This window comes from Niallia oryzisoli (assembly GCF_043641075.1).
Lineage (GTDB): Bacteria > Bacillota > Bacilli > Bacillales > Cytobacillaceae > Bacillus_BD > Bacillus_BD oryzisoli_A.
The window spans coordinates 460,138-517,808 of the sequence record NZ_JBHZRC010000001.1; the positions used below are offsets into that span (position 1 = coordinate 460,138).

The window sequence follows — 57,671 nt, forward strand, 5'->3', positions numbered from 1 at the left end:
GGGCATTGTTAATTCTAATTGGATTAGAGGGCTTGTTATCGGCTGACAATGCGCTTGTACTTGCAGTTATAGCCAAGCATTTACCTGATGATCAGAAAAAAAGAGCGATAAATTATGGAATAATAATGGCCTTTGTATTTCGATTTGGTGCACTTTTCATAATTTCGTTTATTGCAAACGTATGGCAGATACAGGCAATAGGTGCAGCTTATCTTTTATACTTAGGCTTAAAACATGTCATTCAAGCGAAGTTTGGAAAAAAGAATGAGGATATTCATAAAGACGATGCACAAGAAGCAGCAGGCAAAGGCTTCTGGCCAACAGTTGGGAAGATTGCACTGGCTGACCTCGCTTTTGCAGTTGATTCGATACTTGCTGCCGTTGCTCTTGCTCTTGGTCTTCCAGATACACAGTTTGGCAATTTCGGCGGTATGGATGCAGCGAAATTTATGGTTGTTTTACTCGGAGGGATTGCTGGTCTTATCTTAATCAAGTTTGCAGCAACCTGGTTTGTACAGCTTCTTGCAAAACGTCCAGCACTGGAAACAACAGCCTATGCTATTGTTGCCTGGGTTGGAGTCAAACTTGCTGTCATTACCCTTGCCCATGAGGATATCGGCGTCTTAGATCATGATTTTCCTCACGGTACACCTTGGACATTGACCTTCTATGGCATTTTGGTCGCCATTGCACTAATAGGCTGGTTTGCACCAGAAAAAAAGTCCTATCAAATAGATCCGAAAAGTGAGTAGACAAAGGTTAATCGGTGATAGTATTGATAGGAAGATCACTTTACCGTCTTGTCCCAGAAATAAGTGCTTCAGTTTGTGAAAGGGGAGAAGTGGGATGGAGTCAATCTGGTTAGAATATGCCTGGGCATTGGTCATTCTAATCTGCTTAGAAGGATTATTATCAGCTGATAATGCTCTTGTACTTGCAGTAATAGCAAAGCATTTACCCGAAAATCAGAAAAGAGAAGCGATAAATTATGGTATCATTTTAGCCTTCTTTTTTCGTTTTTTTGCACTTTTTGTCATTTCGTTCATTGCTAACATATGGCAAATCCAGGCTGTTGGTGCAGCTTATCTACTTTATTTAGGCTTAAAGCATATTATTCAGGCACGTTTTGGGAAAAAGAACGAGGATATTCATAAGGATGATGAAAAAGAAGCAGCTGGCAAAGGATTCTGGCCAACAGTTGGAAAGATCGGACTAGCTGACCTCGCCTTTGCAGTTGATTCAATCCTTGCTGCTGTTGCTCTTGCCCTCGGTCTTCCAGATACAGCACTTGGTAATTTCGGCGGTATGGATGCAGGAAAGTTTATTGTTGTTCTTCTCGGAGGAGCTGCTGGCCTTATCTTAATTAAGTTTGCTGCAACTTGGTTTTTACAGCTTCTTGCAAAACGACCAGCATTGGAAACTACGGCCTATGCCATTGTTGCTTGGGTCGGAGTCAAGCTTGCTGTCATTACCCTTGCCCATGAGGATATCGGCGTCTTAGATCATGATTTTCCGCATAGTACTGCTTGGACACTTACTTTCTATGGAGTATTAATCGCTATTGCCATGATTGGGTGGTTCGCTCCAGAGAAGCAATCAACTCCTGCAGAGTCTAAAGAAGATAAAGAAAGAAAAAAGGCATAGAATCTGTCACATGGACGTTCATGATGTAGTAATAGCGAGCTTTATCAATATGGCAGCAAAAACCCTTAGAATGAATTAATCTCTAAGGGTTTCATTCATTCTCTAAATAAGTTTATTATTACCATAGCCTTAAATTAAAACTTACATATTGTGCGAACATCTATTCGTTTGGTAAAATTACCCTTGAACGTAATTTTATTGCAAGGAGTGGACATGATGGATATAACACTTGAAGTACAAGCTGTTTATCAGCAACTTATAGAAGCCTGGAATAGACGAAGTGCATCAGGTATGGCCGAATTATTTGACGAAGATGGTGAGAGCATTGGTTTTGATGGTAGTCAATCTATCGGAGTTGAAGAAATATTCATGCACCTAAATCCAATTTTTGAAGACCATCCAACTGCTAGATTTGTTAGCAAAGTTAAGAGTGTTCAGGCTCTAAGCTCTGACATCGTTCTATTACGAGCAATTGCTGGAATGGTACCACCACAGCAGTCAGATATTAATCCTAATGTAAACACCCATCACACTCTTTTGGTAGTAAGAATTGATGAAAAATGGCGCATCAAACTTTTTCAAAATACCCCTGTTCAGTTTCATGGAAGACCAGAGTTAGTAAAACAAATGACAGAGGAACTCAGGGAGTTATTGAAGTAAGGCTGTGATTATTTACGAAATTTATAATCACATTTTTTCAATTGGCTGTAACTTTTGGGTGCAGCGATTAAATATTAGAAAAATGGAGGAATAACAATGTCGAGAATAAATCAAAAAATTGTTCCGCATTTATGGTATGACAAGGAAGCAAAAGAAGCAGCCAAGTTTTATACTTCGATCTTCCCTGATTCAAAAATTACGAATATAACCACAATTCATGACACACCATCAGGTGACTCAGATATTGTTACGTTTCAGCTATGGGGACAGAAGTTTATGGCCATCAGTGCCGGGCCTTTTTTCAAAATCAATCCATCCGTGTCAATCATGGTTAATTTTGACCCATCGCGGGAACAAGATGCGAGGGAAAAAATAAATACTATCTGGAACAAATTATCCGAGGATGGCACTGTGTTAATGCCAATAGACAAGTATCCGTTCAGTGAGAGGTATGGCTGGGTACAGGATAAATATGGTTTGTCCTGGCAATTAATACTTACAAATCCAGAAGGTGAAGAGCGTCCATCTATGATACCGTCACTTTTGTTCGTCGGAGATCAATGCGGCAATGCGGAAGAAGCGATTCAATTTTATTTATCCATATTTAAGAACTCAAAGCAAGGGCATATCGCCCGCTATCCTAAAGGTATGGAACCTGACATAGAAGGAACCATTATGTTTTCTGAATTTCTCCTAGAAAATCAGTGGTTTGTCGCAATGGATAGCGCTCATGAGCATAAATTTAGTTTTAACGAGGCCTTTTCATTTATGGTGTACTGCGATACACAAGCCGAGATTGATCACTATTGGGAAAGGCTCTCCGCCGTTCCTGAAGCCGAACAATGCGGCTGGCTGAAGGATCAGTATGGCGTATCCTGGCAGATTGTTCCGAGAGAGATGGACGAGATGATGAGTAAGGGCACACCGGAGCAGGTTACTCGTGTAACAAAGGCATTTCTCAATATGAAAAAATTTAATCTTGCGGAATTGCAGGAGGCCTTCAAAGGATAAGGGAAACCTATTTGAATTAAGGTAGACAAATAAATAACAGAAGAGCTGACTGTGAGATGGTTCCAGTCAGCTTATTAACGTTTTTGCAATATAATCAGGAATATCAGTGAAACTTGATTGCTAGACAAGCAAACATACCTATAAATCTCATAAAGAGAAGTATCGACCCAATTATTTATCGTGATATAATAAAAAGATAATAAAATTTAAGTGGATTGGGTTGAAAGTATGGATACAAGAAAGAAACTGCATTCTATACAGGTAATCAGAGCGCTATCAGCCATAATGATAGTGGGACATCATGTTGCTTTATACATGAACGATTCTTCATTAACGATAGTAAATAACCTATTTATTAATGGCTGGGTTGGAGTTGACGTATTTTTTGTTCTTAGTGGTTTTTTACTATATTACACTTCGTACAAAAAAATCGCTCAAAAAGGGCAATGCAAGGATTTCTTATTTAAACGTTTAAGTAGAATATACCCAGTGTATTGGATCGTCCTATCTGCCGTTCTTATCATCTGGCCTTCATATTTCGGGGCATGGTACCTGTATTCGATAATGGATATTCTCAATAGTTTCATGTTAATGCCTCAGGAAGCATTACCAGTTTTGGGTGTCACATGGTTCTTATCCTTCACTGTTTTTTCCTATTTCATATTCGCTATTCTTATATTTTTTAAAAAGAAAACATCATATACAATTTTATTTTTTCGAACCATTATATAGAAATTATTGCAGGTTACCTAATCGCCTTTATGTTTATGAAAAATCCGGTTAAAAAACCGATACTTTCTTTATTGAGTGGATGTATTCTTTTTCTTATCATTTTCTATCAAATTATCGATGGAGCCCTTGTAAGAAATTCAACAGCAAGTATGTTTTTATTTTCACTAGCAGTTGGTTTGATTATATTGGGGTGTGTGTCTTATGAATTCAACCGAGACATATCTTTTCCTAAGAGTGTTTTAGCAGTAGGTGATGCCTCGTATGCTATTTATCTAACACATTTTAACTTATTGACGTTTACTGATCTCTTCAATCAGAAATTAGGTCTCCATTCCATAACAGCATTTTTATACCACACAATTCTTTTGATCCTTTTAGGGATTCTATTCTATTATTTTGTTGAAAAAAGAGTTATCAATAATATGAATTTAATTAGCAGATATAAAAAAAGCACAAAGATTGTTGCATCTGTAGAAAAGCGAGCAGCCTCTTAGACATTAATTTAACATCTAACCTTTCGATAAAACAGGTAAGCCTCTCAACAATTACTTTTAGTCCGTTTGTATAAATAAACCATAATAACAAAAAATAAACATGTGTAAATAAAGTTTCTACGAAAGGTTGAATGAACATGACCATTCATGTGTGTCCGAAATGCTATGAAGAAGGCAAGCTAGTACAGATCAAATTTATCGGTAATTATGGGATAGTAATGTGGTGTGATGAGTGTCAAGAAGCTTACTATGAAGAAGATTCCAAGACAGATGCTGTATAAAGCAAGGCTCTTTCCAATTTATTGCTGATTTTTGATGAAGATCTTCCATTTGGAAGGTCTTTTTTATTTGGAACTTCATGAATTTATTGATAACCAATGATACAACAGATTCTATCGAAACAGTTCGACCCATCAGGAAACATGTTCATACAAGATCACTCTATACCTTGCCTGTTTTACGGCATACATTGCCGCTATTTCGGCTGTTGTTGCCGCCTTTTCGGTTCTTTTTTTCTATTACACTTGAAAAGGCTGATAAACTTGTAGTTTCAAGTTGGCATTCTATTTGCTATAGAAATTAGTGAGTGTTTAATTTTTTCATTAATCAGAACATTCAGTAATCCGTTACTAACTAATTTGAGGAGGAATTTGAATGAACCAACTGACACAAGGGATTCATGCAAAGGTTGAAAGATTTTTATATGGGAAGAAAAAACTATATATTAACGGTCAATTTGTAGAAAGCCAATCTGGAAAAACGTTTGAAACGGTCAATCCTGCAACTGGTGAATTACTTGCCCATGTATATGAAGCAAATGCAGCTGATATTGATATGGCTGTAAAAGCGGCACGGAAAGCCTTCGATGAGGGTCCTTGGTCAAAAATGAATGCCTCTGAGCGAAGCCGTCTTATGTACAAGCTTGCTGATTTAATGGAAGCAAATTGCGAGGAGCTTGCTCAGATCGAGACCTTAGATAACGGAAAGCCCATTCGTGAAACGTCCAATGCAGACATTCCTTTGTCCATTGAGCATATGCGTTATTATGCAGGATGGTCAACGAAAATTGTTGGACAAACAATACCAGTTAATGGTTCCTACTTCAACTATACCCGTCATGAGGCAGTAGGTGTAGTAGGACAGATTATACCTTGGAATTTTCCACTTCTGATGGCCATGTGGAAGTTGGGAGCTGCTCTTGCAACTGGATGTACAATCGTTCTGAAGCCAGCGGAACAGACACCTTTATCTGTACTATACCTAGCAGAGTTAATAGATGAGGCCGGTTTTCCTCCAGGTGTCATTAATATTGTTCCTGGATTTGGTGAAACAGCCGGCCAACCACTTGTTGATCACCCATTAGTTGATAAGATTGCTTTCACAGGTTCCACGGCAGTCGGAAAGAGAATCATGTCAAGTGCTTCTAAATCCTTAAAGCGCGTCACATTGGAGCTCGGGGGCAAGTCACCAAATATCATTTTGCCCGATGCTGATTTAACAAAGGCAATCCCTGGCGCACTTAATGGAGTCATGTTTAATCAAGGGCAAGTTTGCTGTGCTGGTTCCCGCGTTTTTATTCAAAAGAAACAGTTTGATAATGTAATTGCTGATATGGCTTCACATGCAAAAAACATAAAACAAGGGGCCGGAATTCACACTGATACAGAAATCGGGCCACTAGTTTCTGCAGAGCAGCAAAATCGAGTACTCAGCTATATCGATAAAGGAATTAGTGAAGGTGCTCAGCTTGTTGCGGGTGGAAATAAACCTCAGGAGCAAGGTTTCTTTGTATCACCGACAATTTTTGCAGACGTAAGGGATGAAATGACCATTGCTAGGGAAGAAATCTTTGGACCAGTCATTTCTGCTATGCCATATGATGATTTGGACGAATTATTAAATCGGGCGAACAATAGCGAATTTGGACTGGCAGCTGGTGTTTGGACACGTGATTTAAAAAATGCTCATTATATTGCAAACAACCTTCGTGCTGGTACTGTTTGGGTAAACTGCTACAATGTCTTTGATGCAGCTTCTCCATTCGGAGGCTACAAACAATCTGGAATTGGCCGTGAGATGGGATCATATGCACTTGAAAATTATACTGAAGTAAAAAGTGTCTGGATCTCAATGAATTAAATTATCGACTGTTTCTAGTATAGACTACGAAATAAATAATAAAAAACTCGTTATCAATAATTAACGAGTTTTTTATTATTTATTTAATTCAGACATCTGCTACTAAAGCTAAGATACTTCTGAAAATTTTGGTAATTCAATACTTTTTTTGGTAAATTAGTCTTAACTAGTTTTATAATTTGTAGAGTCCAGATACATCCTAAGGGGGAACTTGTGTGAAGAACAGGGAGAGAATGATTGAACTTTTGACGGGGGTACAGTCGTCTAAGCGAAATTATTATACGGAGTTAAAGAAGACGGTAGGTGAGCTGCAGAAGAAGAATATTCAGTTGGAAATTATTAATGAGGTGATGAAAGGGTTTAACGTGGAGATGTCTATGGATGATTTGCTGCGCAATGTCCTTGAAAAGCTGAAGTCAATTTTTCCAATTGAACGGATTAGTTTATCTTTGATTGAGGGAAAGAACCTGATTCTGACAAATGTATATCCGACCAATTCATTTGCTTTAAAGATAGGTACACAATTTCCAAAGGATTGTTCGTTATATTGGAATGTGATGAATTCAGCGAAACCATTCTTATATAAAAAACAAAATCAATCTAATCAGCATCACTGGTTTGAAGAAAATGCCTTTACTGAAATGGGGCTCAACAGTATTTATTTGTTCCCATTAAATAGGAAAGGACACGCAACAGGGGTTCTTTCACTTGGCAGCAAGGGGAGTTTGGAGAACGATTCGTCCGATTTATCCTTTTTCCAGCAGTTATCCGATCAGCTCGCGGTTTGTATTGAAAACACAAACCTCTATAAAGAAGTTCTCATCACAAAAAAGAAATGGGAGAAGACTTTTCAGGCTGTGCCTGATGCCATTATTATTTTTGGGTTAAATCGGGTTATTCTTCAAGCAAACGAAGCAGCCTATCACTATTTCCCAACAAAAGGGAGGCTGATTGGTCAACCGGTGGACGAGCTTCTGTTCTCTCTAGAGGAAGATCACCCCTTTAAGAAAAAAATAGTCGAATTACAGCCCTCTTCCAGTGAATTACATATTGAAAATAAAATATACGAATGTCACTGCTACCCGATTTTTAATGATTCTAACGTTCATTTTGCCTCCATCATATATTTAGAGGATGTGACGGCAAAAAGACGCATTGAAGCCCAGCTGATTCAATCAGGAAAACTAGCAGCAATTGGTGAAATGGCAGCGGGTGTAGCCCATGAACTGAATAATCCGCTCACTGCAATAATGGGAAATGCCCAGCTCCTGCTTCGAAAAGCAGAGATAGATGATCGGAATTACCGACTGCTAGAGGCTATATATGAATGTGGCAAAAGGAGCAAAAACATCATACAGAATCTTCTTACCTTTTCACGGCAGGATGAGTACCTTTTTGAATCATGCTCTGTTAACGAATCCGTCCATCAAGCGTTAGGTCTAATAGGAAATCAGCTGTCAAGGCAGGGGATACAGGTCGAAGCCATTCTTGATGATACACTGCCTGACATTGAAGGCAGCTGCCAGCAGATTGGTCAAATTATATTAAATCTGCTGCTTAATGCAAAGGATGCCCTTGAGGACTCTGATAAATCGGATCAACACATCACACTAAAAACATTACTCGAAGAAGAGTCTACTAGCATTGTCCTCACTGTTACAGACAATGGATGTGGAATGGGGGAAGATGTACTATCGGAAATTTTCCACCCTTTTTATACAACGAAAAATGCTACAAAGGGTCATGGGCTTGGATTATCTGTTAGTATCGGCATCGCCCAGTCACACGGTGGAACATTACAAGCTGAAAGTGCACTTGGTGAGGGAAGCTGCTTTATCCTGAGGCTACCTATTCCAGAATATGAGAATGATCATTAAGAAAGGGACCTATAACATGGCACATATATTAGTCGTAGATGATGAGAAAGAAATCTGTTTTTTTCTAAACCACCTTTTAAGTGACAAAGGACATGACGTCACGCTTTGTACAAGTGGAAAGGATTTTGACTTCATAAAAGAGAATCAGACATTCGATTTAGCTTTTCTTGATGTCAGACTTCCTGATCGGACCGGTCTTGATATTCTACAAGATCTTAAAGCGATTCAGCCGTTTTGTAAAGTAGTTATCATGACTGGATACAGTACGGTAAAAACAGCAGTTGATGCAATCAAACTAGGAGCCTATGACTTTATTGAAAAACCATTTGATGATATTGAGGACATCGAACATCTGACAGATAGGCTGTTGGCTGATGAACCAATTTCTGGGCTTGACCATGTACACGATCTAGCCGCACGTATCGGTTGTTTTATTGGTCAGAATGAGGAAATGAATCAATTGTTTTCGTTGGCCTATAAGTTTGCCCAAAAAAATGTAACTGTATTGATTGAAGGAGAAACCGGGACAGGAAAGGAAGTTCTCGCTCATTTTATTCACCATGCAAGCCTAAGGACAAATTACCCTTTTATCGGCGTTAACTGTGGAGCCATCTCAGAACATTTGCTTGAAAGTGAGTTATTTGGACACACGAAGGGTTCTTTTACAGGGGCAGCTAAAGATCGAAAAGGCTATTTTGAATTAGCAGACAAAGGAACCTTATTTTTGGATGAAATCGGGGAGGCATCCCTTACTACTCAAGTAAAGCTTTTGCGAGTCCTAGAGACAGGAGAATACATGAAGGTCGGCGGGGAAAATATTCTGCGAAGTAAAGCAAGACTGATTGCAGCCTCACATGTGAACCTGCACCAAGCTGTGTCACAGGGGACCTTTCGGGAGGATTTATTATATCGTCTTGATGTTGTTAAATTAAATATTCCACCGTTACGTAAACGCGTCCATGATATTCCACTTTTTATCGAGGATTATGTAAAAAAACATCGACTTTCTTTATCGTTTACAGAGGAAACGTTGGAGCTTCTAAAGAGCTATAACTGGCCGGGGAATTTACGTGAACTGGTTAATGTAATCAAGAGAGCGGCTGCCTTAGCCGAAGGAGAAACGGAAAGAATTACCCCAGCATTTCTGCCTCCAAAAATCACCGCCTTCAACCAAGGATCCGTTGAGACAGCTGCTGCTTTGAGTACTTCTGTACCTGAGCAGGAGGAGTTTGATCTGTTTATTGATCAATGGAATCGTGAAATAAAGGATCTGTGGTTTGCAGAGGAACTAACTGAGCTCCAGCATGTTCTAGACAAAATTAAACTCATGGAAACAGAAGTAATCCATGCATTTATTGATAAATCTTTGAAGAAAACAGTCGGAAATCGGAAGGAGGCAGTTGAACTTCTCGGGATAACGATGAGAAAGCTTAGGTATTATTTGAATGAAAAAAAATAGGTTGATATAAAGGATAAATAAAGCAGTGCTCATTAGTATGTGCACTGCTGAAATGGAAAAGCTCATTCAACAAAGGTCAACCCGATAGGGAGGACAACTACATTGTAGGGCTCCTGTAAATGATTTTTACATAGTTAAAACAATACGACCATTGATTTTACCGGAAACCATGTTATCAAACACTTCATTAATTGAATCCAGTGAAGCGGTTTCAATTTGCGAACGTACTTTCCCGCGTGCCGCGAAGTCAAGTGCTTCCTGAAGGTCTTTTCTCGTACCAACAATAGAGCCTTTTACTGTAACTCCGTTAAGAACTGTATCGAAAATAGGGATTGGAAGCTCGTCATGTGGAAGACCAACAACCACAAGAGTTCCACCCCTCTTAACGGATTGATAGGCTTGTTCGAATGCTTTTCTTGTTACAGCAACACTAACAGATGCCTGAACGCCTCCTACTTTTTCTTTTATGGTTTCGACTGGATCTTCTTTTAAACCATTGATGGTGATATCAGCGCCTAAGTTAGCAGCCAGTTCTAATTTCTCATCTGCAATATCTACAGCAATGACATGGAAGCCCATTGCTTTTGCGTATTGTAGGGCAATATGTCCAAGTCCGCCGATACCATAGATGGCAACCCAATCGCCTGGTTTGGCTTCTGAAACCTTTAGCGCCTTATAGGTAGTGACACCTGCACAAAGAATCGGAGCCACTTCAACTGGATCTAGACCTTCTGGAATTCTAGCCACATAATCAGCTGGAGCTTTACAATATTCAGCATAGCCTCCGTCAACAGAATAACCTCCATTTTCCTGGTTTGGACAAAGAGTTTCTCTTCCACTTAGACAATATTCACATTCACCACAAGCAGAGAACAGCCAAGGGATTCCAACTCGATCGCCGATTTTAAGTGACTTTACACCTTCACCAACCTCTACCACAACGCCTACACCTTCATGACCGGGAATTAACGGAAGCTTTGGCTTTACCGGCCAATCACCATGTGCCGCGTGCAGGTCAGTGTGACAGACACCGCATGCTTCGATCTTAACAAGAATTTCCCCGTATCCAATTGTTGGTTTTTCAACCTCTTTAATTTCCAATGCTTTTTTGAATTCGTTTACAACAGCTGCTTTCATTTTTCCATCTCCCATAATTAATATTTAACACTTTCAACAATACTTAAAGCAAACATCGTGCCAATATTTAAAATATCCTGAATATTACAAATAGATGAATAACATGAATGAACTAGCCAAAATATCGAGAGACTTTGCCGGATTTTTGGCTTTATTAGCCGTTTTATCGGTCAAAAGAGTAATCATCCATACAAGGAAATGCATAATTTTAAGAAAATTTGATATACTCAACCAAATTAAAGTAAAATCAAAGTAATATATTTTTTTATTTTATAAAAGGTCGGTGGAGGACTTGATTACTAAGTTTGTGATGCCAGAGGTAATCTTTGGCAATGATTCACTTAAACAGGTGGGGGAAAGCTGTGCCCGGCTTGGAGCTCAAAATGTATTGATTGTTACTGATTTAGGTGTGATGGATGCCGGCTGGATGGATAGAGTCATAGAAAGCTGTCAGGAAGCGGGACTTAAGTATGTTTATTATAATGATATCTCTACGAATCCAAAGGATGAACAAGCAGAGCGGGGGGCCTTTGTTTATCAGGAGAATCGGTGTGATGCTGTAATTGGTGTCGGTGGAGGAAGTGTTATAGACATTGCAAAGGCTATTGCCATTCTAGCAACGAATGGTGGGAAAATATCAGATTACGAGGGTGTTGATCGAATAAACATACCTCTTCCGCCTCTAGTGATGGCTGGAACAACTGCAGGTTCCGGTGCAGAGGTTTCTCAATTTTCCGTCATAGTTGACTCAGAAAGGCAAAAGAAGATGACGATTATCTCTAAGTCGCTTGTTCCAGATATCGCTATCATTGATCCATTAACGCTTTCTACGAAATGCAGCAGACTTACAGCATCAACTGGCCTAGATGTTTTAACACATGCAATTGAGGCATATGTCAGCATCGCAGCCACACCTATGACGGATGTGTTTGCTAAAAACGCCATACATCTCGTGTCAGAAAATTTACGTCCTTCTGTCGCATCCCAATTACATACAGAAGCAAAGAAAAACATGGCGATGGCCAGTCTTCATGCAGGACTCGCCTTTTCAAATGCCATCCTAGGTGCAGTACATGCGATCAGCCATGCGATAGGAGGAAGATACCCGATGATGCATGGAGATTTAAACGCCGTACTCCTACCTTATGTCATGGAATTTAATTTGTTAGCAAACCCAGCAAGATTTAAGGAAATTGCAGAGCTGCTAGGAGAAAATTGTTCAGGCTTATCTCCAACCGAAGCAGGAAAAAGAGGTATCGAGCATGTCAAACAACTATCCGTTGATATTGGAGCCCCTCAGCGATTATCAGAAATGGGCTTTGAAGAACATATGATTAAAGAAATCAGCCAAATTGCCTTGCAGGACGCCTGCATGATCACCAACCCACGTGACATCACGGCCCAAGACGTAGAAAAAATACTCCAAAAAGCACTGTAATTCTAGTTTGATTTAAAGCATTGTTAACAATATTTTTAATCGGTTGGGTCAAGTTCATTCCTGTTACACAAGTGTAAAAAATAAATGGAGTGCTAGTTAACAAGCACTCCATTTTATTTGGTATAATACATACTTTAAATCTTCCCGGAGATTACGCTAAAGGGAAATCACTTTTTTGAAAAGCTCCCTAAAATTCTCTCTATCTTCTGATGTAAATGGTTTTGGTCCTTTTGTACGTTTTCCAGCTTTTCGAGCCATGGCACTTAAATAACGTGTTTGTAATAGCTGATCAATATTTTCATTTGTATAGACTAACCCTTTATGGTGAAGTACTGTACACCCTTTTGCTAGCCCAAGTGAAGCAAGTCCATAATCCTGGGTTACAATAATATCCTCTTTTACTGCTAGCTTCATAATTCGATAGTCCGCCGCATCTGCACCAGCGTCAACATAAATAGTTTCTACCCCTGATGGTTGTTCCACATTAGAAAAATGAGAAAAGCTCGTAACAAGGACAACGGGAATCAGTGCCTTTGTACCCTCAAAAATAATAATATCCTTTACCGGACAAGCATCTGCATCAACATAAATTTTCATCATTTTCTCTCCTAAAATTACTTTGAGTTGATATTAATCTCAGGTTAGAATCTTGTCAACTGATTAAGGTGCTTTATGTAGAATCAGTCAATAGCAGGTATGTTAAAAATCAATATAGGTTACAAGGTCATCAATCAATGGATAGTAATATTACCATTTATTTTATAAGTCTAGGAATTGAAATTTAATTCCAAGGATCTAATAAATAGAGGTATTTATATCATTTGGGTAAAAAATAGGTAGGATAGAAAAAGTATTTAATAAAATTATTATCACTTATACTAGAAAAACAAAATAATCCACAAATAATAAAAATTACCATTATAGGTAAAAGGATATAACCCTTTTTACCTATAAATTTGATAGTATTTATATAGTACTAATACTAAGTTAACGAAAGGAAGTTACAACTTGAAATTATTAGCATTTTTAAAGAATAGATGGAAATATGTATTAACAGCAATTATTGCTCTTATAATTGGATTTGCTGCAGGTCCTTCGCAAGAAGAATTGGATAGTGCAAATAGTAAGGTTTCGGATTTAAAGAAACAACTCTCAAAAGAAACTGAAACAGTTGCAAGTTTAGAATCAAAAAACGAAGAACTACAAATTAGAGTGGATGAAGCCGCTCCGTGGTTTGAAATGAAGGACGAAGAACGTAAACAAAAAGAAGCGGAGGCAAAGGCGGCTGAAGAACAACGATTAGCTGAGGAAAAGGCAAAGGCTGAGGCAGATGCTGCAGCTAAAGCAGCGGCTGAAGCTGAAGCGCAGAGATTAGCTGAGGAAGAAGCTAAGAAAGGCTATGACACAGGAATCACGTATGATCAATTAGCACGAACCCCTGACGACTTTATCGGTCAAAAAGTTAAATTCCATGGTAAAGTGGTTCAAGTAATTGAAGGTGACGATACAACACAAATAAGAATAGCTGTTAATGATGATTATGATACAATTCTTTTTGCAGAATTTGATAAATCTGTTGTAACTTCCAGAATATTAGAAGATGATGTAATTACGATTATGGGATTATCGGCTGGTTTAATCACTTATCAATCGACAATGGGAGGTAATATATCCATACCTGGTGTCTCAATTGATAAAATAGAACAGTAATCTTTAGCAATGCCTTTGACTGTTCATCAACAGATACATCGCAGTATTTTAATAAAGTACTGAGTATTTATTAAATAATGGTGTTACTTAAAAGAGCCTCTCCAAATGGAGAGGCTCTTTTATTGATTGTGAGGGTGAGATAAATATCAAGATTACGGACCATTTCCGTTCAACTAGGGGATGATTTCTTTTACATTTCATACTTTTATATTATTAAAATTGGGAGGTCTAAATACTTTTAATAAAGATCAATCTCTAAATGAGATTGATTATATAATAAAAAGATATTGTTTAGATTAATGAAAACAAATAGAATAAATTTAAGGAAAATATATTTCTTAAAATATCAAAAAGTTATAATATCCAGATTCGCATTCAGTTGATAGGAACAGAAATTCTAACGGTTATTCCCATCATTTTTAAAAACTTTGTTCAAAAATGAGCATAGTGGATCGTAGAGTCAGAGAATCTAAATAGAAGGTGATTGCAAATGAAGAAAGTTGAAGCGATTATTCGGCCTGAAAAATTAACTGAGACGCTTAAGGGACTTAAAAATATTGGTATTACAGGCTTTACCATATCTCAGGTAGTCGGTAGGGGAAAACAGAAAAGCAGTCAGGGAGTTTATCGGGGGAAAAATTACAAGGTAACTCTTCATCCAAAAGTAAAACTGGAAATCGTCCTTTCTAATTATATGGTGGAGCAAACGATTAAGAGCATCGTTGAGTCGGCCCAGACAGGTGAAGATGGTGACGGTAAAATTTACGTATATCCTATTTTAGAAGCCTATAACATTCGAACAGGAAAAGCAGACGATAGTATTGATGATTTAGTAAATGGTGAGGAGTAAAGATTATGGAATTAATGTTTATAAATACCATATGGATTGTGCTAGCATCAGCAATGGTGCTATTTATGGAAGGTGGATTTAGTTTACTAGAATCTGGTTTTGTTCGGACCAAAAATGCTGTCAACGTTACGATGAAGATTTTTGTTGATTTAACATTAGGTACTTTAAGTTTTTGGCTAGTTGGTTTTGGTATCTTGTTTGGACAAGATTCATTTGGAATCATCGGAACCAGCCTATTTGGCAGTCCAGAGCAGATTGATCTTTCTATTGAATTACCGGGTGCAGCCTTCGTACTGTTTCAAATGGGTTTCGCCGTAGCCTGTGTTTCGATTATATCCGGTGCAGTAGCTGAGCGAATGAACTTCAAAGCCTATATTATTACCGTCGCACTTATTTGTATTATTATTTATCCAATTTCAGGTCATTGGATTTGGAACAGTAATGGATGGCTGGCGGAATTGGGCATGAAGGATTTTGCCGGATCAGCCTCTATACACGCGTTAGGTGGATTTGCTGCATTTGCGATGGCTAAATGGTTAGGGCCTAGAAAAGGCAGATTTAATTCAGACGGAAGTGCCAATGTTTTTGCACCAAGTAATATTCCTTTAGCTTCAGCTGGTGCCTTTATTTTATGGTTTGGTTGGTTTGGCTTTAATGCAGGAAGCACGTTAGATGCCTCTAATACAGACCTGGCATCGATTGCCCTTAATACCATGCTTGCAGGGGCAAGCGGGGGTACAGCAGCCCTATTTTTAACAATGAAAAAGTTCGGTAAAGCAGACCCAAGTATGACGATTAATGGCGTATTAGCTGGCCTAGTGGCCATTACAGCTGGATGTGCTTTTGTATCACAATGGAGTGCTATTGTCATTGGGATTATCAGTGGTGTTATTGTAATTTATGCTACCTTATTAATTGACAATTTACAAGTAGATGACCCGGTGGGTGCTGTAGCAGTTCACGGCTTCAATGGTGTGTTTGGAACGATCGCTGTTGGATTGTTTGATCAGTCACAGGGGCTCTTCACAACAGGTGATTTATCTCTTCTAAAAATCCAACTATTAGGTGCAGCAGTAGTCGTTGTATGGGGTCTTATTGGCGGTACATTTATCGCAAAGGTTTGTGAAAAGACTGTTGGTTACCGCGTTAGTACACGTGAGGAAGAAGAAGGCTTGGATATGTCCTACCACGGTATTCCAGCCTATAACGAATTAGAACGCTTTACAGATATTCCAGGAAGCTTGTATGATTTTGAAGAAACAACTGGGATTTCTGTTGCACCGGCAGGCAGTAGAAAAGAGAGGGTTATTTGAGTACCTATAGGTGCCAGGCACCATCCATAAATTGGATGGTGCCTGGCACCTTTTATTCTTTTCAGCATTCGAATAATTAAATATAGACTCGCCATACTAAGGGGGTACCAACCTTAGAAAGGAGATACATATATGAAAAAATGGATAATGGCAGTACTAGTGTTTTTGCTTGTGTCCACCATGTTTTCAGTAGGAGCACTAGCACAAGCTGATCGTGATTGCGGTGAGTTCACAACCCATCAGGCTGTAATGGATTTTTGGTACTCCAACGGCTACAGTGCAACAAATGATCCTCATGATTTAGATCGTGACAATGACGGACTTCCTTGTGAAGTATCGAAAGGCGAATATGATGCATATGTAGCAAACAAAAAGGCTGCTGGTGGAACAACTGGAGGTACATTACCAAATACAGCAACAAATAATGTACCTATGATGCTAGCGGGTGCGGGTATTGCTGGAATGGGACTTCTTCTTGTCTTACGCCGCAGGAAAGTTAACGAATAAAGAGTTACGGCAGGAGAAATTCCTGTCGTTTTTCTTACGCGGAGGCTTACATGGTGAAACGATTGATTGGAATAGGTATGATATGCATAGGCTTCACATTCATGATTTATCATTATAAAGAATGGGAAATGGGCCGTTCCTCAGCACAAGAATTGACAGAGGAAGATTTACAAATCTATCAGCAGGAAAAAATTCAACCTGAATCTGAATTAAAAATAGAAGAAAATACCGCACCTACACCACATAAAAACTCCATTAACAGCCAGATACCAAGTACCGAGGTTCAAACTTCATCAGGGGAAAAAATTGGTTTTTTGGTCATCCCTAAAATCAATCAGAAATATTCGTTATACTGGGGAGCTGACAAACAAGTCCTAAAAAAAGGAGTTGGGTTGTATGTTAGTGAACTAACGACAGATCCTTATGGTGGAGGACATACTGTATTGAGCGGGCATCGTGATACTGTTTTTTACCGGCTTGGAGAGCTGAAGATTGGAGATCAATTAAAGGTTGAATATGGTAAACATATGTTTACCTATCAGGTCAAAAAAATATGGATAACAGACGCCCAAGATCAGACAGTTATTGTAAAAAAGTCCGAACCAACCCTGACTCTCACAACATGTTACCCATTTAATTATATAGGGAATGCACCTAAGAGATATATTGTTCAAGCAGTATTTATTAACAAATCAGAAAAGATTGATAAGAGGAACTCACATGAAACTACATCATGATTCTCTCTCTATCAGCATCAATAAACAAGGGTGCTTTGTCCATTAAGGGTGAAGTACCCTTGTTCTGTTTTAACACAAATATGAATCAAGTTAACAACACAAATAAATGAGAGTACAAGTTGATAGTCAAATAACAACTGAATAGGATGTGGTAGACAAAAGAAAGGATGTGCTCTTCATGTTTCCAAATTATAATCATGTCTTTTATCAGCATCCATATGATCAGTTAAATTACTATCAAGGAGTACCATTACATTCTGAAGACTTTTATTATAAAGGTTTTGATGGAAGAATGTTTGGTCCTATGTCTCCTTCACAAGGAGGACCTACAGGAGGACCAATGGGACCACCACCAGGATCACCTGGATTTCAAGGACCTGGTCAAGGCTCACAATCCGGACCACCCAGTGCTCCGCCACCATCCTACGTTCCAGCTGAAACACAACAAGTTGAGGGGTTTGCCATTGATCCTGGCGGAATTAGACGCTGTTTATTTAGATATACCTATGTGTGGCTAAATAATCGCCAGCAATTTTGGTTTTATCCGACATTTGTAGGTCGCACTTCTGTCTCTGGCTGGCGTTGGACCGGTTTTAATTGGATGTTCTTTGGAATAAGTCTGAGACAAATTCAATCGTTTACTTGTGTGTAATTATAAATTGTATGCATCCCTGCAGAGTTTTTTTCTGCAGGGTTTTCTTTGTTTTGCAATAAAGAATACATTCTACTACACCCACCATCAGAAAGTTTGCTTGAAAGGAGCAGCAATAATTAACTCCACTTGAAGGAATAAGAAGATAATTAGTTGAACTTATAGTTAAAACGGTATCAGTATTGAACAATTGATTAACTACTTTCATTGAAAAAACTTAGTTTTAAGGAGGAAGTTCATTTGGGTATACGATTTGAATTTAAAAGAACGATCCATGTCCCCATTGAAAAAGCATACATAGGTTTGCTGGATCTTGATTCTGCGAAACATTGGATGCATGGTTTAGTAAGAATGGAACGATTAAATGATGGTCCAGTATGTGTGGGAAGTGAGTGGAGAGAAACGAGAAAGATGTTTGGAAAAGAGGCTACTGAACATTTTGAGGTAATCGAACTCAATGAACCTGATAAGATTGTACTGCGTTGCGATGGAACAAAAGGTACAACAGGTAAAGGAGAATTTGTGTTTACTTACATTCTTACTTCATCGGATAATCAAACCGAGGTTACGATGAATGGTGAGATTAATGAACTTACAGGATTAGCTAAATTCATTGGAAAAATGGTGGCCGGGACCTTCAAGAAAGCATGTGAAAAGGATTTGGATGCATTAAAGGTATATCTAGAGAGTGAATGAATTTAAGTTGACTTTGGTTTTAGACAAAATAGTTTGTCCATACTGCGTTATACTTAATATAATTAATAGGTATGAAATGATTTGTTCACAAGTTGATAAAGGAGAAGTTTATTATGACTATAATCACCAAATTAAATCTCAGCAAATATAAAAATCTTGCCGTACTGAATGAGCCAGATGATTATTCGGTGTTTAACGAATATAAGACGGCACTTTCTGGTGAGCATGATGCAATTTTCATCTTTGTTAAAACAATTGATGAAATGGTGAACTATACTCGACGCATTATTAATGAGGATCAATTACTTGAAAAAGGATATGTATTCTTTGCCTATCCGAAAAAAGGGAACAAACGATATGATACGTTCGTTCACCGCGATGAGATCTTTCCTGCCATGAAGGTTGAAGAAGATGGCTATGTAGAAAATAGTGATTTGAAATTTTCTCGGATGGTAAGTATGGATGATGTGTTTACCGTTATAGGAATAAAACGTGAGAAAAAGAAATCGCAGAAGTCAGCAGCAGCAAGTCAATGTGTAGCAGATTATGAAGAAAATGTAAAAGATGTTGAAAAAATATTAGTCGATTATCCGAATGAACTTAAATTCTATAAAGAATTAACTTCAGGTTATCAAAAAGATTGGGCACGTTATATCTTTTCTGCAAAGCAGGAGAAAACACGTGTCAAACGGCAAGAACAAATGGTTGATATTCTATCACAAGGATATAAAACAATTGATTTATATCGAGCTCAAAAAAAATAACGATTCGGTAATAACAAAAGGAAACTGTATAATATTTCCTGTTTTTTGCAATAATGAAAAAGGGATAGACTATCTATTGATAGAATACATACTAGGATGTTAACGCAAACAATTGATTGAATCGTAGGAGGAGAAGATGGGAAGATTAATTCATTTCGAAATTCATGTAGATAATATGGATCGGGCTAAAACGTTTTATGGAGAAGTATTTGGCTGGACTTTTCAAGACTGGAGTGAGTATGCAGGAATGCCATACTTCGGTGCAGTAACTGGCGATGACACTGAACTTGGCATTAATGGAGCATTGATGCAGAGACAAGGTCCTCCACCAGAACAAGGTCAGGCATTGAATGGCTATGCATGTACAATGGGAGTTGAAGACTATGACTCAATTGAAGCAAAAATTCTTGAAAACGGCGGCAAGGTAGCTTTGCCAAAACATGCATTACCAGGAATGGCGTGGCAAGGCTATTATTTTGATCCGGAAGGAAATATCTTCGGTATCCATCAACCAGACGAAAATGCAAAATAATTAGAGCCGGAAACCATTTTTCCCAAAATTTTTTTATCGAATCATATAGAAACTGAGTTCCAATAAAAAGGATAGAGGGACAGCACACATTGAGCAATTACAGCTTGGCTTAAGTGCTGTTCGTCTGTCCTTTTTCTCTTTGTTACCTCTAACAATTTATACTCAAGCCAAGCTCGAAGATAACAAAGGACTTAACTTCCGACCGCTGGAATAAAGGATTTCTAGTTGAAGATTTTAGAAGGATGATATATTGTGAAGATGATTTTAACCTTGATAAGTAAGCGCGAGGTTTTTCACTTTTTAGGGTTATTTTGCTCTTCTTATTTAGGCAAACTTCAAGCTATATTAAGAGACGAAAAGAGGACAGTACTAAAATGGAAAACGTATCAAGTACAGAAAAGCTGGAATCAATAAAATCCTTCCAATCAACAATTCGAAAAACCGAAAAGGCCTTGGCTCAGATGAATCAAAAAAGCGCTAATATAACTTTAATAACGAAACGACTTAATGCTCTTCAAATTGGTTTAGCCATACTAGAAACCATTTGGAATCAAAGTCAAACTCCTCAGCATTACACCCAGACGGATTTTGTTGAGGCTCGCAATGTTCTTGCTAGTTTATTCCCATCCATCGAGAGCATCTATGCTAAGTCCAAAGAAGGCAGTCCTCAAAGAACGCTGTTAGAAAGAAGAATAAAAGCATTGCAATTAGCTATTCAGGCGATAGACGATCTTTCCGAACGGAACGTATGATGTTTATATTTTAAATTCATTAAATATATCCTAAAGGATAACGTATTTGGAGCAAGTAGTACATTTATAATAACGTTGGTGAAAAAGGAGATGTGGTACATTTTATAGTCGATAATAAGGAGGGGAAGCATGAAAAAACCTGTAATAATAATAGTGTCTATTCTAGGTATTCTGTTATTGGGGATTATGATTCTAGTTATTTCTTTTTATATCGGGATGATGCCGGATAGTGATAAAGAAGAAATGATAAGAAATGATGCTGAAGAATATATTAATCACACCTTCAACGATAACTTCGAGGTATATGATACATTGTATGATAATATGGGGAACTTTGAGTTTGAATATGCAGCAAAGGTACGAGATAAGGTACATAAAATTGATTTCCTCATTTACCATGACAGCGAAACAAGCGAGCTTGTCGACACCTATGTTGCAGATAAATGGATAAAAGAGTTAGAGAATGATATTCACCCATACATAAATGAGAATTTTGAAAAGGTAAATGAATTTCACGTGTATATTGATGATGAAATTGGACAAGATTTAAAACTAAGCCCTATGGATTCAGGAAGTTACAAAGAATATCCTGTTTCTCCGATTATCCGTATTACTCTATCAAGAGAAAAGAGGAGTCAAGATGACATAGCTGCCAATACGTTCATTTCATATATAAAAAACGAAGAAATTCTTGAGCATGGGACTGTTATTTTGGCTTATATCGATGCAAAGGGCGTCATATTGGATGATGAATGGAGTCGGAAATTTTAAAGAAAAATCGTTAGTTTCTTGATGCATCAATATTTTCAGGATGCGGTTGGATAAGAGAATATGTGTGTAGTGTGTATAGGAAGGGATCGATTGATCTCTTCCTTTTCTATTATGGCTAAATAACAGGTGTTTACTGACCCGCTTGAATATATTTTTTGGCGTAGTACAAATGCTTTTCCATTTCCATCGAGGCTTTTGTAGGGTTCTTCTGCCTGATTGCTTCTAATAGTTCAGAAAGACCTTGAAGGATATACTTTTTATTTTCCATTGGAATATAAGGTGGTCTTTCCTCTGTAATTTGGATAATAGAGGTCATGATTGCTTGGGATAGTGGGTTATGTGCACTTTTACAAAGTAAATAATGAAATTGGATATCGATATGTAACAGCGTTTCTACTGAAAGGGACTCCCAATTCTTGTGGTTAAGGCATTGTTCTAAATCAAATAATTCTTTTTCTGTTCTTCTTAGGGCTGCGAGACTTGCTGCAGGTATTTCAATCATTTTCCGTAGTTCAAATAAATCTTGATGTGTGACGGTTTGGGAAATAAGTGAGAGGTTGAAAATTTCATATATATTTTGTGAAATCTTTTCTGGCGGGAAGTCGCAAACTTTATAGGCTCCGAATCGATTGGAAATGGGTTCAATAATCTCATAATCTAATAAATAGCTTATGGCTTCTTTTATGGTAGGGCGACTGACTCCAAACTGGTCTGCTAACGTTGATTGGGAGGGAAGCGGCTGCCCGTATGGAATTTTCCCAACTATGATCGCTTGTTTAATAGACTTTGCAATTTGTTCCGGAATCGATAATAAATGAATGTTATTTAAAAAATCTGTTGATACCATTTCACAACCTCCAGATCTATTGCTTGTGATAGGTGATATAAAAGGATTTAAGAAGTTAAATGATATCCAAGGTGTTTCAAATAAATTCACAATATTCTAATAATTAATTATATTAAAACTATCGATATATTGTCAACTTCCTAAGTGTAAAGATTTATTACAGTTTTAGTTATTGACCAAAGGTTAAATATTCAGTAAATTCAAACTATTAAATGTCTTAAAGAAAAGCTTGAAATGACCATTTGGAGGGAAGCTAATGTACAATTGGGATAAATTGGTTCAAGATGATCGGGTACATCGTACTGTTTATACAGATCCTCAGATTTTTGATGAGGAAATGGTTAAGGTATTTGGACAACATACCTGGGTTTATTTAGCACATGAAAGTGAACTCCCGGAAGTCAATGATTATAAAACAGGCTATCTTGGCAAAAGACCCATTATTATTCAAAGGGACCAACAGGGCAAGATTCGAGCTATTTTTAACCGCTGTACACATAGAGGTGCAACACTGTGCCGCATGGAAAGTGGGAAAGCTAAGCAATTTACCTGTCCGTACCATGGCTGGAATTTTAAAAATGACGGCAGTTTTGTAGGTGCACCATGGCCAAAAGCATATGGTGATCAATTAAAGTCCCCTGAATTTAATCTTAAACAGGCTCGAGTAGAAACCTATAAAGGATTTATTTTTGGTACATTAAACGAAGCTGGGCCCAGTCTTGAAGAGTATTTAGGAAATGCCAAAGTGCTATTGGATCAATGGTTAGAGCATAACGGCGGTGCAGAAAATATCCGTATCACCAGCAATGCCCATCGCAAACTTATGAAATGTAACTGGAAGTTTGTCTATGATAATGCGGCAGATGGATATCATGTTACTTTTTCTCACCGCTCGCTTTTAGGTATTAATGAGAGATATCTAAAAGCTGGGGAAAAGGAAAGCGATATGGTCTATTTTACGCAAAAGCCGGATGACGGCCCTATGTATGTGCAATATTTAGGTAATGGACACATCTTTTTAGACCAGCGGCCGTCTTATCAAGGGGGAGACGGTAAGTTCTGGAGCCAGCAGCGACCTCAGCCTGGAAGAGAGGCGTTGGAAGAACAAATGGTGCAGAAGTATGGAGAAAAAGCGTATCGATATTTAGATCAAGCAGTGGGTTCACAAATGAATTTAACAATTTTCCCTAATCTACTATTAGTTGGTAATCAGATTCAGGTAGTGGAACCAATAGCAGCTGATCAAACCCAGATCGTCTGGTATGCCACAACAATCAATGGTTATCCAGAGGAAATAAATACATTAAGGATGAGAACACAGGAGGATTTTCCTGCATTTGGTGAACCAGATGATGTGACGAACTGGGCAGAATGCCAGCGCGGTCTATCGATTCCGGAAGTTGAATGGGTCTTTCTAAATAGGGGACTGACGATGACTGAGGCACATCATGTGGATGAAAATGGAGTGATTACTGCACCTGTGACAGATGAACTTCCAATACGGGGCTATTTTAGTGAGTGGAAAAGAATCATGAGTGAGTCGAAGGTCAAAGCTGACTATGAATCTATTAGAAGGGAGATGTCTTATTGAATACCCATGCAAAGGAACAAAACACTTCCATCTATTCGTATTATGTGAACGATGATTTTTATCGAGAGTTACTCAATGAATTATCGGTATGGGACGGGGATTTAGAATTAGAGGACCTTGTCGTACGTAATCAATGTGAAAAAATTATTGTAAAGGAATGCAGACTGCTGGATGAATATCGATTTGATGAGTTTTTATCATTATATACAGATAAATGTTTATACTGGATTCCAATTAAACCAGGTGGAGGTGATCCACGGATAGAAGTCAGTCATGCGTTTGATGATCGCAGGAGACTAGAAGATAGAATCTATCGATTACGAACAGGATATGCGTATTCACAGCTGCCGATGTCTAGAACAAGAAGAATGCTAGGCAATTGGGAAATGGGATATGGAAACACAAATGATGTTGTTTTTGCCCGCTGTAATTTTCAACTATCAGAGTTACGTGTAGGAGAATTAAGACAATACAATGGCTGGTATGGGTATAAATTAAAAAAAGTAGAGGGTCAATGGAAAATTGACGTGAAAATGGTAAATCTCATTAACTCTGACCAAGGTCATGAAAATATGACATTTATGTTGTAATTCCACTTTTCCTAAACTCTTTTTTAAACTATCAAACTTACTCTAAACAATCCGTTTTATTAAAATTGATGGAGAGGATCGTGTATGTATGGCTGAAACCTTATCAAAATTAGATGAAGGATTTATTAGTAAATATCAATTATGGACAGAGGAACAAAGAGCAGCGGCAGAAAAAATCATTGCAGATATTGAAGAAAGAGACTTTTTAATTGTCCGAGTTGCCTGGACCGATCCACATGGGATGCTGAAAAGCAAAAGAGTACCGAAAAATGTATTTCTTAGTTCCTTAAAAAATGGTTTGAATATTAGTACGGGTACGTTCATATTTGATACAGCCTATGCCGTTGTGTTTAATCCATTTATTCCTGGTGGCGGATATGGGGTACCCGAAATGACTGGTTGTCCAAACGTTACCCTTGTACCTGACCCACTGTCATTTAAATATATTCCATGGACAGACCGCACAGCAATTATTATGTGTGATATCTATTTTACAGACGGAAAACCAGTTCCTTTTTCTGCGAGACAGGTATATAGAAATGCATTATCCAAGCTCCACGAACGAAATATGGAAGTGATGGTTGGCTTGGAGGTCGAATGGTATTTAACAAAAATTGAAGACCCTATGTTAGATGTAGAGCATAATGGAAGCAATGGATTTCCACCTGTAGCACCGAAGGTCAAAACGGTTGAACATGGTTATTGGTATCAAGGTGATCCGTTTGATCAAGAAGTACACGATTTTTTAGAGATTTTAGCTGAGAACCTTATGAAAATGGGAATGCCTTTAAGAACAATGGAAAATGAAATGGGACCAGGACAATATGAATTTGTTTTTGATCCTATTCCAGGAATGGAAGCGGCCGATACTTTCATGTATTTTAAATTGGCTGTAAAGCAATTGGCAAAAATGCATGGTTATTTAGCAACCTTCATGTGCCGGCCTCATTTAAAAGGGTTCTATTCAAGTGGATGGCATTTACATCAATCGATTGTTGACAAAGAGACTGGTGAAAATCTGTTTATGGACGAACAGGAGCCAATCAGCCAGCTTGGCAAGCATTATATTGCAGGTATCTTGGAGAGTGCCCGTGCTGCTTCCGTATTTACCACACCTACAATCAATGGTTATAAACGATTTAAGCCAAATTCATTAGCTCCTACCCGGTTAGTATGGGGTGTATTTAACCGCGGCGTGATGATCAATGTACACGGGAAAGCCGGAGATCCAACATCCCATATTGAAAATCGGGCAGGTGAGCCAGGCGCAAATCCATATCTATATATCGCATCCCAGATCCTTTCAGGCTTGTATGGTGTGGATCATCAATTAGATCCAGGTGTACCTAGTGTAACTCCATATGAAGAAAATCGCCCATCCCTTGCGCTAAGCCTAAATGAAGCAGTGGATGAATTAAAAAATAATGAAATGTTCCTTGAAGAAATGGGCACAAGCTTTATAAACTACATTGTTGCCTTAAAAGAAAGTGAAATGGGACGTTATCAGCAATACATTAAAGAGGCAGATATTCAAAATGCTGACGAGGAAACAACTGAGTGGGAGCAAAAGGAATACTTTGAAATGCTCTAATAAATTACTGGTTCACATTAAAGCGGTGGGGGACAGTCCCCCACTTCATTAACGCGCTATAGCAGTGGGGCAGAGCCCTCCACTTATAAAGGAGTATTGATATATGGATGAAAAAGAGCTGCTTATAAAGGAGCTAAGTAAGTATAAGAGTTTGGCATCCGCCGTAATAGATGCGGAGTTTTGGGATTACTCTGTTTATGAAGAGCTGCCTGATGATAGCTGGGTCGCGATTGATCGGAAGGATTATGATCGAATCATGCAGTGTATTCATCAAATAGATCAAATTAAGCCATGGAAATCGAGCATGGAGAAGAGATTGGAGCATTATCGATGAGCAAAAAACTAGTAGGGTTTGTCGGGAGACATCATTATTTAAAAACTTCATCGGATCCTCTCGATATCACTTTTCTAGCATCGGATAATCTAACCTTTTTTCAAAAATTAGGTTATCATACGGTAGTAATTGATTCTCGTAATAACGTGGATATTATTGATAGATTAGATGTTTTGGCGCTTGTTGGAGGATTTGAGGATATTGATCCAAGTCTTTATGGCGCTGAGCGTCATCCACTGACGGCTGGCTGTAATAAAAGCCTGGATGAATTTGAAATCTCTGCCTTTCACTTTGCCAGAAAGAAAGGCATTCCAATCATCGGGATATGCCGCGGCTTTCAATTGATCAATGTTGCATTAGGGGGGACCTTATATCAGGATACCTCCTTAATCCATACAGATATCCAACACCATACAGGGAAATACACAGAGCCTGCACACCAAGTTAAAACCACTGGATGGCTGAAAGACGTGATAGGGGAGAAGCCAGCAGTAAACTCTTATCATCACCAAGGCATAGATCAGTTGGCTTCAGATTTGACTCCGCTTGCATGGGCAGAAGATGGAGTCATTGAAGCCTATGAGTTGAAGGATTCAACATCCCCACTATTTGCTGTGCAATGGCATCCAGAGTTATTGAAGGATGAGCTTAGTTTTCGCTTAGTGGAAACTTATTTGAATAAGTCATTAAATATACTGAAATAACCAAATACATATCAGCATTCAAGGTAAATTTTATTGGATGCTGGTATGTATTTTTTTATTCATAGCTTCATTATTCAGTTGTAGATAGTCGTTCTAGCTTGTTGCTCTTTGGGTTGATCATAGGAGTCTTCGTGCCTTACACTGAAATCAACAGAGGGTCATATTAATTTTATTAACGCCTCCTATCCTTAAACGAACAGAATACTAATCGATTTGCTGCTCTATCATCTAAATGATATTCTTTTAATAAAAAAAGCGGAGACGTTTCGATGGTAAAAGAAATTATATTAAATAATACTTTAATAAAAGTGAACAGTTATGAACAAAGAACAGTGAGTCATTTACATGAAATCTCAGTTGATTTTGAGGTCACGAGTAAGGAGTATCATGAAATAACAACGTTATTATACCAAGGAACATTTGATATAAAAGTGCCTGAAAGAGACCTATCGTTTAGAGGTACCATTAAGCAATATTCTACTTCGATTGCAAATTTGTATGAAGAAGGCCAGATTGGTGATTATTCACTAACGATGCTTGAAGTGAAGAATTAACATAGAGGATCATGAAGTATTTTAGAAGGTAGCCTCTCTTTTGACAGTCTTCGGGAAACCTACTTTGATACAGAACAATCCGAATTAAGGGCCATTTTCTTGAAATGGCCCGATTAGCGAACAAAACAAGACTACGCTTTAATGATCAACCCCATAAGGGATGCAAAGCGAATAGCTTGATCAGTTGATACCTTACAACCTTTTAAATCATTCATTGAAACAGTAAGTGATTCAAAAGTAGAGGAGCTAATATCTATTCCTTTTAGTGATGTTTGTTCAAAGTTTGCTTCATTGAGATTACATAAATCGAATTCAACCTTTTTTAGTTTACAGTCATAAAAATCTGCATTTTGTAATGATACCTCTTTAAAGATAACTTTTTCGAGTTTTGAGTTTCCGAAAGTAGCCAAGTTTATTATCGAGTTCTCAAATTTAACATGGCCAATGTAGGATTCCGTAAATTCGCAACCGACTAATTTACTGTTAAGAAATTCAACCCTATGGATGGAGGATTTGCTCATATTTACATTTGATAAATCACAATTTTCGAAACGAACATCAGTCATATCTATATTACTGAAATCTGTATTAGTAAACTTGCAATTCTTTATTTCTACATTATATAGTCGTACTCTTTCAACTGCCTCATTTGTAAAATCAGTGTCGGCAATGACACACATTTCAAGCATTGGATCTTCTTCAATGAAAATATCATGAAAATTCCTCTCAGATAACTTAGGAGAAATCTTTGGAATATCAATTTTCATATAATACCTTCTTTCGGATAATTATTAAATAGCTAACTAGCGAAATGTAGTATATCATAAAAAAATGTTGTCAGATATGTTTAAGCTGTGTTTGGTGAATGATAAAAAGAGTAATACCTCGCATTCTTTGGAATCTATAAGAGTTTTAGCTGCATTACTCATGGGTAGTATAGTAATAATCTTTTTTGTAGACCTTCTATAACATCGTCTGTACTTCTCTGACCTTGATATCTTTACCTAAGGCATATAAATAGCTTAGTTTATTATGAAATGTGTATTGTGTATTCCTGTTGTAAGGAAATAAAGGGAGGAATGAAAATGGTCTATATCGTTGATTTTAAAAATGTGTCCACAGTGGGTCTAGAATCTTCACCCGTAGCTGAAGCGTTAGCTGGTTTACGTGCTAATGAGGCTAGGTACTTTATGAACAAATACAAGCATGAATTTACGGTTGTACCAGCTATAGAAAGTCAAGAGACAGTTAAGTATGTGAATCGAATTTTGAAGGAAGAACGTGATATTGAGTTTGCAGCCAAACCTTTAGAAACGTCACGTGTTCAAGTGGAAAACATCAAATGGGTCTTTGTCTTTTATGAGGATGGTCTGGCAGTTAACGTCTTGTATACGGTTGACAGGCCTAAGCCGAAGCGGGCCGTAGGTTTTAAGCTTTCTGAGGGGATGGAGGTACCAAAGGAGTTGGAAGGAAAGTTTAAGTTTGCAAAGCAGAGGTCTAAACTTGCTGGAACCATTCGGGGCTCTTTTTTTGTCATTAAAGGCGAATATTAATGGAAGCAATAGCACGTGTGGGGTCATTCAGCCAATATTTTTGCTTGCAATCGGAACGGAGTGGTCCATAACAATTATTAAGAAAAGTCGATATTGTTTAGGCCAAAAGAGATCACCTTAGGTGATCTCTTTTGCGTTGAACAGAACAATGATTCACAGGAAGATTCAAATGCTCTAAATCAATTAGATTTATATGTCTTTAAGGTTGGTTTAAGCTTTGTTCAGCATAATAGAAAACAGAAACCAGGAAGGGAGAAAGAAAAATGAATAAAAAGTCAAATGGTCTGTTATTTCCATTACTTCCGCGTCTTTGCTGGCGTTTGCCGGGCTTGTTGCCGGCAATACAGAAAAAGGAGCTGACAATACTACAGTTGCTGCAAATATCGATGAAGGGGTACAGGATAATTTATCGGATATCCCAGATTCAAGTAATTCAACTGAAACAAATGATTTTGGAACCAATGATGGTGAAGAGTTTTTCCACGGACATGGGCATGACCAGCGGGGAGACCAGGAACAGCCTAGCCAGGACTCAGAAAGCAGTCAGGACCAATATTTTCAAGCTCCATCCGGCGGGTTTGAACAGGGAGCAGGAAGCTCGGGGTCTTCCCATTGATAGAATTTTCAGCAATGAACTCAACAATCAGGCTGTGTGGGATCGAAGCTTCGTTTCAGGAAAGGGTGCAAAGCTTGTTTCTTCAATTTGAACAGACAGCAAGCAGATTTTTGCCGGACAATCCGCTTGCTGATTTGAATCAAAGTCCACTCGATGTTCCCGTATATTTGGAAGAAACCCTGGCAGAGCTGTTGTGGAAATCTATCGTGCTCTCCCGAAAGGTGAATTATGTCATCCACCCATTTATCGGTGATGTTATGAAGTCAATTGGCTATACCAGCTCATTTTCATCGGACTTTAATCCGAAAATGGATGGGATTCAGTCTCAGCAAGCAAGTTTTTGGGAGGAACCAATTGAAAAGATAGCAAGCCGCTGGATCATAAAGAAGAGTAATTTTTCATTTGACTTTGGAGGATTTGGCAAAGGGTACATTGTTGACAAGGCAATAAATCTACTCCATAAGGAGAATGTAAAGGATGCATTAGTCAATGCTGGCGGAGATTTGTATGCGATAGGCAGACACCAGGTAGGGATTGAACATCCATTGCTTAAAGGAAAGGATATGCTGAGATTTTATATAGAAGATAACTCGCTCGCCACTTCCGGGAAAAACCTTCGGACATGGAGTTCAAAAGGGAAGAGGTATCATCATATTGTTAATGGGAGGACCGGAGCCGTTGCCAATAATGGAGTCCTGCAGGCATCCGCGATTGCTAGTACAGTGATGGAGGCTGAAACGATTTCAAAGGTATTCTGCATTCTTCCTTTTAAGGAAGCCAAGGCTCTGGTAACAAAACAGTTTTCAAACTTTGCTTACTTTATCTATTTTGATAACAGTCAAATGGCCGTTGGCGGGAATTCGACACTATACTCAGATTTGGAGGTTGCTATATGAATTGGATTTGGTTTTTGGTTAGAATTACTGGGCTTGCTGCATACCTGCTGTTGACCTTGTCTGTGTTAGCCGGAATTTACCGGCATATTCCGCGGAAGAAGGCTCCAATACTTGAATTCCATCAAATCATTGGACAAGTTGCGCTGCTTGGAATTGCCTTGCATGCATTCCTTCTCTTTTTTGATCATTACGAGCCCTATTCCTTGTCTACTGTTTTAATACCATTTATGTCGGAAAATCATCGTTTTCTTATAGGCATTAGAACCATTTCTGCCTATCTGCTCATTTTGGTAGTGGTGACCTCGGATTTCATGAAAGCAGTTGGAAAATCAGCCTGGAAAAAAGCCCATTACCTTGTGTTTCCCGTTTGGTTCCTAGCATGGCTCCACAGCGTCAACATAGGATCTGATTCTGGAACGGTCTGGGCCCAGGGACTCTATTGGGGCAGCTTCGTAGCAGTTTTACTATCCACTTTTTATATGGTAGTAGGAATCAATCGGAAGAATAAAAGTTCGTATCTTGAAGAAAGAGCCTAAATCCTGAAAGGTTTAGGCTTTTTGCATGTAAGTAATATCTCTGTGGGGATTGCTTTTTACTTATAATAGATACACTCGAACCTCTTATCATATCAAGGCAGTTCCATTATGTATTTCTTTTAAATTTAATGAAACGATAGGAGATATAAATAAGATAGAGCGGGGTCGCCACATATAATAAATAAGGAAATTTCCCGTGTGATTCTATATTGACTACAAATAATAATGCTCCTAAAAAGATGGTGACAATCGTACCATACTTAGGTAAAGGCACTTGTTTAAAGCTTGGAATTTTGATTGTACTCACCATCAAAAAACATAAAGCAGTAAAAATAACAATGGTAATAACACTCGGTATCAGCTTATTAAATAGAGTTAATATTGCTAGTATTCCACCAGCAGCCGTGATGGGAACGCCGGTAAAATGCTTGCTAGATTCCTTTTCTGGTGTCACATTAAATCTTGCCAAACGGTATGCCCCAAATAAGGGGAATAGTCCTGCGACAGCAAAGCCAATCATGCCATTATTATGCAATATTGTGTAATACACTAAAAAACAGGGGGCAACCCCAAATGTTACGATGTCTGCTAAGGAATCTAATTCTTTTCCTATTTGACTTTCTACATGCAGCATTCTAGCAATACGTCCATCCATACTATCTAGCATCATCCCGATTAAAACTAAAACGGCAGCATTTTTAAATTGATGATCAGCGGCATATCCAATTGACAGGAAACCACAATATAAATTACCTAACGTAAAAATATTAGGTATACTTTTCTTTATTTCCATAGGTTCTCTTCACCTTAATTATAAGTAATAGTTAGTATTTTTTCTTTGGTGCTCGATGTGAAATGAAGAAATATACAAGCCAAATAAAGAATAGGATCCACATTATTTTTGAAAACTGGGGCAGATAATGTGTGATGATCACCCAATTACTTCCCAAAATGTTTCCGAGCATGATAAAAGAAGAGACCCAAATGACCGCACCTAGGTAAGCAAAAAAAGCAAAATACAAATAGCGATAGGTGGTAATACCTGCAATATAGGCCGTTATATGTCTGACTCCTGGTAAAAAATAACCACTCAATAAGAAAACTCCACCATATTTGTGAAATCGTGTATGAACCCAGTCAATATTCTTTTCTGATATTTTAACTCTTGGACCAAATCGTCTGATAAACGGAAGACCAAGCTTTTGACCTAGTAAATAACTAATCGATATTCCGATGATGGCCCCAACCATAGCAATCAAAAGGGCATAGTACAGTGACATCTTACCAAGAAAAACATTATATCCAACATAGGTAAGAAAGATCTCATCAGGCATAGGGAGTCCTACAATGCCTAGTATAAGAACAATAAAAATAATGAAATAGCCATAATGTTCAACAAGGCTTTCCAAATGGGTCATTAAAAGGCCCTCCACCCCGTAAATGATATATAAACTCACTCCCATTAATAATTTAAAAATCCTGTTTAAATCATTAAGATAATCCGATGTCAACGGAGGAGCTTGACTAACTTTTGTCATTATACCATAGGAACTAAATAGCCGTGAAGCACCGGAGTATTTTTGTTGTTATATCATTTATTGAATGAATCTTTGTGAAATTGAACTTAACTGAATTATTAAGTGCCTTTAGAATTTAACATGGTACCGAGCGGACTCTGTATAAGATAAAAAGAGGGAATGTTTATTGCTAGGGATAATGCGGCATAAATCAAAGGAGTAATAAGTCGTTTAATGAGCACTTGTTAGGAGTAAGTATAAGAGAATTGGTCGAACAATAAGTGGCGAATATCCACTTTTTTAATAAACCGTTTCTATTCGCCTAACATATTTCAAATGGAATTTAACAAGCTGAATACCGGAGTTTTGGCAGTCAGGACGGATAGATCCCAATTTTAAAAACAATATTTTCGAGCTGTACCAATAACCCAACTATTATTCTACTCCCTTAACTAACATTTTATTTACTTCACGTGTTTTGTCATATGACTCCAATAATGGTTGAGGCACTATATTTCTACCATATTCCCAAGCATTCTTTTCGATTTCAGATTTAAGCCTTTCTTTTTCTACGTCATCCCCATACATTAGAATCCTTAAATCATGTTTGTTTTTCTTGAAATCTAAATAATACCCGATTTCATGATATAGAATAATTTTAACGAGGTTTTCATTTGATTCTTTCAACTGTACTTTCATAATGCTTATATAACCATTAACCTTAAGATAATTAAACTTTATCGTATTGGTGGATACATTATAACTCATAGGTGCGGTTAGTTCGTTGTTGAACTCATACTTAATATTTAAATGATGTTCCTCTAATGTCTCTTTAATTATTCTCTCGATATCCCAAATATATAGCATTTAGTATTCCTTTCTTAAAAACAAAAATTGCAAATGATCTAATTACTGAGAAAGATGGTGATTCTATCTCTATAAAACATATGATAGCCTAATAAGGATATTATGTGAATATTATAAAATTCATAGAATCGAAAAACTGGATTATCATGACTTTGAAGGGGTAATTTCGGATACAAATGGTAGGTTATTTTCTAAAAGAATGAGGTACGATAGGGAGTAATTTTAATGTCTGGTGGTATCTATATTTATAGAATAACGGAGAACGTGTATAAATGAATGAACTAGCATATGATTCGGAGGATTTATTAGAAGGTTTAGTTAAAAAGAAGCAGCGATACTAGAATTCCAAGTTTATTTAGGGAAACACCAAATAGAGTTTCCCTTTTAATTCATTACTTAATAACCAATACTCGTTCTTCAATCGGTTGAAATTCTTTTTCATTCGGAGCTGCTGTTGGTTTACCGAATGGCATTTGGGCAATGAGTTTCCAATTACTCGGGATATTCCATAATTCTTTTACCTCGTCATCAATCAATGGATTGTAATGTTGTAAAGAAGCACCAAAACCTTCTAGTTCTAATGCTGTCCATAACGTATTTTGAAGCATTCCAGAAGTTTGTTGAGACCATGTAGGGAAGTTATCTTTATATAATTCAAATCTTTCTTCAAGAGATTTTACAACATCTTGATCTTCAAAGAATAATACTGTTCCATATCCATTTCTAAAATTATTCAATTTAGTTTCTGTTGGTTCAAAGTTTTCTGCCGGAACAATTTTTCGTAACGTTTCTTTCGTCATATTCCATAATGTGAAATGAGCTTTACCCAATAGTAGAACTACTCTTGAACTTTGGGAGTTCATAGGTGAGGGATTATGTAATACAGCCATATTGATAATTTCTTGGATTTTCTCATCAGAAATTACAGGTTCATTACTAATTGAGTAATACGAACGTCTTTCCATTATTGCTGAATAAAAGTCTTTTGTAATCATCTTTTCCAAAACCTTTGTCATATTGTTTATCCCCTTGTCGAATTTCGTAGAATGTTGGTATTATTTCATAAAAATTTATTAATGACAAATGAATTGCTTTTTTATTTTGTCTTTTCCAATACTCTGACTTTTAATTTCTTTACTAAATGGTTGATCATACGTGTGGAGGATTAAGCCATTATTCAGTTAAACTTTAGTGTTTTATAATAAATTGTGTGAATATTGAAACATATTCGCAAATCAATCGTACATATTAATATGTATTTTAAATACTAAGGGGAAAGAGGGGATGAGATGTTAAAAGCTATTATTTTTATTCTACCATTTCTTGTGTTATTAGGAATTGCAGCAGTGATTGGGTTCCTTACCTATAAATTTAGGTATCGAGCGGCTAAATCGAACCAGGCTTTAATTATTACAGGTCCAAAGCTAGGCGACCCATTTAAAGAACAAAATATATTCACCGATGAAGAAGGCCGTGCGATAAAGATTATTCGTGGCGGTGGACATTTATTAAAGATGAATCAAACCTCTACACCTGTTGATTTAACATCGTTTCAATTGAAGATGACTACTCCGAAGGTCTATACAAACGGTGGGGTACCCATTATTGCGGATGCAGTAGCAACCGTTACTGTGGCAGGAACCTTGAAAGGAATAGCAATCTACGCTGAACAATTTCTAGGAAAGAAACAAGAAGAAATTGAAGAAGAAATCTCTGAGGTATTGGGAGCAAACCTCCGAGCCATATTATCCAAAATGTCTGTGGAGGCCATTAATGCAGACCGAGAAGCGTTTAATAATCAAGTGACAGAGGTAGCTCAAAAGCAATTAGATGAGATGGGATTCAAAATCACTTCATTAGGGTTAACGGATTTACGGGATGCTGACCCCAACAATGGATATTTAGAAAACCTAGGTCGACCGCTTATTGCAGAAGCACGGAAAACTGCCGAGACCGCTGAAGCGAATAGTGACAAAGAAATACGTATCTATAAAGCTAATGCAAATAAAGAGGCTCAAGAGGAAGAAATTAAGCGTCAAACAGAAATCGCAGAATCCAATAAAATTAAGGATCTTAAGGACGCAGCTATTAAAGAGGAAACAGAAAGGGCTCGAGCAAAAGCTGAGCAATCATATGAATTAGAAAAAACCCGTTTATCTAAAGAAGTACAAGAAGAGAGTCTAAAATTATTAGCACAAAAGAAGGAAGAGGAGTTACGAATTCAACAGCTTGAACGTGAACGCCAGGTAAAATTAGAGGAAGAACAAGCGAAAATTCGTAAAGCAAAAGCAGATGCTGACTATTATGAAACAACAAAAAGGGCCGAAGCAGAAGCAAGAAAAGCAGAAATTGATGGTCAAGCACAGGCGAAAATTAAAGAAGAGCAGGGATTTGCAGAGGCAAAAATTAAACGAGAGCAAGGTCTGTCTGAAGCAGAAGTTATAAGACAAAAAGGGTTGGCTGAAGCTGAGGCTAAACGTCTATTAGCAGAAGCCATCGCTCAGCATGGAGAAGTGGTCATTATCGAAAAATTAATCGACATGTTACCACAATTTGCAAAAGAAGTGGCGAGCCCATTGAAAAATATTGAGTCTGTTAAAATCGTGGATACAGGCAACGGGGAAGGAATTGCTTCATATGGAAAAAGCATTGGAGCTACCATGTTGAACATTAAGGAACCGTTGAAGGAATTAACTGGTATCGATATATCCAAACTTCTAACTGATTTAGTCAACCGAGGCAACACACACACTACAGTTGTTATCCCTGAAAAGGACAGTAAGGCAATAGAACCCATTGCCAGTCATTCAGAGAATCATCAGGCTAAATAGGAATCTTATCTTCGAGATTTTCACTTTTTCAAATGATAGTCTCCGATGTTCCAAAGTTTGTCAGGATTAGTAGTAAATTGGAGTATAATTCATCCTCGAGTGCGATTGATGTTAAAATACAGTCTGTTACTATTAATATATAATTAAACTAAAGAAGAAAATGGGGAATGATAGATGAAGGAGATTATATTAATCCTAGCAGAGATCATTAACACAATGCATGATATTATTCTTAATCTAATGGAGTTTGCAGGCTTAGATTTAACTGATAAAGATTTGCATCTATGGATTATGGGAATAATTGGAATTTGCATCTTTGGCGGCACCCATCTATTCTTTAAATACCTTTCAAAGTATGGAATAACGGCGATTTCATTTGTATATACCTTTACAGTCATGGTTGTCATTGTATTTGCCATCGAGATCCAGCAGCAAATAACAGGGCGAGGGAATATGGAATTTGACGATGCCGTAATTGGTTTATGGGGGTTTCTATTATTCTTTGCCGCATTTCTTTTAATAAAAGCAATTCATAAAGGAATTAATAGCCAATTGAGTCGAAAAGATAATAAACCTACTAATCGACGATTTCGATCAGAGGGAAATAAACGGTCCTCGCAATAACACCTGGAAAAAATAAATTCTTCCTTGATTACTTATTTATTGACTAAGATACCATTCAAATTGTTAAAATGTGTTTTTTAATCTATTTAACATTATGGTAAGATGGATAAGTAACATGATCATCACTATGAAAGCTATCGATTAACATCTCAAGCCATAAAAAAAGCAGAAAATATGCAAAGTTATTCACTTGCATATTTTCTGCTTTTTTTATTCAAATTCCATTCGGTCAGGTTATCATATTTTTGAAAATTGTGGAATGCTACCTAGAATTTAGTAATTTTGTAATTTGAACTTAAATCGATAGTTTGTCATAATGATAATGTTTGAATATATAGAGTAAGCATTAGGAATAAATTGCTTAGAAAAAGCAGGACGAATTATCGATGCCTTTATTGCAAAATTTGTTGATGTATCATTAAATTTGTAGAAATATTAATTTCTAGTAATGGGGGGTTAAAAAGTGCCTAGGCGCAGGCGATTAAACTCTAGAGGTAAAATTGCTGTTACTGTTCTTTTAACCATTATGGTTGTCCTATTATCAGGACTGTTTGGTAAAGATGAAAAAAAAGCAGAAAATGAAAATGACACTAATAGAAAAGATATGTTTGAAATGATATCTTTTTCAACTGAGCCTGTAGCAGCTTTTGCTAATTCTACTTTAAGCCAATCGATTATTGAAAAGGAAAACAAAAAAATAGAAGCTGCTAGAAAGATAGAAGTGGCCAAACAAATGAAGCTGGACCAACTGGAAAAGGCCATTTTTCTTACCTTTGACGATGGACCAACGAATGTTACACAAGAATTATTGGATATTTTAGAAGATTATCAAATGAGAGCAACGTTTTTTATGATTGGTCCAAATATAAAAGAATATCCAGAAGTAGTAAAACGTATGCAAAAGGATGGATTCGCACTTGGATTACATGGCATTACACATGATGTAAAGAAAATTTATAGTAATGAATCTGCTCCAACAAAAGAAATGATAGAGAATCAGGGGATACTAGAAGACGTGACAGGAATACGTACGGAACTAATCCGCCTTCCTTATGGTAGCTTCCCCTATTTATCAGAGGCTATGCGTTATGTACTTGACCAAAATAACTTTAAGGTTTGGGACTGGAATGTAGATAGCTTTGACTGGAAATACAGAAATGAACAATATGTTCAACAAACCATTAGTGGTATTCAAAGTATGGAACAATCAGGTGTGTCTCCAGTAGTCCTTCTTCATGATACGAATGAAACCATAAAGTATTTGCCCAAACTACTATCCTATATAAAGGAACAAGGCTATGAAACGAAAATACTGACTAACGATATGCCACCATTGACATTTTCTTGTGAAGGACAATGTAGCTCTGTAAAATAGTTTCATTTTAATTGTAGGGGGTACGATACTTGAAAAAACGATTACTAATGGCGGTTGCGCTTGCCATCATGATAGGTTTAATTTTCACTCTGAATGGATGTCAGTCAGATCAAAAACAGGCTGCCAAAATACAAAAAATAATAGAGGAAGCTGCAACGTTTGAAAAGGATTTTGCTACTAACCAAACGGAACTTAATGAACTTAGAGAAAATGCGCGGTTGATATACATTGAATTGATTAATCTAAACATCAATGATAAGGACAGCATTAAGCAAAAGATTGAAGAAAGCTATACATACACGGAACAACAGCAGCTGTTAGTAAAGGACGCAAAAGAAAACTACCAAAAAGCTTATGCAACGACTTTAAAGATTGAGAAAAATATTAATAAGATTAAAGACGATGATCAAAAGAACCAAGCAACATTGCTACTTACCATTATGAATGAACGAAAAAAATTAATTGGCAGCTATTTTGAACACTATTATGAAAACTTAAAATTACAGAATACATTTTATCAACATTTTGAAAAAGAAAACATTAACTTGGAAAGCCTTAATGAACAGATTAACAAGATAAATGAACGCACCCAGGAGATGGGGGAGATTATTCAAGCATTTAATCAGTATACCCAACAGTTCATTGAAGCGGAAAAGAACTATTATCAAATGAATTAGCTGCAAGATGGAGGTTGCACTTCTGTCCTTCCTGAAGAAGATTTTTTTATAATCTTGTTACTATTAATGAATGCGAGTGCACAATTGCATTCACATAACGTACATAGTAAATTTTATATGAAAAGGGATGTTTACTTGTAATTATGAAATGATTTAATATTGAATGAAACATTATGATATAAGGTGGTAAACTTTGGAAAAAAATAATATACCTAAATCGATTGATGAATATATCTTACAATATCCTAAAGAGATTCAAGAGATACTCCAAAGATTAAGAAAAGTTATCAAGGAGTCCGCACCGACTGCTACGGAAAAAATAAGTTATCGAATGCCTACTTTTGTATTAGAGGGAAATTTGGTTCATTTTGCTGCATATCCTAACCATATTGGCTTCTATCCAACTCCTAGTGGAATCGATACCTTTAAACAGGAATTATCGGGATATAAAACCTCAAAAGGTGCCATTCAATTTCCGATTGAAACCCCCATCCCTTATGAATTAATTACACAAATAGTAAAATTTAGGGTTGCAGAAAATAAAAGTAAAGCTAAGGAGAAAGTAAAAAAGAAGAAGTAAACTACTTGATTCACTTTCTTGGTTTTTACTTTAAGATAAAGAATAAAAGTCATTTTTCACATACCTACCTAAAAATCTTAAGTCTGTCAGAATTAGGGCTGCCTTCTGACAGACCTTCTGTAAAATCTCCTAGCTTTTTACTCCAATCTGTGCTTCGTTTAAAACTTTGCTCAGCAGTCTCGTTCTGACCGCGTACCTAAAAAGGTGTAGATAACTCATGTTCCCTCATCAAATTAAAAATATAGCAAACTGAAATCCGGCAAGGATGATTAAAAACGCGATATTATAAATGCTAAATTTAACCAAGTATTTCTTTGATTCTTGCGGCTTAGTCTGAATAAATAACTTATAGGATATAACACTAGCTAACGAAGCAATAATGGTTCCAAGTCCACCAACATTTACGCCTAACAAGAGCGGCTGCCAATCGGCGGTAAAGTTCGCTAGAAGAATAGATGCCGGAACATTGCTAACTAACTGGCTTAGAACAATAGAACTAAAAAACACAGAGGTGCTATCCTCAAGCCCCGCGCTAACTACAGTATGTACGGCTTGCAGGCTTGAAAGGTTTCCGATCAAAATAAAAAAGCTAATAAATGTGACAAGCAGCATATAATCGATTTTCAATAATAATTGTCTATTTAATATAATCGCAGACATCACAGTAAGAAAAAAAGATAGAGCATGACTGATGAGGCCAAAAATGGATGCAATTATCACAGCTAATAAGATGGCCCATATCCATGCTTCTTTCCGATTAGCTATTTTAATAGTAGGAAGCTCTACCTCTAATTCACTTTTCGGTAGTTTCAATGTAAAAAGAATTAACATTCCTATGCCAACAGCAGAAATGAATAAAACAGTTACAAAAAAGTCCAGGGGTTTAATAGCATAATGAGAGAAGAGAAACAGATTTTGCGGATTTCCCATTGGTGTTAAGCTGCTCCCGATATTAGCAGCAATCGTCTGGAGAATAATTGTCTCACCTAATGAAATACCAGTCTTCTTATTAATAATTACCGTCAACGGAACAAACGTAAGCAAAGCCACGTCATTTGTTACGAACATGGAGCTAACAAAGCAAAGGATGATGAGAATGGATGACACCGTTCGGCTGTTCTTGCTTTTATTTAATATGGAAATAGCAAACTTGTCTAGCACCTTCAACTCTTCCAACGCCTTGATTGCAATCATTAGGTTAAACAAACTAACCATAACATTTAGATTAATGTATTCTAGCCTTGGCATTTGCACAAAACAGCTCGCCAAAGCTAACAAAAAGGAGAGGGTGAATACCATGTCCTTTTTCATAAAGCCAAGGTTTATAGTAATTCTATGCTTTCTTTGGATGTCAACATTTTCTTGCATTTTTTACCACCAACAATCTCGTCATTTTAAATGTGAAAATTGAAATCAATGACTACATTAAATTCAAAGATTAATATTGTCAATGTGATTTCGCATTATATTAGTCTTTCTTTATATTATTAAGGGGATTAAAAAAGAACAGGATGCATACTATTCATCATTTTGTTGATGTTAATTAATATTATTTTTCTTTATTCCCATATTAATAAACAAACATAAATAAAATACTTATTGTAACAAATGGAACAGGATTGAATGAATAAATCAATCTTTAACTTTATGAAGAAAGGAGAATCGGTAATGTATAAAAAAATAGGTTTTATTTTTTTTCTAACAAGTATATTTTTCGTACAGTTTTGGAATATACCCTTAATATCCCTCGCTGCTGAATCCTTTAATACAGCGGCTGTTGAGGATTATGTTGAGGATTATATTGAAAAAAATGGACTCCCTGGAGCAGCCATCGTGATCGTTAAGGATGGAAACGTTCTATATAAAAAAGGATTTGGCCATGATTCTGACGGGAAACCACTAACAGCAACGTCTAAAATGGGTCTTGCTTCTGGAACGAAGCCATTTACTGCTTTTGCTGTATTACAATTGGTCGATAAAGGAAAAATCAACCTAGATGACCCTGTTGTAAATTATCTCCCAGAGCTAAAACTTGATGATGGAAGGTGGAATCAAGTGACTGTTCGTCAACTCTTGAGCCACACGTCTGGGCTGCCAAATCCGATTATTGTAGCTCCGGCGAATACGTTAAAGGAAGGCGTAATAGAACGTTTTCGTGAGTGGAAGCTACAATCAGATCCAGGAGAAAAATATTATTATAGTAATGCAAACTACTGGACTCTGGCTTATTTAGTAGAACAAATAAGCGGGATGGAATTTAATTATTATTTAAAGCAGAATGTATTTTTACCACTTGGAATGAACGACTCCATATCAGCAGTTAACTCAGGTGACATTGTAAATAAATTAGGAATACCTCAAGGGTATGTTACGTTATACGGAACGGCAATGCCGTGGACAGAGCTTGAACAAATGTTTAGTGGCTCGGGGAGTATTCTTACTACAGCCAGTGATATGGGAAATTGGCTATCTATGCATACAAGCAGGGGGGAAAACGATAATGGAAAACCGTTGTTATCACAAGCGTTACTAAAAGAGTCGTATTCACCACAACCGGGAAGTGAAAAATATGGGCTTGGCTGGTCGTTTAGTTCTCCAAATAGTAGACCAGCTCGTATTTCTCATAGTGGATCCTTGTCCACTTTCCAATCTCAGCAGGATATCGTTCCGAGCAGCGGCTATGCAGTTGCTGTTTTACTCAATAGCTTCACTACAACATATGAACATGCCTATGCGATTAGCTCGGGAATTATACAATTAACAGAGGGACAAGCACCCGAAGTGAAAACACCAACATCTAAATTAATTGATCTGTCACTTGGTTTTATCACATTGATCTACTTATTTTTAGGAATAAGAGGAATGTCGAGAAGTAAAAAATGGTCAGAAAAACGAAAAAGGTATCCTGCCTGGAGATTCTACCTTCGATTAATTCCACAGTTGATACCGGTTGTGGGGATTGGTTGGTTATTCTTTATTGTTCCGACACTCGAGAATAATAGCTCGACCATTTTGAATGCGTTCGGTCTATACCCAGCTGCGATGATCTTATTGACAATCGTTTTTATAACAGGCTTTGTTCTTACAATCATGAGAATCTATTATCGAATAAAGATAAATTGAATGAATCACAAAGATTATTTGCCAATGCGCGTGTAAAGCCAACGTTTGCACCTTTAGTCGCTGTATAAAGTGCTTTAACCTCAAAAAAACATTTCAATCGAATCATAAAACATATTATTTTCATTTTGCCAAAATAAATGTAGTATTAAATTAATATACTTATTATTTTGAATTTTTGAGGAGTGATTCTTTTGAAGGCACATGTGATACGTTCGTTTGGGGATACATCTGTATTTCAATTAGCTGATATTTCAATTCCTGAAGTGAAACCAATGCATGTTTTAATTAGGGTAAAAGCCACAAGCTTGAATCCAATTGATACAAAAATACGCAGCGGAGTGTTTGCTAAATTTGCTCCTGAGTTTCCAGCTGTTTTACATGGAGATGTATCCGGTATTGTAACCGAAGTGGGAGAGGGCGTTACTGAGTTTAAGCTTGGTGATGAGGTATATGGTTTTGCAGGTGGTGTGATAGGTACGGGAGGTGCATTAGCAGAATATATGCTGGCAGATGCTAGATCGCTAGCCCATAAACCCAGAAATTTATCGTTTGCAGAAGCAGCTGCCCTGCCAGCTATTTCGATCACAGCATGGGAAGCTCTATTTAATCGGGCAAAAATTCAAGCTGGAGATGAGATTCTGATTCATGGCGGTACAGGAGGAGTAGGGCACCTAGCCGTTCAACTGGCAAAATGGGCAGGTGCAAAGGTGTATACAACAGTATCTACACTAGAAAAAGCACACATCGCAGAAAAGCTTGGAGCTGATATCGTTATCAATTATAAAGAAACAGCTGTAAGGGACTATGTGAATATGTATACGGATGGAAAAGGGTTTAAATATATTTTTGATACTGTAGATCGTGAAAATTTAGAGCGCTCGATTGAGGCAGCCTCCTTATATGGAACCGTAGTAGCTATTGCTGTAAGTCAAAATTATAATTTAGCTCCATTCCTACTAAAAGCATTGAATTTCCATGTCGTTTTCATAGAGTTACCTGTCCTTCATGAAGAATTCCGCCACATCAATGGGGAGATATTGAAAAAAGTCACTCCTGTTATCGAGGAGGGTAAGCTTAAACCATTGATTGATCAAAGAAGGTTTAGCTTTGACGAAATTGCTGAAGCACATGAATATTATGAATCGAAAAAAGCAATTGGTAAAATTGTTTTAGTAAACAATTGGTGAAATTGTATTGATACATTGTATTATGTGTAATTTGTAATATAGTTAAGAAGATTTATTTTGGTTCCGTCGAAAGAATGATCCTAAATAATAAAAAAAACTGTGCACCTTCAAGGAAACACAGTTTTTTATTTATTAAAACATATAATCATAAATATTTTTTGCTAACAATATGCAGGTTACTGCAATAAAAAGGGCACGTACATAGCTGCTTCCTCTTTTTATTGCAAATTTAGAACCACAGATTGCACCTACAAGCTGGGCGATTCCCATTATTAATCCATACGTGTAATTTACTTGTCCTAAAAACATAAACATCAACAAGCCTGCAATATTACTGCCAAAGTTTAGAAACTTTGCGTTCCCAGCAGCCTTTAAGAAATCAAATCCAATCAATAAAAACGAAAAAATTAAAAAGGATCCTGTTCCAGGACCAAGAAATCCATCATAAAAGCCTATAGCAAAAATGGCAGCCATAAAAAGGATGTAGTGACGGATGGATAAGCTTTTGGGGGTTGAAATGCTGCCCCAATCTTTCTTAAAAATAGTATAAATGGCAACTCCGGCGAGCATGACCAGCATCAATGGCTTTAGTACATTAGGGTTCATTAAATGAACAGTCCAGGCACCAAGCATCGACCCGATAAATGAGAGAGGAAATAACTTATACACTGATTTAATATCAATTTTTCCAGAACGATAAAACATAAGTGTGCTCGTTAATGAGCCTATTGTAGACGCTAGCTTGTTGGTAGCTACAGCTCCTGCAGGATTAAGCCCAGTAAATAATAAAGCAGGCAATGTGATTAGCCCGCCGCCGCCAACAACCGAATCAATAAACGCTGCTAAAAATCCAAAAACAATTAATATAAATAATAATGATGGGTCTAAATCAAGAAGCATCCTATACCAGCCTTTCTTGGAATTAACTACTAGAATCGTAGCTAATTAATTGTTATATGTAAATAGTATTTATAATATTTATAACCCTATTAAACGGTAATAGGTGATAATTCAGCATCATTCAACTGTAAAAAGTTATAGAAAAATTGTAATATTTTATCTACTTTTGTTGAAAATAACCAATTTGCACATAAAATATGCTAAAGTGAACAAAACATATCTGAGGAGGCATAGGCATGCTGCATATTGATAGTTTCGGTTGGGGTATAAATATTATTTTACTGATTTGTTTTGTAATCACATTATTTACACTGGTTAAAGGGCCGAAAGGGTCTAAAAAAATAGATAATAAATAACAACAAATTATAGTTGTGTAAAAGAATATTGAAAATCAACCATCATGCTTAATTGATCCATAGAAAATTATGTGTAAATTCAGTTACATTAATAGTATTAATGTAAGAGTTCATATTTGGGCTTCCATTTTGGAAGCCTTTTCTTTTTGGTCTTAAAATTGTTTAGAATATTATTCAATCATCTATAAAAAAGACAAAGAATAGAAATAATAATAGATGATAAAAAGTATACATGACAAGAGACCAATATACATAAGGGGTAATAATGAATGGATTTTCCTACGATACATACAAACTTTTGGGATGCAGTGATTGCTGTCCCTATTGTGATGATTCTTACACAGCTTATTAAAGTATTACTAAAAGTTAATAAAAAGTTCATACCAACCATAGCTCTTTTAATAGGACTAATCATTTCAATTTTTATTAGCCACAGGCATAACTTGATAGCTGGTGTTTTTATGGGGTGGTTTTATGGTTATGCAGCAATCGGAAGCTACGCTTCTTTAAAGACCACCATTATAGCCTTTCGCAATCGTAGACGGCGCAAATATGTAAAGGAAAAAGGCTGGAGTAATTAATATGATGAAAATTGTACATTGGATGGATATTGCCCGGTCTTTTCTATCTTTAACCAATTACTCCATAATAGTTTTGCCTGAACACCAAGCACCACAAGGTAATCTATTAATGGGGATATGGATTCTAAATAAGGTGACTGTTTGATTATGAGTAACTTTATAGTAGAAGCTTTTATATTACTTACGTATAGTGTTGTTTTAATAAGGATTGCAGGAAAGAAAACGGTGGCACAAATGACTGGTTTAGAAACCGTCATTATTTTAGCTGTCGGAACTACGATGGGCCATGCCATTAAGGAGTATAAGTTTTGGCAGGTAATCGTTGTGTTGTCTGCATATGTCCTCTTTTTAATTATCGTTCAGAGGCTTCAATTAAAATTCAACTTTTTAGAAAACTATTTAATTGGCAAGGCAACCATTGTTATCAACGAAGGAAGGATCATTGAGGATAATTTAGTAAAACTCAGAATAACAAAGGAACAGTTAGAAATGCGATTACGTCAACATGGAATCTCTTTTATATCTGATGTCAAAATTGGAACCATAGAGTCTAACGGAGAGTTTGGATATGAATTATCAGATGACGCTAAACCAATTACTCAAAGTAAACTTAATGAAATTTTAAAAGGAAAGAAAATAGAAAACCTACACAAGGATGAAGAAAATATCTTTCAAAAAGTTCTTAAAGATAATACATAGGTTTCAACAATGTAAGAAGGAATACGTCGATGAATTTTACTCAATACAAACAACACATAAAACAAGGTGGCTTATATGATCTGGTTACTAGTTCCCATTTCCCTTTGGATTATTGCATTGATTTTTCTAGGATTACCTCAGTTTACTTATAGACTAATCCAACGATATAAAATGAAACTAAGAGTAGGGGCTAATTCAGCCAAACAAACTAATCCTGATGAAAGTATTTATAAAAGCATTGAAGAAGATATGTTAGATATATTTCAATTTTCAAACCTGACTTTTATTGGGTCTATAATTGGATTAGTAATGATTGCTTTAGGTACGGTTGCTTTATGTGTAGTATTATTACTTTAAATTCCCCTCTACTTTATTTAGTCTTTCACTATAAAATAAATGAGTTCTGGAAATAATATTAAAACTATTAGGCCAAAGAGGATGAAATGATGATTTATATTTATAATGATTTCGCTGGAACACATAGCACTGCACTTGCTGCAGCATATCATTTACATAAATTACCTTATGATCGAAAGCTAACCAAGGAAGAAATATTAAATGTAGATTATTTTAACAAATTAACAAACGCTGATTTTGGTAAAATATTATTCCATGGAATAGATGAGGATGGAAACTCTGTTTATACGATTGGTAGAAAAAGAAATAAACTAGTTATTCCTGCTTTAGAGCAGCTTAGTATGCTGCTGCAAATAAAATATAATAATCAGGAAAAAATTATTTTTTCTAATACCTCGCCTACAGTCCCATTTGCTATGACAATGGGAGGCTTATTTTCAAGGCGCTTTAAAATTGATCCTATTGGTGTGCCATTGTTAGTATTAGGTGCAAAGCAATGCTGTAAAGAAATCATCCAAGTAGTTGAATTCACGAAACAAATAGGTAGAACCATGAATGAAAATGTTGTTGTATTAGAAAATACTCACTTTTAGCACCGTTCAAATCCTATAATTCCCAAGGTCAATTATTCTTAGCTAAAAGTAAAGAAAAAGGTTGGTTTGTCTGGTTTCAATATCATTAAACAGTTATTTATTATTTAAAATTAATACCAAAGTCTCTTCGTTTGAATCACTAAAAATGAAACAGGGATTTTGCCTTTTTGTCATGGTTTCTCTTATGATTAGAACCTGTTATGATTATTTGTGATAGGTTTTGAGGAAGGAAGTGAGCATGATGGAATTGGAAATGGTGATGCAGGGCCTAGAAGCGCTCGGTAAGGAACGAACAAAAAAAACGTACATAAGTAATGGTGCACATGAGCCGCTTTATGGTGTGGCGACAGGCGCGATGAAGCCGCTCTCAAAGAAAATTAAAAATAACCAGCCTTTAGCCGAGGAGCTATACGCAACCGGAAACTACGATGCCATGTATTTTGCCGGCATCATAGCAGACCCAATGGCAATGACTGAAGCGGATTTCGAACGATGGATAGATGGAGCGTATTTTTATATGCTTTCCGATTATGTGGTTGCAGTAACATTGGCAGAAACTGAGATTGCTCAAGAAGTTGCCGACAAATGGATTGCAAGCGGTGAAGAGCTTAGAATGTCAGCAGGCTGGAGTTGCTATTGCTGGCTATTGGGGAATCGCCCTGATAGCGAATTTAGTACGGCTAAGTTGGCCGGTATGCTGGATCAGGTAAAAAATACGATACATGAGTCTCCTGAACGAACCAAATCTGCTATGAATAATTTTATGTATACTGTTGCCATTTCATATATACCTCTCCATGAAAAGGCGGTTGAAACCGCTAAAGCTGTAGGTCCAGTTGAAATGAAGCGGGACAAGAAAAAAATCAGCATCCTGCATGCTGCCGAAACTATTCAAAAGGATATAGATAGAGGGAAGCTTGGTTTCAAGCGTAAGTATGTAAGATGTTAAATGATTGTAAGGTTAATTAATTAACGTAAAGAACAAAAAAAGTGCCTGTCATAACGAATGGGGACTTTTTTTTGTATTAAGTTTTTTTCATGACTTTATTAAGCTCACCACCTAGAACCTTGAAAAATTATCCAACATATTGTATAGTACATTACAACAGTAATGTACTAATCAGGGGGGCGATGGCAATTTTAAATACAGATGGTACAAAGCCTATTTATATGCAAATCGCCGAATGGCTGGAAACGGAAATAATGAACGGTCATTTTCAAACAGATGAAAAGGTCTACTCCCAATACCAATTGGCTGAAATGTATACCATTAATCCTGCAACCGCTGCAAAGGGACTGAATCTTCTTGCTGACGAGAATATCCTTTATAAGAAAAGGGGGCTGGGCATGTTTGTTTCCGAGAATGCAAAAGAACGAATCATTCAGAAGCGCAAAAACCAAACGTTAAAGCGATTAATTGAAGAAGTAGTACTTGAAGCGAGACGACTGAAAATCGGGGAAACGGAATTAATTGACATGATAAAGGCTTCACAGTCTGGGGGGGAGAGGCATGAAGGTTATTGAATGTAACAATTTAACGAAGAGCTATCTAAGAAAAAAGGTATTAAATCAGCTCACTTTTTCTATTGAAGAAAATACAATCACCGGATTAATCGGAAAGAATGGTGTTGGGAAAACAACTTTACTAAAAATTTTGGCTGGTTATATCAAACAAACGTCAGGGGAAATAAATGTCTTTTCGGAGAAACCATTTAATAGTTTACTAGTATCTGCTAATACGATTTTCGTCGATGATCAGATGAGCTTTCCTTCACCATTACAGCTTCATGAAATTCTTCAGGCTGCCGGAAGTTTGTATCCGAATTGGGATATGACATTTGCCAACCGTTTGTTTCATTATTTTTCATTTGATCCAAAGCATTATCACAACAGACTTTCAAAAGGTAAAACAAGTACCTTTAATGCCATTATAGGCCTCGCATCACGTGCACCCCTAACGATTTTTGATGAACCAACTACAGGGATGGATGCTGCAGCTCGAAGGGATTTCTATCGAGCCTTATTAAAGGACTATTTAACCTATCCACGCACCATTATTATTTCAAGTCACCATTTGGAAGAATTAGAGAATCTGCTTGAGGATGTTCTCCTGATAAAGGATGGGAAAAACCACCTGCATTTACCAATAGAAGAATTAAAGGAACAGGCAATAGGATTAAAAGGTGCGGAGGAAACGATTTTAAACTGGACGAAAGACAGAGAAGTCTATTATAAAAATCAGATTGGCACGAATACGCTGTATGCTGTTGTACGAAATGAGTTTTCAGAACAAGAGCTGCAGCTTGCTAAAGAGAATGAAATAGAAATTACTTCTGTCAGCCCTAGTGATCTTTGTGTCTACCTTACCGGTGAAACCAAAAGGGGGATTGATGATGTCTTTATCGACCGTTAATACGTCAAAAGTTGTAAAGCAGCAATATATTTTAAAGCTGAAAGCTAATTTTGACGCATTCAGCTCGCTTGTTTGGATTCAGCTGTTGGCCATTCTTTTTTCTTTAGGCGGGGTTGCCTCACAGGGATTTCAAAGCGATGGAATGTCCGTTTCGATCAAATATTTTTCTGCTGATATGGTGATTGCCTTTACGATGATTTGGGGACTTGTGACAGCAATTACAATTACAACGAAACCATATAGATATTATGATTTCAGCTTTGTGACGAATCGGGTAACGAGCAGCCTTTCGAATATTCTCTATTTATGTACTGCTAGTGTCATCGGTGGAGTAACAGCTGTGATGGCAAAAGGTCTTCTGATTATAATTGGTTACTTCTTCCTAGACTTTCAGCTTTTAGATTATTACAGCCAGCCCTTTCACGTTCGTGACTTTTTGATTGGTAACATTGCAACAGTTTTATACATTATCTTTATTTGTTCAATCGGCTACTTCATCGGAGCTCTTGCCCAAATAAGCAAGCTTTTTATTGCTGTAATACCGGTTTTATTTGTTGGCTCCATGCTATTGGATGGCATGATGGGACGGGAACCGATTGCAATGAAAATTCTTTCATTCTACTTTCAAGAGTCATCCTTTTCCCTTTTTGTGGTAAAGACCTTGATATCAACAGTTCTGTTCTTCGCCGCTTCGATTAGTATCCTTAATCGAATGGAGGTAAGGAAATGATGTTGACCATTCTCCCCGCTGCAATCGTTTTTTTCTTAATTTTGATTATTGCCGCAATCGTGATAAAAGGGAAGAAACCTGTCACATTAAAATTCACATATCGGCTTCTCCTTACTTACTTTATTGTTCTATGTATATCAGCAGCAACTGCAGCTTTTGTTATGGGTGATTCTACTGGTGTAAAGAAAATTGTCTCTGAAGAAAACATCAGCAAAAATGTAAAGGATCTAGAAAAGCAATTAAATTCTGGAAGATATGCTGAGATTCCTCGGGAATCTTTGATTAAGCATAGTAGTTTTGACTATCATCAACCCAGTATACAAGTAAGGATAAATGAATATTTCAACCCAAGGATTTTTATTGACAAAAAAGAACTGGATGATGGCGTGATTGATGTATACGCATATACTAGTGGCCTATATATTAGTGGAGCCGATTTTACAAACCAAATAAAAGCACCTACATTTTCCATCATGAACGACCAACTTGAAATCAATCCTCCTGACAATCAACAAGAAATAAACGTTTCTATGATAAAAAATGAATTTACTATTACACAATTTATTGGTGGTGGAACTACACTTTTTGAACCAATTGAACATAATGAAACCATGATCTTGATACGGATTCCTAAGAATCTAACAATCCAAGATGAAGAGAATATGTATTTTCTTCAATATATTAATAAATAATGATAAAAAGTACCAAAGGGACGGGTACCTTGGACCAGTTTAAATCAGGTCCAAGGTACCCGTCCCTTTGGCTCTTCATTTAAAAAATGAACGTTTTGTTAATAATCAATCATATTCATCCGCTAAATGAAACATTATAAGATAATAAGGAAAATACCGGAATTATTTGTGTTATTGTTCACACTTCTATTGTACTATTTAAGTATAGCATAATGAACAATTAGACAATCAAGGGGAGAGTTTTTTTGAGAATGTCTATACGTACAAAACTAATTTTGATGTCCTTACTATTTCTTGCTATACCCAGTCTATTAATAGGTATTATAGGTTATAAGTCCTCCACAAGTAGTTTGAATCGTCTTGGGGCTCAAGGCCTTCAGACAGATGTTCGATTGACAATCGAAATGATAGGAGCGCTTGATAAGCAAGTAAAAGCAGGCAAGGTCTCATTGGAGGAAGCACAGGAAGAGGTCAAAGTTGCGTTATTAGGCAAAAAGGATACTAACGGGAAACGTCCCACCAATCCACTTCTTAAATTAGGAAAACACAGCTTTATCTTTATTATCAATTCTGCAGGGGTTGAACTCGCACACCCTGATTTTGAAGGGCAGAATGTCTGGGATATAAAGACAACAGACGGTGTTTATTCTACACAGGAAATCGTGAAGGCAGCTAATAATGGCGGTGGATTTGTTACATATGAATGGCCATTACCTAATAATCAAAATGTGCATGTACCAAAAATAACCTATGCGGAAAAAGATCCATATTGGAACTGGATTATTTGTGCCGGAGCCTATTTACCGGATTTTAACGCAGGAGCATATCGAGTACTATACATCTTGTTAATTACTCTCGGTATCTCGCTGTTCGCTGGTGTGATTGTCATACTATGGTTTTCAAAGAAATTGACGAAACCTATCTTACAAGTAGCCCATCAGGCGAAGCTGATTGCACGCGGGGACTACACTGAAGAAGTCATTGAAATAACTAGCAATGATGAAATCGGAGAACTGGTTACGAATTTCACGATCATGAAAGAAAATCAAAAAAAGGCAGAAGAGCATATCAGGCAAAGCGAAGCGTTCCTTCAATCGATTACTACTCATATGGGTGAAGGTATGGTTGTTATCGATACAGAGGGAAGATTAACCTTTATGAATCCAGAGGCGGAACAGCTACTGGGGTGGCTGGAAGAAGAGTGTCTCAATCAAAATCTTCATGATCTCATCCATCGTAGGAAGGATGGAACCACCTTTCCATATGAGGAATGTCCCACTTCAAACTCCATGAAAATGGGGCAGGTATTCAGAATATCAGAGGATTGGTTCTTAAGAAAGGACGGACATCTATTCCCTGTTTCCTATGCTACAAGCCCGTTATTTGAAGAAGGAATTGTGACGGGTTCAATTATTGTCTTTCGCGATATTTCAATGCAGAAGGAGGTTCAAGAAAGAATCGAGTATATGGCATTTCATGATGAATTAACAAAGCTTCCTAATCTTCGTTTTTTAAAAGAAAAACTGGCAAAGGACATGCTTATACATCATTCATTTGCTGTACTGATACTTGATATTAATCGGTTTAAACAAATTAATGAAGCGCTAGGACATGCCTTTGGTGATTTAATCCTACAATATGTTGCAAGCAGGCTGAAGGAACAGGTCCCATCCCATGTGTTTGTCGGACGTTTAACGGGGGATGAATTTGCCATCATTTATCCAAATTTGGATCAAGAAGAGTTGGCCGCGTTTTGCAAAATAGTTCAAGAACAAATTAACAAACCAATGCAAGTAAAGCATCTCCTTCTAAACGTGTCTGTAACAATAGGTGGTTCTTTATATCCGAATCATGGAAATGATGGGGACGAGCTTTTGAAACACGCGAATATAGCGCTGATGGAAGCATCTCAGCAACATATCCCATATCAAATGTATAAGTCATCGATGGATGGCAAAGCATTGGATCGCCTAGTACTGGAGAACGATTTACATTATGCTTTGCAAAAAAACGAGCTTCATCTGGTCTATCAGCCACAGTTTGATATTTTAACTGGTGAAATTCAAGGCTTGGAGGCTCTCCTTCGTTGGTATCATCCAAAATACGGACCCATTTCTCCAGTGCAATTCATCCCAATGGCTGAAAACACTGGACTTATTATCCCGATTGGCGAATGGGTGCTTCGCACTGCATGCAAACAATTAAAAGAGTGGCACGTTTATGGTCTTTCATCCCTTACCATTGCAGTGAACCTGTCTTCTCGCCAATTTTATTCGCAGGACTTAATCGATACGGTGAAAGAAATTCTACTTGAAACTGGAATACCGTCTAAGGATTTGGAACTCGAGATTACGGAAAGCATGATGATGAATATGGAACATGCATCAAAAACCTTGCAGGATCTCAAAAAATTAGGCTGTAAAATTGCCATTGATGATTTTGGTACGGGGTATAGTTCCCTTCATTATTTAAAACACCTTCCAATTGACCGGCTTAAAATTGACAAATCGTTTATCAAAGATCTCGGGGAGAATAATCAGGACGATACAATTGTCTCGACCATCATTTCAATGGCACAGCATTTACAGCTTGATGTGATTGCAGAGGGAGTAGAAACTGAGGAGCAAAAGAATATTTTGCGAAAGAAACAGTGTACTAATGTCCAGGGGTATCTCTATAGTCCTCCATTAGCACCACAGGATTTCCTTCAACAATGGCCTCAACTGCTACAGAAAGCGAAAAACTTGAATTAATCATATATAGCGAATGAAAGTTCAGAATGATAAAAGAATACTTTTCGATATCTGGTTTCTCCTGTTATAAAAACCCATATATATAAGTAAAAGCTTATAGGGGAAGATCACATTGGAAAAACAAAATAGCCGATATCGATGGGTTGTCTTTACGTTTGTCTTGTTTACCTACTTATTAATATCTAGTCAACGAACAGCACCGGGATTGATTACAGACCAATTGATGAGCGATTTTCATGTCACTGCAGCAACAATTGGACTGCTGACGAGTATGCAATTTTTTGTCTATACTGGTTTGCAAATTCCCATGGGAATACTCGCTGACCGTTTTGGTCCCAATATTTTTCTCATTATCGGTGCAGGCCTGACAGGTCTGGGGACGATTATCTATAGTTTAGGAAATGATGAATTTCACCTATTATTTGCGAGGATCTTGTCGGGGCTAGGAGATGCAGCCATTTGGGTAAATATGGTTCTTATTTTAAGCCAATGGTTTAAGACAAAGGAATTTACTCAACTAATTGGTGTGGCTGCCATGACTGGAAGCCTTGGATTTCTACTGGCGACAGTGCCTTTCACTTTATTAATTGATTTACTTGGCTGGAGGACAGCGTTTTTATCGATGGGAATACTATTATGTTTATGTGGAATTCTCCTTTATTTTATCCTTTTAAAAAAGCCCAAAAAAATCTTTCCCGAAGAACCAGCAGATAAAAGAACGGTGAAACATCGGGAGAAAACATGGGTCTTACTGCGGAGGATCTTTGTGAATCGACAGGCTTGGTCATTATTCTTATGTCACTTTGGTCTTGTCGGAACGTACGTAGGATTTATCGGTTCATGGGCAGTGCCCTTTGGGATGAATATGTATGGAATGACACGTATAACTGCTAGTCAGCTCATTTTGATTGGACTGATTGGTGCGCTCATTGGTGCGCCTCTTGCCGGGTGGATTTCAAACAGGTTTGACATGATCAAACGTCCCTATATAGTGGTTCATATTCTTTCTTTGGTTGGTTGGTCTGTCTTTCTTATGTTTCATGGGAATCCGCCTTTGTTTTTTCTGCCTATCCTTTTCTTTATTATGGGGCTTGCATACGGGGCAAATGCGTTGACCTTTGCAGCAGTTCGTCAGTCATTTCCGATGAAGGAATCAGGTATTACCTCTGGTTTTGCAAATACAGGAGGATTTCTAAGTGCAGTACTGCTTCCAAGCATTTTTGGAAATGTATTAGATTATTTTCAATCTGTATCAGACAGTATAAGTGCTGGATATTACTATAGCTTCATTACACCAGTAATTTTCTCGATAATTGGCTTAGCTGGAGTAATGACAATGAAGGAAAAACGCAAGCAGAATACTATGTATGTACCTATTCATCATAAAAAGGAGTAAAGAGTTTGGTAGATTACTATCACTTTTTACTCCTTTTTATTATCCTAAAATAAGGAATAAGTTGTATAATAGAAGTAATGCGGGTGATATAGGTACCGTATAATTTTTAATTTCTTAGATTTTCATTGAAAATAATGGGGAGTTTCACTATATCTTAGCTTATTGAATAAGCAAATAAAAATAAAGTATATAATATATCATAATAGTATTATGTTTCATATCTCCAAAACTTAAAGCTATCGACGGACTAACAAATAAGGAGATTTTTTATATGAATAGTATAGTTATAATAACGATTTTAGTGGTCATGTTTGCTTTGATATTTGATGTTATTAATGGATTTCATGATACTGCAAATGCAATTGCAACGGCAGTTTCTACAAAAGCAATCAAAGCGCCGCATGCTATTATTCTTGCTGCATCGATGAACTTTATCGGTGCATTGTCGTTTACTGGTGTTGCAAAAACCATTACTCGTGATATTGTTGATCCATTTTCATTACCAAATGGCTCTGTAGTGATCCTAGCAGCACTTATTGCTTCGATTATATGGAACTTAACTACTTGGTATTTTGGAATACCGAGCAGTTCCTCCCATGCTATTATTGGTTCCATTGCAGGTGCCGCTATAGCTGCTGCGGGTTTTACCTCATTAAATTATGAGGGATTTCTTTCTATTATTAAAGGTCTTGTTCTCTCACCAATTATTGCCTTTGTATTTGGTTATATCATCTATAGTATTTTTAAACTAATTTTCAAAAATAATAATTTAGCAAAAAGTAATAATAGGTTTCGAAAGTATCAAATCTTTACGGCTGCTCTGCAGTCGTTTTCACATGGGACAAATGATGCCCAAAAAACAATGGGAATTATTACGATGGCTTTGATAGCCAACGGACAACTAACTTCAAATGATATCCCTTTTTGGGTGCAATTCGCCTGTGCTGCAGCAATGGGAATTGGAACATCGATAGGAGGCTGGAGGATCATCAAAACCGTCGGTGGAAAAATCATGAAAATTCGACCAGTTAATGGAGTGGCTGCTGATTTAACAAGTGCATTGATCATTTTTGGGGCAACCTATATACATATTCCTGTCAGTACCACACATGTTATCTCATCTTCCATTATGGGGGTTGGTGCATCCCATAGCTTAAAAGGGGTAAAATGGAATACAGCTCAGCAAATGATCATTACTTGGGTGATTACACTTCCCATTTCTGCCATGTTGTCTGGAATTGTTTATTTACTGCTAGGCTTGATATTTTAATAAACTGTAAGTTTAATTCGAAATTATTTTCAAGCATCTTCTTACAAGAAGATGCTTTTTTTCTTTTGCAAAAATATTAAAAAACTCTGATTATATCAAAAAAATTCATTGCTATAACACTCTGTTATATTTTATAATAAAAAATGTAAACTGTTATATAACAATAGTGTTGGAGGGGAAAATATTGATTGATCAAATGGTTAATACTATGAACGGATGGTTGTGGAGCCCAGTATTGATTGCATTCATTGTTTTATGCGGTTTGTATTTTAGCTTTCGTACCAGATTCTTGCAGATTCGGCACATCAAGGAAATGGTTAAACTCCTTGCTTCAGGGAAGGGCTCCGATGCGGGGGTCTCCTCATTTCAGGCATTGGCGATTTCTTTATCTGGCCGTATTGGTGTAGGGAATATCGCTGGAACGGCTACTGGAATTGCATATGGAGGACCAGGTTCCGTATTT

At 37.0% G+C, this 57,671-nt stretch carries 64 protein-coding genes (2 of these 64 only partly in view); 54 read left to right on the forward strand and 10 right to left on the reverse strand.

From position 1 onward, the window contains the following. The 10 genes from ACHUFV_RS02435 to ACHUFV_RS02480 all read left to right on the forward strand — a co-directional run. Positions 1-752, forward strand: the 3' portion of a protein-coding gene (locus ACHUFV_RS02435; protein WP_394232016.1) for a TerC family protein. It extends 28 nt beyond the left edge of the window; the window shows 752 of its 780 coding nt (coding positions 29-780); its start codon lies off the left edge, out of view; its stop codon occupies positions 750-752. Between the two features lie 94 nt (positions 753-846). Next, the gene (locus tag ACHUFV_RS02440) at positions 847-1,644 is read left to right on the forward strand and encodes a TerC family protein (RefSeq protein ID WP_394232017.1); all 798 of its coding nucleotides are present in this window, start codon (positions 847-849) and stop codon (positions 1,642-1,644) included. Between the two features lie 216 nt (positions 1,645-1,860). Continuing rightward, on the forward strand, positions 1,861-2,304 hold the full coding sequence (locus tag ACHUFV_RS02445) for an SgcJ/EcaC family oxidoreductase (RefSeq protein WP_394232018.1): 444 nt from the start codon (positions 1,861-1,863) through the stop codon (positions 2,302-2,304). A gap of 96 nt (positions 2,305-2,400) precedes the next feature. Next, positions 2,401-3,315 carry a VOC family protein gene (locus tag ACHUFV_RS02450; protein ID WP_394232019.1) on the forward strand — a complete coding sequence of 305 codons (915 nt, stop codon included), beginning with the start codon at positions 2,401-2,403 and terminating at the stop codon, positions 3,313-3,315. Between the two features lie 228 nt (positions 3,316-3,543). Continuing rightward, positions 3,544-4,047 carry an acyltransferase family protein gene (locus tag ACHUFV_RS02455; RefSeq protein ID WP_394232020.1) on the forward strand — a complete coding sequence of 168 codons (504 nt, stop codon included), beginning with the start codon at positions 3,544-3,546 and terminating at the stop codon, positions 4,045-4,047. A 35-nt stretch (positions 4,048-4,082) separates the two neighbouring features. Further along, the gene (locus ACHUFV_RS02460; protein WP_394232021.1) at positions 4,083-4,541 is read left to right on the forward strand and encodes a hypothetical protein; all 459 of its coding nucleotides are present in this window, start codon (positions 4,083-4,085) and stop codon (positions 4,539-4,541) included. A 137-nt stretch (positions 4,542-4,678) separates the two neighbouring features. Further along, positions 4,679-4,822 (forward strand): hypothetical protein, encoded by a 144-nt coding sequence (locus tag ACHUFV_RS02465; RefSeq protein ID WP_394232022.1) that lies wholly within the window; start codon positions 4,679-4,681, stop codon positions 4,820-4,822. A gap of 373 nt (positions 4,823-5,195) precedes the next feature. Continuing rightward, the gene (locus ACHUFV_RS02470) at positions 5,196-6,680 is read left to right on the forward strand and encodes an aldehyde dehydrogenase family protein (protein WP_394232023.1); all 1,485 of its coding nucleotides are present in this window, start codon (positions 5,196-5,198) and stop codon (positions 6,678-6,680) included. 215 nt (positions 6,681-6,895) lie between these two features. Continuing rightward, entirely contained in the window at positions 6,896-8,557 is a 1,662-nt protein-coding gene (locus ACHUFV_RS02475) for a GAF domain-containing sensor histidine kinase (RefSeq protein ID WP_394232024.1), read from the forward strand. A gap of 16 nt (positions 8,558-8,573) precedes the next feature. Further along, the gene (locus ACHUFV_RS02480) at positions 8,574-10,016 is read left to right on the forward strand and encodes a sigma-54-dependent transcriptional regulator (protein WP_394232025.1); all 1,443 of its coding nucleotides are present in this window, start codon (positions 8,574-8,576) and stop codon (positions 10,014-10,016) included. Positions 10,017-10,142: 126 nt separating this feature from the next. On the opposite strand, the gene adhP is transcribed toward ACHUFV_RS02480, so the two are convergent. Continuing rightward, positions 10,143-11,153 carry an alcohol dehydrogenase AdhP gene (adhP, locus tag ACHUFV_RS02485; protein ID WP_394232026.1) on the reverse strand — a complete coding sequence of 337 codons (1,011 nt, stop codon included), beginning with the start codon at positions 11,151-11,153 and terminating at the stop codon, positions 10,143-10,145. A gap of 310 nt (positions 11,154-11,463) precedes the next feature. On the opposite strand from adhP, the gene ACHUFV_RS02490 reads away from it, so the two are divergent. After that, entirely contained in the window at positions 11,464-12,591 is a 1,128-nt protein-coding gene (locus ACHUFV_RS02490; protein WP_394233352.1) for an iron-containing alcohol dehydrogenase, read from the forward strand. A 156-nt stretch (positions 12,592-12,747) separates the two neighbouring features. Here ACHUFV_RS02490 and ACHUFV_RS02495 read toward each other — a convergent pair whose 3' ends face one another. Then, a complete protein-coding gene (locus tag ACHUFV_RS02495) occupies positions 12,748-13,188 on the reverse strand; it encodes a YaiI/YqxD family protein (protein WP_394232027.1) in 441 nt (146 codons plus the stop codon). Positions 13,189-13,599: 411 nt separating this feature from the next. On the opposite strand from ACHUFV_RS02495, the gene ACHUFV_RS02500 reads away from it, so the two are divergent. From ACHUFV_RS02500 to ACHUFV_RS02550, 11 genes are all read left to right on the forward strand, one after another. Beyond that, a complete protein-coding gene (locus tag ACHUFV_RS02500) occupies positions 13,600-14,301 on the forward strand; it encodes a toxin regulator (RefSeq protein WP_394232028.1) in 702 nt (233 codons plus the stop codon). 490 nt (positions 14,302-14,791) lie between these two features. Then, a complete protein-coding gene (locus ACHUFV_RS02505; RefSeq protein ID WP_394232029.1) occupies positions 14,792-15,151 on the forward strand; it encodes a P-II family nitrogen regulator in 360 nt (119 codons plus the stop codon). 5 nt (positions 15,152-15,156) lie between these two features. Further along, on the forward strand, positions 15,157-16,464 hold the full coding sequence (locus ACHUFV_RS02510) for an ammonium transporter (protein ID WP_394232030.1): 1,308 nt from the start codon (positions 15,157-15,159) through the stop codon (positions 16,462-16,464). A 132-nt stretch (positions 16,465-16,596) separates the two neighbouring features. Further along, positions 16,597-16,971, forward strand: a complete 375-nt coding sequence (locus tag ACHUFV_RS02515) for an LPXTG cell wall anchor domain-containing protein (RefSeq protein ID WP_394232031.1) — start codon at positions 16,597-16,599, stop codon at positions 16,969-16,971. Between the two features lie 50 nt (positions 16,972-17,021). Beyond that, positions 17,022-17,708: a class D sortase gene (locus tag ACHUFV_RS02520; RefSeq protein ID WP_394232032.1), complete on the forward strand. Its 687-nt coding sequence runs from the start codon at positions 17,022-17,024 to the stop codon at positions 17,706-17,708. 178 nt (positions 17,709-17,886) lie between these two features. After that, positions 17,887-18,360: a hypothetical protein gene (locus tag ACHUFV_RS02525; protein ID WP_394232033.1), complete on the forward strand. Its 474-nt coding sequence runs from the start codon at positions 17,887-17,889 to the stop codon at positions 18,358-18,360. A gap of 240 nt (positions 18,361-18,600) precedes the next feature. Further along, positions 18,601-19,056, forward strand: coding sequence for an SRPBCC family protein (locus ACHUFV_RS02530; RefSeq protein WP_394232034.1), 456 nt, complete (start codon positions 18,601-18,603; stop codon positions 19,054-19,056). A gap of 113 nt (positions 19,057-19,169) precedes the next feature. Further along, a complete protein-coding gene (locus ACHUFV_RS02535; RefSeq protein ID WP_394232035.1) occupies positions 19,170-19,820 on the forward strand; it encodes a YdeI/OmpD-associated family protein in 651 nt (216 codons plus the stop codon). A gap of 136 nt (positions 19,821-19,956) precedes the next feature. Beyond that, a complete protein-coding gene (locus tag ACHUFV_RS02540) occupies positions 19,957-20,352 on the forward strand; it encodes a VOC family protein (RefSeq protein ID WP_394232036.1) in 396 nt (131 codons plus the stop codon). A gap of 374 nt (positions 20,353-20,726) precedes the next feature. After that, a complete protein-coding gene (locus ACHUFV_RS02545; RefSeq protein WP_394232037.1) occupies positions 20,727-21,104 on the forward strand; it encodes a hypothetical protein in 378 nt (125 codons plus the stop codon). 129 nt (positions 21,105-21,233) lie between these two features. Continuing rightward, a complete protein-coding gene (locus ACHUFV_RS02550) occupies positions 21,234-21,875 on the forward strand; it encodes a hypothetical protein (protein WP_394232038.1) in 642 nt (213 codons plus the stop codon). Between the two features lie 130 nt (positions 21,876-22,005). Here ACHUFV_RS02550 and ACHUFV_RS02555 read toward each other — a convergent pair whose 3' ends face one another. After that, positions 22,006-22,722, reverse strand: coding sequence for a FadR/GntR family transcriptional regulator (locus ACHUFV_RS02555; protein ID WP_394232039.1), 717 nt, complete (start codon positions 22,720-22,722; stop codon positions 22,006-22,008). Positions 22,723-22,978: 256 nt separating this feature from the next. Here ACHUFV_RS02555 and ACHUFV_RS02560 point away from each other — a divergent pair, with 256 nt between their 5' ends. The 6 genes from ACHUFV_RS02560 (at position 22,979) to ACHUFV_RS02585 (ending at position 28,086) form a co-directional block, all read left to right on the forward strand. Continuing rightward, positions 22,979-24,313 (forward strand): aromatic ring-hydroxylating oxygenase subunit alpha, encoded by a 1,335-nt coding sequence (locus tag ACHUFV_RS02560; RefSeq protein WP_394232040.1) that lies wholly within the window; start codon positions 22,979-22,981, stop codon positions 24,311-24,313. Further along, the gene (locus ACHUFV_RS02565) at positions 24,310-24,903 is read left to right on the forward strand and encodes an aromatic-ring-hydroxylating dioxygenase subunit beta (RefSeq protein WP_394232041.1); all 594 of its coding nucleotides are present in this window, start codon (positions 24,310-24,312) and stop codon (positions 24,901-24,903) included. The genes ACHUFV_RS02560 and ACHUFV_RS02565 overlap by 4 nt, the downstream gene beginning before the upstream one ends. A gap of 88 nt (positions 24,904-24,991) precedes the next feature. After that, positions 24,992-26,494: a glutamine synthetase family protein gene (locus ACHUFV_RS02570; protein ID WP_394232042.1), complete on the forward strand. Its 1,503-nt coding sequence runs from the start codon at positions 24,992-24,994 to the stop codon at positions 26,492-26,494. A gap of 103 nt (positions 26,495-26,597) precedes the next feature. Next, positions 26,598-26,828 carry a hypothetical protein gene (locus ACHUFV_RS02575; protein WP_394232043.1) on the forward strand — a complete coding sequence of 77 codons (231 nt, stop codon included), beginning with the start codon at positions 26,598-26,600 and terminating at the stop codon, positions 26,826-26,828. Then, positions 26,825-27,532: a gamma-glutamyl-gamma-aminobutyrate hydrolase family protein gene (locus ACHUFV_RS02580; RefSeq protein WP_394232044.1), complete on the forward strand. Its 708-nt coding sequence runs from the start codon at positions 26,825-26,827 to the stop codon at positions 27,530-27,532. The genes ACHUFV_RS02575 and ACHUFV_RS02580 overlap by 4 nt, the downstream gene beginning before the upstream one ends. Positions 27,533-27,801: 269 nt before the next feature. Further along, complete coding sequence (locus ACHUFV_RS02585) at positions 27,802-28,086, forward strand: DUF3219 family protein (RefSeq protein WP_394232045.1); 285 nt, start codon at positions 27,802-27,804, stop codon at positions 28,084-28,086. A gap of 131 nt (positions 28,087-28,217) precedes the next feature. On the opposite strand, the gene ACHUFV_RS02590 is transcribed toward ACHUFV_RS02585, so the two are convergent. Further along, positions 28,218-28,853: a pentapeptide repeat-containing protein gene (locus ACHUFV_RS02590; protein ID WP_394232046.1), complete on the reverse strand. Its 636-nt coding sequence runs from the start codon at positions 28,851-28,853 to the stop codon at positions 28,218-28,220. A gap of 318 nt (positions 28,854-29,171) precedes the next feature. On the opposite strand from ACHUFV_RS02590, the gene ACHUFV_RS02595 reads away from it, so the two are divergent. From ACHUFV_RS02595 to ACHUFV_RS02615, 5 genes are all read left to right on the forward strand, one after another. After that, on the forward strand, positions 29,172-29,639 hold the full coding sequence (locus tag ACHUFV_RS02595; RefSeq protein ID WP_394232047.1) for a phage tail protein: 468 nt from the start codon (positions 29,172-29,174) through the stop codon (positions 29,637-29,639). A gap of 93 nt (positions 29,640-29,732) precedes the next feature. Further along, on the forward strand, positions 29,733-29,906 hold the full coding sequence (locus ACHUFV_RS02600) for a hypothetical protein (RefSeq protein ID WP_394232048.1): 174 nt from the start codon (positions 29,733-29,735) through the stop codon (positions 29,904-29,906). Positions 29,907-29,949: 43 nt separating this feature from the next. Continuing rightward, positions 29,950-30,255 (forward strand): hypothetical protein, encoded by a 306-nt coding sequence (locus tag ACHUFV_RS02605; protein ID WP_394232049.1) that lies wholly within the window; start codon positions 29,950-29,952, stop codon positions 30,253-30,255. Between the two features lie 14 nt (positions 30,256-30,269). Then, entirely contained in the window at positions 30,270-31,151 is an 882-nt protein-coding gene (locus ACHUFV_RS02610) for an FAD:protein FMN transferase (RefSeq protein ID WP_394232050.1), read from the forward strand. Beyond that, on the forward strand, positions 31,148-31,687 hold the full coding sequence (locus tag ACHUFV_RS02615) for an iron reductase (RefSeq protein ID WP_394232051.1): 540 nt from the start codon (positions 31,148-31,150) through the stop codon (positions 31,685-31,687). Before ACHUFV_RS02610 ends, ACHUFV_RS02615 begins: the two co-directional genes overlap by 4 nt. Before the next feature lie 106 nt (positions 31,688-31,793). Here ACHUFV_RS02615 and pssA read toward each other — a convergent pair whose 3' ends face one another. The 4 genes from pssA to ACHUFV_RS02635 all read right to left on the reverse strand — a co-directional run bounded on the left by pssA (position 31,794) and on the right by ACHUFV_RS02635 (position 35,066). Further along, on the reverse strand, positions 31,794-32,480 hold the full coding sequence (gene pssA, locus ACHUFV_RS02620; protein ID WP_394232052.1) for a CDP-diacylglycerol--serine O-phosphatidyltransferase: 687 nt from the start codon (positions 32,478-32,480) through the stop codon (positions 31,794-31,796). Between the two features lie 31 nt (positions 32,481-32,511). Continuing rightward, a complete protein-coding gene (locus tag ACHUFV_RS02625; RefSeq protein WP_394232053.1) occupies positions 32,512-33,105 on the reverse strand; it encodes a DedA family protein in 594 nt (197 codons plus the stop codon). A gap of 534 nt (positions 33,106-33,639) precedes the next feature. Further along, complete coding sequence (locus tag ACHUFV_RS02630) at positions 33,640-34,071, reverse strand: hypothetical protein (RefSeq protein ID WP_394232054.1); 432 nt, start codon at positions 34,069-34,071, stop codon at positions 33,640-33,642. Between the two features lie 392 nt (positions 34,072-34,463). Next, on the reverse strand, positions 34,464-35,066 hold the full coding sequence (locus ACHUFV_RS02635) for a nitroreductase family protein (protein ID WP_394233354.1): 603 nt from the start codon (positions 35,064-35,066) through the stop codon (positions 34,464-34,466). 294 nt (positions 35,067-35,360) lie between these two features. Between ACHUFV_RS02635 and ACHUFV_RS02640 the strand changes: the two genes are divergently transcribed. From ACHUFV_RS02640 to ACHUFV_RS02660, 5 genes are all read left to right on the forward strand, one after another. Next, positions 35,361-36,902 carry a flotillin family protein gene (locus tag ACHUFV_RS02640; RefSeq protein ID WP_394232055.1) on the forward strand — a complete coding sequence of 514 codons (1,542 nt, stop codon included), beginning with the start codon at positions 35,361-35,363 and terminating at the stop codon, positions 36,900-36,902. A gap of 174 nt (positions 36,903-37,076) precedes the next feature. Beyond that, positions 37,077-37,526 (forward strand): hypothetical protein, encoded by a 450-nt coding sequence (locus ACHUFV_RS02645; protein WP_394232056.1) that lies wholly within the window; start codon positions 37,077-37,079, stop codon positions 37,524-37,526. Positions 37,527-37,989: 463 nt separating this feature from the next. Beyond that, positions 37,990-38,901 carry a polysaccharide deacetylase family protein gene (locus ACHUFV_RS02650; protein WP_394232057.1) on the forward strand — a complete coding sequence of 304 codons (912 nt, stop codon included), beginning with the start codon at positions 37,990-37,992 and terminating at the stop codon, positions 38,899-38,901. A 29-nt stretch (positions 38,902-38,930) separates the two neighbouring features. After that, positions 38,931-39,578, forward strand: coding sequence for a YkyA family protein (locus tag ACHUFV_RS02655; RefSeq protein WP_394232058.1), 648 nt, complete (start codon positions 38,931-38,933; stop codon positions 39,576-39,578). Positions 39,579-39,771: 193 nt separating this feature from the next. After that, complete coding sequence (locus tag ACHUFV_RS02660; protein ID WP_394232059.1) at positions 39,772-40,158, forward strand: iron chaperone; 387 nt, start codon at positions 39,772-39,774, stop codon at positions 40,156-40,158. A gap of 228 nt (positions 40,159-40,386) precedes the next feature. Here ACHUFV_RS02660 and ACHUFV_RS02665 read toward each other — a convergent pair whose 3' ends face one another. Next, positions 40,387-41,526 carry an SLC13 family permease gene (locus tag ACHUFV_RS02665; protein ID WP_394232060.1) on the reverse strand — a complete coding sequence of 380 codons (1,140 nt, stop codon included), beginning with the start codon at positions 41,524-41,526 and terminating at the stop codon, positions 40,387-40,389. A 300-nt stretch (positions 41,527-41,826) separates the two neighbouring features. Here ACHUFV_RS02665 and ACHUFV_RS02670 point away from each other — a divergent pair, with 300 nt between their 5' ends. Continuing rightward, entirely contained in the window at positions 41,827-43,281 is a 1,455-nt protein-coding gene (locus ACHUFV_RS02670) for a serine hydrolase domain-containing protein (RefSeq protein ID WP_394232061.1), read from the forward strand. Positions 43,282-43,472: 191 nt separating this feature from the next. Then, positions 43,473-44,468 carry a zinc-dependent alcohol dehydrogenase family protein gene (locus ACHUFV_RS02675; RefSeq protein ID WP_394232062.1) on the forward strand — a complete coding sequence of 332 codons (996 nt, stop codon included), beginning with the start codon at positions 43,473-43,475 and terminating at the stop codon, positions 44,466-44,468. Positions 44,469-44,600: 132 nt separating this feature from the next. Here ACHUFV_RS02675 and ACHUFV_RS02680 read toward each other — a convergent pair whose 3' ends face one another. After that, the gene (locus tag ACHUFV_RS02680) at positions 44,601-45,368 is read right to left on the reverse strand and encodes a TSUP family transporter (protein WP_394232063.1); all 768 of its coding nucleotides are present in this window, start codon (positions 45,366-45,368) and stop codon (positions 44,601-44,603) included. Between the two features lie 625 nt (positions 45,369-45,993). Here ACHUFV_RS02680 and ACHUFV_RS02685 point away from each other — a divergent pair. The 14 genes from ACHUFV_RS02685 to ACHUFV_RS02750 form a co-directional block, all read left to right on the forward strand. Further along, positions 45,994-46,305 (forward strand): hypothetical protein, encoded by a 312-nt coding sequence (locus tag ACHUFV_RS02685; RefSeq protein ID WP_394232064.1) that lies wholly within the window; start codon positions 45,994-45,996, stop codon positions 46,303-46,305. A 1-nt stretch (position 46,306) separates the two neighbouring features. Continuing rightward, entirely contained in the window at positions 46,307-46,450 is a 144-nt protein-coding gene (locus ACHUFV_RS02690; RefSeq protein ID WP_394232065.1) for a hypothetical protein, read from the forward strand. Between the two features lie 2 nt (positions 46,451-46,452). Next, complete coding sequence (locus ACHUFV_RS02695) at positions 46,453-47,004, forward strand: DUF421 domain-containing protein (RefSeq protein WP_394232066.1); 552 nt, start codon at positions 46,453-46,455, stop codon at positions 47,002-47,004. Positions 47,005-47,079: 75 nt separating this feature from the next. Next, complete coding sequence (locus ACHUFV_RS02700; RefSeq protein ID WP_394232067.1) at positions 47,080-47,361, forward strand: hypothetical protein; 282 nt, start codon at positions 47,080-47,082, stop codon at positions 47,359-47,361. An 89-nt stretch (positions 47,362-47,450) separates the two neighbouring features. Further along, a complete protein-coding gene (locus tag ACHUFV_RS02705) occupies positions 47,451-47,954 on the forward strand; it encodes a DUF3189 family protein (RefSeq protein WP_394232068.1) in 504 nt (167 codons plus the stop codon). A 241-nt stretch (positions 47,955-48,195) separates the two neighbouring features. Then, the gene (locus ACHUFV_RS02710) at positions 48,196-48,903 is read left to right on the forward strand and encodes a DNA alkylation repair protein (protein WP_394232069.1); all 708 of its coding nucleotides are present in this window, start codon (positions 48,196-48,198) and stop codon (positions 48,901-48,903) included. Between the two features lie 182 nt (positions 48,904-49,085). Beyond that, positions 49,086-49,478 carry a GntR family transcriptional regulator gene (locus tag ACHUFV_RS02715; RefSeq protein WP_394232070.1) on the forward strand — a complete coding sequence of 131 codons (393 nt, stop codon included), beginning with the start codon at positions 49,086-49,088 and terminating at the stop codon, positions 49,476-49,478. After that, a complete protein-coding gene (locus tag ACHUFV_RS02720) occupies positions 49,465-50,367 on the forward strand; it encodes an ATP-binding cassette domain-containing protein (protein ID WP_394232071.1) in 903 nt (300 codons plus the stop codon). The genes ACHUFV_RS02715 and ACHUFV_RS02720 overlap by 14 nt, the downstream gene beginning before the upstream one ends. Continuing rightward, a complete protein-coding gene (locus tag ACHUFV_RS02725; RefSeq protein ID WP_394232072.1) occupies positions 50,348-51,097 on the forward strand; it encodes a hypothetical protein in 750 nt (249 codons plus the stop codon). The genes ACHUFV_RS02720 and ACHUFV_RS02725 overlap by 20 nt, the downstream gene beginning before the upstream one ends. Then, positions 51,094-51,789, forward strand: a complete 696-nt coding sequence (locus tag ACHUFV_RS02730; RefSeq protein ID WP_394232073.1) for a hypothetical protein — start codon at positions 51,094-51,096, stop codon at positions 51,787-51,789. Before ACHUFV_RS02725 ends, ACHUFV_RS02730 begins: the two co-directional genes overlap by 4 nt. A gap of 350 nt (positions 51,790-52,139) precedes the next feature. Beyond that, the gene (locus tag ACHUFV_RS02735) at positions 52,140-54,542 is read left to right on the forward strand and encodes an EAL domain-containing protein (RefSeq protein WP_394232074.1); all 2,403 of its coding nucleotides are present in this window, start codon (positions 52,140-52,142) and stop codon (positions 54,540-54,542) included. Positions 54,543-54,654: 112 nt separating this feature from the next. Then, positions 54,655-55,938, forward strand: coding sequence for an MFS transporter (locus ACHUFV_RS02740; protein WP_394232075.1), 1,284 nt, complete (start codon positions 54,655-54,657; stop codon positions 55,936-55,938). A 271-nt stretch (positions 55,939-56,209) separates the two neighbouring features. After that, the gene (locus tag ACHUFV_RS02745; protein WP_394232076.1) at positions 56,210-57,208 is read left to right on the forward strand and encodes an inorganic phosphate transporter; all 999 of its coding nucleotides are present in this window, start codon (positions 56,210-56,212) and stop codon (positions 57,206-57,208) included. A 196-nt stretch (positions 57,209-57,404) separates the two neighbouring features. Then, positions 57,405-57,671: the start of an alanine/glycine:cation symporter family protein gene (locus tag ACHUFV_RS02750; RefSeq protein ID WP_394233356.1), read on the forward strand. Its footprint extends 1,194 nt past the window's final position; only the first 267 of its 1,461 coding nucleotides appear in the window; its start codon is at positions 57,405-57,407; the stop codon falls past the right edge of the window.

Excerpts from the sequence above, each read along its gene's own strand:
- ACHUFV_RS02515 (WP_394232031.1), top strand. The coding sequence starts at position 16,597 with ATGAAAAAATGGATAATGGCAGTACTAGTGTTTTTGCTTGTGTCCACC.
- ACHUFV_RS02575 (WP_394232043.1), top strand. The coding sequence starts at position 26,598 with ATGGATGAAAAAGAGCTGCTTATAAAGGAGCTAAGTAAGTATAAGAGT.
- ACHUFV_RS02480 (WP_394232025.1), top strand. The coding sequence starts at position 8,574 with ATGGCACATATATTAGTCGTAGATGATGAGAAAGAAATCTGTTTTTTT.
- ACHUFV_RS02460 (WP_394232021.1), top strand. The coding sequence starts at position 4,083 with ATGAAAAATCCGGTTAAAAAACCGATACTTTCTTTATTGAGTGGATGT.
- ACHUFV_RS02640 (WP_394232055.1), top strand. The coding sequence starts at position 35,361 with ATGTTAAAAGCTATTATTTTTATTCTACCATTTCTTGTGTTATTAGGA.
- ACHUFV_RS02610 (WP_394232050.1), top strand. The coding sequence starts at position 30,270 with ATGAACTCAACAATCAGGCTGTGTGGGATCGAAGCTTCGTTTCAGGAA.
- ACHUFV_RS02525 (WP_394232033.1), top strand. The coding sequence starts at position 17,887 with ATGTTTCCAAATTATAATCATGTCTTTTATCAGCATCCATATGATCAG.
- ACHUFV_RS02540 (WP_394232036.1), top strand. The coding sequence starts at position 19,957 with ATGGGAAGATTAATTCATTTCGAAATTCATGTAGATAATATGGATCGG.
- ACHUFV_RS02510 (WP_394232030.1), top strand. The coding sequence starts at position 15,157 with ATGGAATTAATGTTTATAAATACCATATGGATTGTGCTAGCATCAGCA.
- ACHUFV_RS02665 (WP_394232060.1), bottom strand. The coding sequence starts at position 41,526 with ATGCAAGAAAATGTTGACATCCAAAGAAAGCATAGAATTACTATAAAC.
- ACHUFV_RS02595 (WP_394232047.1), top strand. The coding sequence starts at position 29,172 with ATGGTCTATATCGTTGATTTTAAAAATGTGTCCACAGTGGGTCTAGAA.
- ACHUFV_RS02555 (WP_394232039.1), bottom strand. The coding sequence starts at position 22,722 with ATGGTATCAACAGATTTTTTAAATAACATTCATTTATTATCGATTCCG.
- ACHUFV_RS02730 (WP_394232073.1), top strand. The coding sequence starts at position 51,094 with ATGATGTTGACCATTCTCCCCGCTGCAATCGTTTTTTTCTTAATTTTG.
- ACHUFV_RS02465 (WP_394232022.1), top strand. The coding sequence starts at position 4,679 with ATGACCATTCATGTGTGTCCGAAATGCTATGAAGAAGGCAAGCTAGTA.
- ACHUFV_RS02680 (WP_394232063.1), bottom strand. The coding sequence starts at position 45,368 with ATGCTTCTTGATTTAGACCCATCATTATTATTTATATTAATTGTTTTT.
- ACHUFV_RS02715 (WP_394232070.1), top strand. The coding sequence starts at position 49,086 with ATGGCAATTTTAAATACAGATGGTACAAAGCCTATTTATATGCAAATC.
- adhP (WP_394232026.1), bottom strand. The coding sequence starts at position 11,153 with ATGAAAGCAGCTGTTGTAAACGAATTCAAAAAAGCATTGGAAATTAAA.
- ACHUFV_RS02710 (WP_394232069.1), top strand. The coding sequence starts at position 48,196 with ATGGAATTGGAAATGGTGATGCAGGGCCTAGAAGCGCTCGGTAAGGAA.
- ACHUFV_RS02725 (WP_394232072.1), top strand. The coding sequence starts at position 50,348 with ATGTCTTTATCGACCGTTAATACGTCAAAAGTTGTAAAGCAGCAATAT.
- ACHUFV_RS02630 (WP_394232054.1), bottom strand. The coding sequence starts at position 34,071 with ATGCTATATATTTGGGATATCGAGAGAATAATTAAAGAGACATTAGAG.
- ACHUFV_RS02690 (WP_394232065.1), top strand. The coding sequence starts at position 46,307 with ATGATGAAAATTGTACATTGGATGGATATTGCCCGGTCTTTTCTATCT.
- ACHUFV_RS02685 (WP_394232064.1), top strand. The coding sequence starts at position 45,994 with ATGGATTTTCCTACGATACATACAAACTTTTGGGATGCAGTGATTGCT.
- ACHUFV_RS02545 (WP_394232037.1), top strand. The coding sequence starts at position 20,727 with ATGGAAAACGTATCAAGTACAGAAAAGCTGGAATCAATAAAATCCTTC.
- ACHUFV_RS02445 (WP_394232018.1), top strand. The coding sequence starts at position 1,861 with ATGGATATAACACTTGAAGTACAAGCTGTTTATCAGCAACTTATAGAA.
- ACHUFV_RS02720 (WP_394232071.1), top strand. The coding sequence starts at position 49,465 with ATGAAGGTTATTGAATGTAACAATTTAACGAAGAGCTATCTAAGAAAA.
- ACHUFV_RS02455 (WP_394232020.1), top strand. The coding sequence starts at position 3,544 with ATGGATACAAGAAAGAAACTGCATTCTATACAGGTAATCAGAGCGCTA.
- ACHUFV_RS02495 (WP_394232027.1), bottom strand. The coding sequence starts at position 13,188 with ATGAAAATTTATGTTGATGCAGATGCTTGTCCGGTAAAGGATATTATT.
- ACHUFV_RS02615 (WP_394232051.1), top strand. The coding sequence starts at position 31,148 with ATGAATTGGATTTGGTTTTTGGTTAGAATTACTGGGCTTGCTGCATAC.
- ACHUFV_RS02645 (WP_394232056.1), top strand. The coding sequence starts at position 37,077 with ATGAAGGAGATTATATTAATCCTAGCAGAGATCATTAACACAATGCAT.
- ACHUFV_RS02635 (WP_394233354.1), bottom strand. The coding sequence starts at position 35,066 with ATGATTACAAAAGACTTTTATTCAGCAATAATGGAAAGACGTTCGTAT.
- pssA (WP_394232052.1), bottom strand. The coding sequence starts at position 32,480 with ATGGAAATAAAGAAAAGTATACCTAATATTTTTACGTTAGGTAATTTA.
- ACHUFV_RS02745 (WP_394232076.1), top strand. The coding sequence starts at position 56,210 with ATGAATAGTATAGTTATAATAACGATTTTAGTGGTCATGTTTGCTTTG.
- ACHUFV_RS02705 (WP_394232068.1), top strand. The coding sequence starts at position 47,451 with ATGATTTATATTTATAATGATTTCGCTGGAACACATAGCACTGCACTT.
- ACHUFV_RS02535 (WP_394232035.1), top strand. The coding sequence starts at position 19,170 with ATGACTATAATCACCAAATTAAATCTCAGCAAATATAAAAATCTTGCC.
- ACHUFV_RS02670 (WP_394232061.1), top strand. The coding sequence starts at position 41,827 with ATGTATAAAAAAATAGGTTTTATTTTTTTTCTAACAAGTATATTTTTC.
- ACHUFV_RS02440 (WP_394232017.1), top strand. The coding sequence starts at position 847 with ATGGAGTCAATCTGGTTAGAATATGCCTGGGCATTGGTCATTCTAATC.
- ACHUFV_RS02490 (WP_394233352.1), top strand. The coding sequence starts at position 11,464 with ATGCCAGAGGTAATCTTTGGCAATGATTCACTTAAACAGGTGGGGGAA.
- ACHUFV_RS02695 (WP_394232066.1), top strand. The coding sequence starts at position 46,453 with ATGAGTAACTTTATAGTAGAAGCTTTTATATTACTTACGTATAGTGTT.
- ACHUFV_RS02585 (WP_394232045.1), top strand. The coding sequence starts at position 27,802 with ATGGTAAAAGAAATTATATTAAATAATACTTTAATAAAAGTGAACAGT.
- ACHUFV_RS02470 (WP_394232023.1), top strand. The coding sequence starts at position 5,196 with ATGAACCAACTGACACAAGGGATTCATGCAAAGGTTGAAAGATTTTTA.
- ACHUFV_RS02590 (WP_394232046.1), bottom strand. The coding sequence starts at position 28,853 with ATGAAAATTGATATTCCAAAGATTTCTCCTAAGTTATCTGAGAGGAAT.
- ACHUFV_RS02625 (WP_394232053.1), bottom strand. The coding sequence starts at position 33,105 with ATGACCCATTTGGAAAGCCTTGTTGAACATTATGGCTATTTCATTATT.
- ACHUFV_RS02520 (WP_394232032.1), top strand. The coding sequence starts at position 17,022 with ATGGTGAAACGATTGATTGGAATAGGTATGATATGCATAGGCTTCACA.
- ACHUFV_RS02570 (WP_394232042.1), top strand. The coding sequence starts at position 24,992 with ATGGCTGAAACCTTATCAAAATTAGATGAAGGATTTATTAGTAAATAT.
- ACHUFV_RS02505 (WP_394232029.1), top strand. The coding sequence starts at position 14,792 with ATGAAGAAAGTTGAAGCGATTATTCGGCCTGAAAAATTAACTGAGACG.
- ACHUFV_RS02560 (WP_394232040.1), top strand. The coding sequence starts at position 22,979 with ATGTACAATTGGGATAAATTGGTTCAAGATGATCGGGTACATCGTACT.
- ACHUFV_RS02550 (WP_394232038.1), top strand. The coding sequence starts at position 21,234 with ATGAAAAAACCTGTAATAATAATAGTGTCTATTCTAGGTATTCTGTTA.
- ACHUFV_RS02580 (WP_394232044.1), top strand. The coding sequence starts at position 26,825 with ATGAGCAAAAAACTAGTAGGGTTTGTCGGGAGACATCATTATTTAAAA.
- ACHUFV_RS02450 (WP_394232019.1), top strand. The coding sequence starts at position 2,401 with ATGTCGAGAATAAATCAAAAAATTGTTCCGCATTTATGGTATGACAAG.
- ACHUFV_RS02700 (WP_394232067.1), top strand. The coding sequence starts at position 47,080 with ATGATCTGGTTACTAGTTCCCATTTCCCTTTGGATTATTGCATTGATT.